At 45.1% G+C, this 57671-nt stretch carries 56 protein-coding genes and 1 pseudogene (1 of these 57 running past the window's edge); 15 read left to right on the top strand and 42 right to left on the bottom strand.

What is annotated here, in order from left to right; all coding sequences use genetic code 11:
* On the bottom strand, positions 1-337 hold the 5' portion of the coding sequence (locus J2736_RS05220; protein WP_310224144.1) for a hypothetical protein. 35 nt of this gene lie to the left of the window's left edge; 337 of the gene's 372 nt are visible here — the first part of the coding sequence; its start codon is at positions 335-337; its stop codon lies off the left edge, out of view.
* Positions 338-541: 204 nt separating this feature from the next.
* Complete coding sequence (locus J2736_RS05215; protein WP_310224143.1) at positions 542-1453, bottom strand: SDR family oxidoreductase; 912 nt, start codon at positions 1451-1453, stop codon at positions 542-544.
* 179 nt (positions 1454-1632) lie between these two features.
* On the opposite strand from J2736_RS05215, the gene J2736_RS05210 reads away from it, so the two are divergent.
* The gene (locus tag J2736_RS05210; RefSeq protein WP_310224142.1) at positions 1633-2163 is read left to right on the top strand and encodes an inosine/xanthosine triphosphatase; all 531 of its coding nucleotides are present in this window, start codon (positions 1633-1635) and stop codon (positions 2161-2163) included.
* An 84-nt stretch (positions 2164-2247) separates the two neighbouring features.
* On the opposite strand, the gene J2736_RS05205 is transcribed toward J2736_RS05210, so the two are convergent.
* Both J2736_RS05205 and J2736_RS05200 read right to left on the bottom strand, forming a co-directional pair.
* Complete coding sequence (locus J2736_RS05205; protein WP_310224141.1) at positions 2248-3231, bottom strand: glycerophosphodiester phosphodiesterase family protein; 984 nt, start codon at positions 3229-3231, stop codon at positions 2248-2250.
* Positions 3228-3638, bottom strand: a complete 411-nt coding sequence (locus J2736_RS05200; RefSeq protein WP_310224140.1) for a hypothetical protein — start codon at positions 3636-3638, stop codon at positions 3228-3230. Before J2736_RS05200 ends, J2736_RS05205 begins: the two co-directional genes overlap by 4 nt.
* A gap of 377 nt (positions 3639-4015) precedes the next feature.
* On the opposite strand from J2736_RS05200, the gene J2736_RS05195 reads away from it, so the two are divergent.
* The gene (locus J2736_RS05195) at positions 4016-4435 is read left to right on the top strand and encodes a cupin domain-containing protein (protein ID WP_310224139.1); all 420 of its coding nucleotides are present in this window, start codon (positions 4016-4018) and stop codon (positions 4433-4435) included.
* A gap of 79 nt (positions 4436-4514) precedes the next feature.
* Here the strand turns inward: J2736_RS05195 and J2736_RS05190 are convergent, their stop codons facing one another.
* Together J2736_RS05190 and J2736_RS05185 are read right to left on the bottom strand one after the other, a co-directional pair.
* Positions 4515-5123, bottom strand: coding sequence for a hypothetical protein (locus J2736_RS05190; protein WP_310224138.1), 609 nt, complete (start codon positions 5121-5123; stop codon positions 4515-4517).
* Between the two features lie 159 nt (positions 5124-5282).
* A complete protein-coding gene (locus tag J2736_RS05185; protein WP_310224137.1) occupies positions 5283-5645 on the bottom strand; it encodes a c-type cytochrome in 363 nt (120 codons plus the stop codon).
* Positions 5646-5823: 178 nt separating this feature from the next.
* Between J2736_RS05185 and J2736_RS05180 the strand changes: the two genes are divergently transcribed.
* From J2736_RS05180 to tatA, 4 genes are read left to right on the top strand one after another with little or no spacing between them, the layout of a single operon-like run.
* Positions 5824-6597 (top strand): gluconate 2-dehydrogenase subunit 3 family protein, encoded by a 774-nt coding sequence (locus J2736_RS05180; protein WP_310224136.1) that lies wholly within the window; start codon positions 5824-5826, stop codon positions 6595-6597.
* Positions 6598-6630: 33 nt separating this feature from the next.
* Entirely contained in the window at positions 6631-8352 is a 1722-nt protein-coding gene (locus tag J2736_RS05175; protein ID WP_310224135.1) for a GMC family oxidoreductase, read from the top strand.
* A 48-nt stretch (positions 8353-8400) separates the two neighbouring features.
* A complete protein-coding gene (tatC, locus tag J2736_RS05170) occupies positions 8401-9141 on the top strand; it encodes a twin-arginine translocase subunit TatC (protein WP_310224134.1) in 741 nt (246 codons plus the stop codon).
* Between the two features lie 29 nt (positions 9142-9170).
* Complete coding sequence (tatA, locus tag J2736_RS05165) at positions 9171-9374, top strand: twin-arginine translocase TatA/TatE family subunit (protein WP_310224133.1); 204 nt, start codon at positions 9171-9173, stop codon at positions 9372-9374.
* 82 nt (positions 9375-9456) lie between these two features.
* On the opposite strand, the gene J2736_RS05160 is transcribed toward tatA, so the two are convergent.
* Together J2736_RS05160 and J2736_RS05155 are read right to left on the bottom strand one after the other, a co-directional pair.
* Entirely contained in the window at positions 9457-10200 is a 744-nt protein-coding gene (locus tag J2736_RS05160; protein WP_310225210.1) for a class I SAM-dependent methyltransferase, read from the bottom strand.
* A gap of 24 nt (positions 10201-10224) precedes the next feature.
* Positions 10225-10686 (bottom strand): annotated as a pseudogene (locus J2736_RS05155) (GNAT family N-acetyltransferase); the annotation flags it as partial.
* Positions 10687-10862: 176 nt separating this feature from the next.
* On the opposite strand from J2736_RS05155, the gene J2736_RS05150 reads away from it, so the two are divergent.
* Positions 10863-11570 (top strand): histidine phosphatase family protein, encoded by a 708-nt coding sequence (locus J2736_RS05150; protein WP_310224132.1) that lies wholly within the window; start codon positions 10863-10865, stop codon positions 11568-11570.
* A 68-nt stretch (positions 11571-11638) separates the two neighbouring features.
* Here the strand turns inward: J2736_RS05150 and J2736_RS05145 are convergent, their stop codons facing one another.
* The 17 genes from J2736_RS05145 to J2736_RS05065 all read right to left on the bottom strand — a co-directional run bounded on the left by J2736_RS05145 (position 11639) and on the right by J2736_RS05065 (position 37672).
* Positions 11639-13807, bottom strand: coding sequence for a Sip1-related alpha-galactosidase (locus tag J2736_RS05145; RefSeq protein WP_310224131.1), 2169 nt, complete (start codon positions 13805-13807; stop codon positions 11639-11641).
* A 121-nt stretch (positions 13808-13928) separates the two neighbouring features.
* Positions 13929-16820 (bottom strand): golvesin C-terminal-like domain-containing protein, encoded by a 2892-nt coding sequence (locus tag J2736_RS05140; protein WP_310224130.1) that lies wholly within the window; start codon positions 16818-16820, stop codon positions 13929-13931.
* Between the two features lie 11 nt (positions 16821-16831).
* Positions 16832-20488, bottom strand: coding sequence for a X2-like carbohydrate binding domain-containing protein (locus tag J2736_RS05135; protein ID WP_310224129.1), 3657 nt, complete (start codon positions 20486-20488; stop codon positions 16832-16834).
* Between the two features lie 290 nt (positions 20489-20778).
* On the bottom strand, positions 20779-22638 hold the full coding sequence (locus tag J2736_RS05130) for a heparinase II/III family protein (protein ID WP_310224128.1): 1860 nt from the start codon (positions 22636-22638) through the stop codon (positions 20779-20781).
* Complete coding sequence (locus J2736_RS05125; protein WP_310224127.1) at positions 22635-23837, bottom strand: CynX/NimT family MFS transporter; 1203 nt, start codon at positions 23835-23837, stop codon at positions 22635-22637. Before J2736_RS05125 ends, J2736_RS05130 begins: the two co-directional genes overlap by 4 nt.
* A gap of 59 nt (positions 23838-23896) precedes the next feature.
* Positions 23897-25453 (bottom strand): ABC transporter substrate-binding protein, encoded by a 1557-nt coding sequence (locus J2736_RS05120; RefSeq protein ID WP_310224126.1) that lies wholly within the window; start codon positions 25451-25453, stop codon positions 23897-23899.
* A gap of 72 nt (positions 25454-25525) precedes the next feature.
* Positions 25526-26500, bottom strand: a complete 975-nt coding sequence (locus tag J2736_RS05115; protein ID WP_310224125.1) for a carbohydrate ABC transporter permease — start codon at positions 26498-26500, stop codon at positions 25526-25528.
* A gap of 11 nt (positions 26501-26511) precedes the next feature.
* Entirely contained in the window at positions 26512-27468 is a 957-nt protein-coding gene (locus J2736_RS05110; RefSeq protein WP_310224124.1) for an ABC transporter permease, read from the bottom strand.
* Between the two features lie 174 nt (positions 27469-27642).
* Entirely contained in the window at positions 27643-29250 is a 1608-nt protein-coding gene (locus J2736_RS05105) for a response regulator transcription factor (protein ID WP_310224123.1), read from the bottom strand.
* Positions 29228-31003, bottom strand: coding sequence for a sensor histidine kinase (locus J2736_RS05100; RefSeq protein WP_310224122.1), 1776 nt, complete (start codon positions 31001-31003; stop codon positions 29228-29230). The genes J2736_RS05105 and J2736_RS05100 overlap by 23 nt, the downstream gene beginning before the upstream one ends.
* A gap of 133 nt (positions 31004-31136) precedes the next feature.
* Positions 31137-31730: a histidine phosphatase family protein gene (locus J2736_RS05095; RefSeq protein ID WP_310224121.1), complete on the bottom strand. Its 594-nt coding sequence runs from the start codon at positions 31728-31730 to the stop codon at positions 31137-31139.
* Between the two features lie 77 nt (positions 31731-31807).
* Positions 31808-32791, bottom strand: coding sequence for a Gfo/Idh/MocA family protein (locus J2736_RS05090; protein WP_310224120.1), 984 nt, complete (start codon positions 32789-32791; stop codon positions 31808-31810).
* Positions 32792-32830: 39 nt separating this feature from the next.
* A complete protein-coding gene (locus tag J2736_RS05085) occupies positions 32831-33736 on the bottom strand; it encodes a Gfo/Idh/MocA family protein (RefSeq protein ID WP_310224119.1) in 906 nt (301 codons plus the stop codon).
* Between the two features lie 183 nt (positions 33737-33919).
* Complete coding sequence (locus J2736_RS05080) at positions 33920-34705, bottom strand: alpha/beta fold hydrolase (RefSeq protein ID WP_310224118.1); 786 nt, start codon at positions 34703-34705, stop codon at positions 33920-33922.
* A gap of 92 nt (positions 34706-34797) precedes the next feature.
* Complete coding sequence (locus J2736_RS05075) at positions 34798-34974, bottom strand: hypothetical protein (RefSeq protein WP_310224117.1); 177 nt, start codon at positions 34972-34974, stop codon at positions 34798-34800.
* A 134-nt stretch (positions 34975-35108) separates the two neighbouring features.
* Complete coding sequence (locus J2736_RS05070; RefSeq protein WP_310224116.1) at positions 35109-36014, bottom strand: S-layer homology domain-containing protein; 906 nt, start codon at positions 36012-36014, stop codon at positions 35109-35111.
* 104 nt (positions 36015-36118) lie between these two features.
* Positions 36119-37672, bottom strand: coding sequence for an SAM-dependent methyltransferase (locus J2736_RS05065; protein WP_310224115.1), 1554 nt, complete (start codon positions 37670-37672; stop codon positions 36119-36121).
* A 92-nt stretch (positions 37673-37764) separates the two neighbouring features.
* Between J2736_RS05065 and J2736_RS05060 the strand changes: the two genes are divergently transcribed.
* On the top strand, positions 37765-38637 hold the full coding sequence (locus J2736_RS05060; protein WP_310224114.1) for an alpha/beta hydrolase: 873 nt from the start codon (positions 37765-37767) through the stop codon (positions 38635-38637).
* Between the two features lie 9 nt (positions 38638-38646).
* On the opposite strand, the gene J2736_RS05055 is transcribed toward J2736_RS05060, so the two are convergent.
* From J2736_RS05055 to J2736_RS05030, 6 genes are all read right to left on the bottom strand, one after another.
* Positions 38647-40020: a PDZ domain-containing protein gene (locus J2736_RS05055; RefSeq protein ID WP_310224113.1), complete on the bottom strand. Its 1374-nt coding sequence runs from the start codon at positions 40018-40020 to the stop codon at positions 38647-38649.
* Positions 40021-40034: 14 nt separating this feature from the next.
* Positions 40035-40790: a phosphoribosylformimino-5-aminoimidazole carboxamide ribotide isomerase gene (hisA, locus tag J2736_RS05050; RefSeq protein ID WP_310224112.1), complete on the bottom strand. Its 756-nt coding sequence runs from the start codon at positions 40788-40790 to the stop codon at positions 40035-40037.
* A 144-nt stretch (positions 40791-40934) separates the two neighbouring features.
* The gene (locus J2736_RS05045; RefSeq protein WP_310224111.1) at positions 40935-41420 is read right to left on the bottom strand and encodes a hypothetical protein; all 486 of its coding nucleotides are present in this window, start codon (positions 41418-41420) and stop codon (positions 40935-40937) included.
* 15 nt (positions 41421-41435) lie between these two features.
* Positions 41436-41744, bottom strand: a complete 309-nt coding sequence (locus J2736_RS05040; protein WP_056621264.1) for a hypothetical protein — start codon at positions 41742-41744, stop codon at positions 41436-41438.
* A gap of 228 nt (positions 41745-41972) precedes the next feature.
* On the bottom strand, positions 41973-42164 hold the full coding sequence (locus J2736_RS05035) for a hypothetical protein (protein WP_310224110.1): 192 nt from the start codon (positions 42162-42164) through the stop codon (positions 41973-41975).
* A gap of 57 nt (positions 42165-42221) precedes the next feature.
* Complete coding sequence (locus tag J2736_RS05030) at positions 42222-43271, bottom strand: YheC/YheD family endospore coat-associated protein (protein ID WP_310224109.1); 1050 nt, start codon at positions 43269-43271, stop codon at positions 42222-42224.
* A 179-nt stretch (positions 43272-43450) separates the two neighbouring features.
* Here J2736_RS05030 and J2736_RS05025 point away from each other — a divergent pair, with 179 nt between their 5' ends.
* A complete protein-coding gene (locus tag J2736_RS05025) occupies positions 43451-43819 on the top strand; it encodes a hypothetical protein (protein ID WP_310224108.1) in 369 nt (122 codons plus the stop codon).
* A 34-nt stretch (positions 43820-43853) separates the two neighbouring features.
* Complete coding sequence (locus tag J2736_RS05020; protein WP_397340159.1) at positions 43854-44753, top strand: YitT family protein; 900 nt, start codon at positions 43854-43856, stop codon at positions 44751-44753.
* 108 nt (positions 44754-44861) lie between these two features.
* Here J2736_RS05020 and J2736_RS05015 read toward each other — a convergent pair whose 3' ends face one another.
* Positions 44862-45107 (bottom strand): HPr family phosphocarrier protein, encoded by a 246-nt coding sequence (locus J2736_RS05015; RefSeq protein ID WP_310224107.1) that lies wholly within the window; start codon positions 45105-45107, stop codon positions 44862-44864.
* A gap of 229 nt (positions 45108-45336) precedes the next feature.
* On the opposite strand from J2736_RS05015, the gene J2736_RS05010 reads away from it, so the two are divergent.
* Positions 45337-46227, top strand: a complete 891-nt coding sequence (locus tag J2736_RS05010) for a cation diffusion facilitator family transporter (protein WP_310224106.1) — start codon at positions 45337-45339, stop codon at positions 46225-46227.
* Positions 46228-46234: 7 nt separating this feature from the next.
* Here the strand turns inward: J2736_RS05010 and thrS are convergent, their stop codons facing one another.
* From thrS to J2736_RS04985, 5 genes are all read right to left on the bottom strand, one after another.
* The gene (thrS, locus tag J2736_RS05005; RefSeq protein ID WP_310224105.1) at positions 46235-48148 is read right to left on the bottom strand and encodes a threonine--tRNA ligase; all 1914 of its coding nucleotides are present in this window, start codon (positions 48146-48148) and stop codon (positions 46235-46237) included.
* Positions 48149-48565: 417 nt separating this feature from the next.
* Positions 48566-49501 carry a multicopper oxidase family protein gene (locus tag J2736_RS05000; protein WP_310224104.1) on the bottom strand — a complete coding sequence of 312 codons (936 nt, stop codon included), beginning with the start codon at positions 49499-49501 and terminating at the stop codon, positions 48566-48568.
* Between the two features lie 23 nt (positions 49502-49524).
* Positions 49525-50508 (bottom strand): peptide-methionine (R)-S-oxide reductase MsrB, encoded by a 984-nt coding sequence (gene msrB, locus J2736_RS04995; RefSeq protein WP_310224103.1) that lies wholly within the window; start codon positions 50506-50508, stop codon positions 49525-49527.
* Between the two features lie 114 nt (positions 50509-50622).
* Positions 50623-51555, bottom strand: a complete 933-nt coding sequence (locus J2736_RS04990) for a manganese-dependent inorganic pyrophosphatase (RefSeq protein ID WP_310224102.1) — start codon at positions 51553-51555, stop codon at positions 50623-50625.
* A gap of 92 nt (positions 51556-51647) precedes the next feature.
* Positions 51648-52226: a polysaccharide deacetylase family protein gene (locus J2736_RS04985; protein ID WP_310225204.1), complete on the bottom strand. Its 579-nt coding sequence runs from the start codon at positions 52224-52226 to the stop codon at positions 51648-51650.
* Positions 52227-52286: 60 nt separating this feature from the next.
* Between J2736_RS04985 and J2736_RS04980 the strand changes: the two genes are divergently transcribed.
* Positions 52287-52445, top strand: a complete 159-nt coding sequence (locus J2736_RS04980; protein WP_310225271.1) for a hypothetical protein — start codon at positions 52287-52289, stop codon at positions 52443-52445.
* 364 nt (positions 52446-52809) lie between these two features.
* Here the strand turns inward: J2736_RS04980 and J2736_RS04975 are convergent, their stop codons facing one another.
* From J2736_RS04975 to J2736_RS04965, 3 genes are read right to left on the bottom strand one after another with little or no spacing between them, the layout of a single operon-like run.
* A complete protein-coding gene (locus J2736_RS04975) occupies positions 52810-53367 on the bottom strand; it encodes a DUF1697 domain-containing protein (protein WP_310224101.1) in 558 nt (185 codons plus the stop codon).
* A gap of 37 nt (positions 53368-53404) precedes the next feature.
* Positions 53405-54265: an HAD-IIB family hydrolase gene (locus tag J2736_RS04970; protein ID WP_310224100.1), complete on the bottom strand. Its 861-nt coding sequence runs from the start codon at positions 54263-54265 to the stop codon at positions 53405-53407.
* Entirely contained in the window at positions 54262-54552 is a 291-nt protein-coding gene (locus J2736_RS04965) for a hypothetical protein (protein ID WP_310224099.1), read from the bottom strand. Before J2736_RS04965 ends, J2736_RS04970 begins: the two co-directional genes overlap by 4 nt.
* Before the next feature lie 177 nt (positions 54553-54729).
* On the opposite strand from J2736_RS04965, the gene J2736_RS04960 reads away from it, so the two are divergent.
* The 3 genes from J2736_RS04960 to J2736_RS04950 all read left to right on the top strand — a co-directional run bounded on the left by J2736_RS04960 (position 54730) and on the right by J2736_RS04950 (position 56783).
* Positions 54730-55506 carry a threonine/serine exporter family protein gene (locus tag J2736_RS04960; RefSeq protein ID WP_310224098.1) on the top strand — a complete coding sequence of 259 codons (777 nt, stop codon included), beginning with the start codon at positions 54730-54732 and terminating at the stop codon, positions 55504-55506.
* A gap of 1 nt (position 55507) precedes the next feature.
* Entirely contained in the window at positions 55508-55939 is a 432-nt protein-coding gene (locus J2736_RS04955) for a threonine/serine exporter family protein (protein ID WP_310224097.1), read from the top strand.
* A gap of 148 nt (positions 55940-56087) precedes the next feature.
* Positions 56088-56783: a class I SAM-dependent methyltransferase gene (locus J2736_RS04950; protein ID WP_310224096.1), complete on the top strand. Its 696-nt coding sequence runs from the start codon at positions 56088-56090 to the stop codon at positions 56781-56783.
* A gap of 15 nt (positions 56784-56798) precedes the next feature.
* Here the strand turns inward: J2736_RS04950 and J2736_RS04945 are convergent, their stop codons facing one another.
* Positions 56799-57245 (bottom strand): DUF2269 family protein, encoded by a 447-nt coding sequence (locus J2736_RS04945; protein WP_310224095.1) that lies wholly within the window; start codon positions 57243-57245, stop codon positions 56799-56801.
* Positions 57246-57305: 60 nt separating this feature from the next.
* Positions 57306-57653, bottom strand: a complete 348-nt coding sequence (locus J2736_RS04940; RefSeq protein ID WP_310224094.1) for an ASCH domain-containing protein — start codon at positions 57651-57653, stop codon at positions 57306-57308.
* Positions 57654-57671 lie beyond the last annotated feature (18 nt).

Raw genomic sequence — 57671 nt, 5'->3', positions numbered from 1 at the left:
TAATCGCACGAAAAATGAGCAGTCCTATTCCAGTTGCACTAAGCAACAGAAGGCTTTCCAAATAGGACCACTCCAATTTCCACATATCTGAGTATTGAATAATCTCCAACCGATGTAACCATATCTTCAACAACATGAGAACGAGAGAATAAAAGATAACCGTTCCTAACTTATACAACAATCCATGCTTCGACACCCATCGCTCCATTGCCCAAATCACAATCATAGGAGTGAAGATCTGTTGGTAGACAAGACGTAAGAAAATATCACCATAGTGAAGTGAAGGAACGATGTAAGAATAATTAAGTGAGACTATCATAAAGTAGGCATCATTCATAAAAATCGTAAGGAGCCAAATGAAGATAAGTTCCAATAGATGCAGTCGTCTCTTTGTTATGAAAAATGTGATTACCAGTAAAATGTAACATGTAATTAATACAATTTTCCCCATTGACGCAACACCTAGATTCCCTTCAAATTGCATTGTTTTTAACAAATATGCCCAATTCATCTCTTTTTTAATACGGATTCAAATATGTACTTAACGATACCCCTCAGCATCAGCAGGCTTCCCTGCTTGATGCACCTCAACAAGGTAGCGCCAGCAATCTGGCTGTGAGCCGTCTACATCTTTAAAGCCGTACACTTGTGAAATACTGCCGCTTGACATCGAGTGACCATTCCATCGAGCAACTTCCGGATCTCCAGCTAATGCGGCAATCGCACGTCCTACAAAGCGCGGCGATTCCGAGATGATGAAATGTGGTTCCTTCTCTGTCGCGTCACGCCAATTTTCCTCCGTAACCTCGAAGTGCTCCAACATAATTTCCGAACGCATCCAACCAGGGGTCACTGCAATTGCTGTGCAGCCGTGCGGCGCCAATTCGTGGGATAGCGACTTCGCCATGCGTATCACAGAGGATTTGGCTAGATCATAGAAGAGCGATAACCGGTAGTTGGTATCGTTGTACTCTGCTGTACCGTCCGTTATTTCAATCACAAGTCCATTCTTATTGCGAACTAGCAAGGCTAATGCAAAATGGCTCGTAATAATGTGCGTATCAATCGCTAGCCGAAGCATACGAAATCCTTTATCTAATGAATGCTCCCACACAGGTACATTCCACTCCGTCAAGTATTCAGACCCCCACACATCGTTGACCAGGATGTCTAGTCGCCCCTGTTCGCTCTCGATGCGGGCAATAAGCGCCTGAACTTGATCCCGATCTAGATGATCCACTTGAACCGCTATCCCTACTCCACCTGCATCATTCACTAATTCAGCTGTTTCTTCAATGGTTTCAGGACGATTGTATTCTGATCGTTGCGCACGTGTCGTGCGGCCCGTCACATAAACAGTGGCCCCTGCAGCCCCTAGTTCTATCGCTATTCCTCTTCCTGCTCCGCGTGTGGCTCCTGCCACTAAGGCAACTTTCCCTTGTAAATTTTTCATGATTTAATACTCCTCTCACTTATTATCTGCCACGATTAGTTCCCATTTGTCCTCATACTGTTATACCATACTTTCTCCATTGCCCACCTCCTCCCAGTTCAACCTGTTCATCAAAACATGATATACTAATCCACAAATGATAAACTTCATTCGCAATGGATGACTAGGAGTGATTTGCAATGTTAGCTAAAGAATTCATTATTGCTTTGGGCACACACAACCAAGCGAAAAGAGCTGCCGTTGTGCTAGCTTCTGGAATCGAACCTATCTGCCATGCGGTCCCTTCCGGGGTAGCTGACCAGCCTCTTTCCGAAAACGAGACCATTATCGGTGCGATTAATCGCGCAAAACATGTACTTGCCGCTGAACCACAAGCTGATATTGGCCTTGGTCTAGAAGGTGGACTTACCTATGATGAGACACATACCCAACAGTGGTATCTCTTCTCCGTTTGTGCCGCTTGGGATGGGAAGCAGCTTTTTGTCGGCAAAGGTTTATATTTCCCCATCCCCAATCCCATTGGGGAGAAATTACAACAAGGCGGGATTGAGCTGCGCCACATTATCGATGAATTGAGCAGCACTGTCGGAAGTAATCACAAAGATGGTGCTTATGGTTTATTTACCGAAGGGCGTATTACGCGGAGTGATGTTTTCCGTGATGCCGTCATTGCAGCGCTGACGCCGTTTCAATCATCATTTTACAAGTGAAAACAGGCTTAAATTGCCTTCTTTTAGTCAACAAGGGCACCTCAGAAGTAGAATGATCTACGCGAGGTACCCTTGTAAACACCTTTATCTCTTGTACATTGGTGCAATACGATCGATCCGATTCGTCCATATTCCCCCCGTATACGAAGCTGGAAGCCGTTCCAAATCAGCTGGCGTATCAAACCCTGTTGAAAACTCCGTCCCATTGCCTCCAACAACGAGAATACGCGTATCCACTTTATCCATACGATTGAGAAACTTGTCTGGCCATCCCCATAATAGCGGAGCCAGCTTCTCAGGAATATGTATCTGAATATGTTCGCAAGCCGCAGGCGTAATGCCTGTCCAGCCATAGGCAAGGTAAGGAAGCAAACAGCTCTTCATCGTATCAACAGAAATAACTCGCATGTCTGGCAGTTTTTCCTTCACGATAGCTATTGGCAAATTCCCACCATAAATCGTTAATTGTGCTCTCCGTTCTGGTGTAAGCTTGGACAAGATGTTAACTAATATATCGCCTTCATGAGGATCATCCGTTTTGATATGAATGAGGAACATGTTGTCTGGGAATTGCGAGAATACTTCGCCAAGAGAAGGCATTAATCCGACACCTTTGCCGCGAAAAGGAAATGTCTTTCCAAGATCGGCCGTATATCCGTAGCCAATATCCACCTTTTTCAACTCAGCCATTGTATAGTCCTTGGACTGCCCTTTTACATTCGTTCGACAGTCAAGTGTCCAATCATGGAAAACAGCGAATTGCTCATCTTTGGTCATATGGATATCAAATTCGACCTCATCTGCGCCAGCATCAAAAGCAGCTTGCATCGATGGCAGGGTATTCTCCAGATACGGATGCTCCGGGTCAAAAATGCGCTCAGCTGTGCAGGTGTCGTTCTTCAGATTCTCTGTATGGAAGGTTTGTGATAGACCACGATGCGCCATGAGAAACGGCTCCCCAGTCCGTTCTTTCGCAAGGAGTGATGTGTTGTTCACATAAATGAACACAAGGAGAACGAGGATCGTCCATACGATTTTACTTTTAAAAAGTTTTCTCAATCGTCTCATTGGTCCTCTTCCAACTGTTCAATCGGAGCAGTCAGACTATGGATCGTAAGCAGCGCATGTGTACGTTTGGCAGTTAATAGCTCAACTGATTGTTCTACATAGAATTGTTCGTATTCTGTAGGCTTTACACGCACTTTCATTAATTTTCCATTCGGTTTCCGAATATGTACGCGATATTCTTCCATAAACTCAACTTTGGCCGTCATTTTCTCCGCGTCATTCTGCACTAAATCAATACAAATAATAACCGCAAGGATAAGAAACACGCCTAGACATAAACTGAAAATGGAAACGAAAATAACAGGACTTTTAGCAGCAATATTTATGATTATTTGCACAAGCGTTAGGAAGAACATCAAACTAATCGTTACAAGCTGTAATTTTATAGACCTTTCGTAAAGCTTCATCAAACAATCCTCCCCTGCCATATTAAAATAGGACGTCAGTGAAATGGGACTCTCTACTTTGTATTCGTGAAAGATACAGCATTCCCCTTGTTAAATGAACGCAAAAAAAGAACATCCACAGGATGCTCTTCCTTTTTACGAATGAGAACGGAATTTAACGAGCTTTTCGTTTCCGCTTATGAAATACGAACCACGCTACTCCGATCGTTCCGACAGCGAGCAATGCGCTAAACAGAACGATATAGCTCAAATGAAATATATTCAAATCAGTTCCTCCTCAGTAACATATACCCCATACATTCCTTACTTAGTAAGATGGATCATCCGCAGCTAAAATATGTAGATCCGCATAGGATAATTCTAGGAGGTGCTGCTACGTGGACAATAAGCGTACATGTCGACTTATCCGTTCATCTCGAACCTATCATGGAAAACAAGGATTCGATTATCATGAAGCGATTTCCAAGGAAAGTGCTGATTCGCAAGGAATTTGTATGATGCTGCTAACCATTCTGCCGGGTCAACGAGCGAAAGCTCATCTGCATCAAAATCATGAAACCACCATTTATATGATGGAGGGGAAGTCCTGTATGTGGTACGGCGAGAACTTGGAACAACACATGGAACTAGAACAAGGTGACTTCCTCTATATTCCAGCTGGCATGCCCCATCTCCCCTATAATCCAAGTACGACGGATATTTGTACTTGTGTACTTGCCCGCACGGATCCCAATGAGCAAGAGAGCGTTCTTCTGCTGCCTGAGCTTGATGCACTGTGGGATTCTAAAAAGACTTAACGAAAAGAAAAGCAGAGAATCCACGATGGATTCTTTGCTTTTCTTTTCGTTTCTTCGCTTCCCCCATACCTATTGTCTTTCACCTTACATCAACCAATGGAAGCGTCTTTCTCCTTGCCTTCATGGCCAAATAACAAGCTGTCAGGATGGCACCCGATGTTCCGCAAATGATGTCAGTCATGGTATCGAGCAAGCTGCCATTTTGTGAGTTGAGACCAAACAAGTGATCTGTTGCAAACTCATAGATTTCCCAAACACTCGCCATCGCCACAGAGAAGAAAAAACAAAGCCATACGGCGACCTTTGATGAAGGTGGTTCCGTTCCCTCTTGGTGATGGGCTGCTTTGCTATAAATGAGTAACCCGATGAAACAGAGAATAACGCCCGAGAAGAGATGCTCTATTTTATCCAAATAGGGAATGACGCCATAAAATCCAAATTCGTTGGCTATGAACATCGTGACGAATATAAAGAGCAGTACACAGAAGCGCAACGAAGTGAACATGGTTGTCTTCGTCCATTTGACAAGGAGTCGAATTAGCTGAAGAACAGCCACAATGAGCACCGCTTGAAACATTTTGGTCCCATTACCTCGCACCAGAAAATAAACAAAACAGCATCCCGCTAGTACATACATCCCTAATTCAATGAGATCATTCCACCGATCCTTACCCTTCATCTGCCCCATCTCCCTATTTCATCCTGAAAAAAAAGGAAGCACCTTACCTGGTCAATTAAAAAGCACTTCATTATCCTATGCCCCGTATTGAACGAAATGAATGCCGTCCAAGCTGCAAAACAAAAATCCCGCCTACCGCTTAACAGCGAGGGGCGGGTTTATGCCGAACTATTTTTTGTCTGCAAGCCATGTGGACAATGAACTGATTTCATCATCGGAAAGCTTTCCTTTAAAAGCAGGCATTGCACCCTTACCGTTGGTAATGAGCGCGGTAAGCTGATCTTTAGAGTGTTTGCTGCCTACCTTCTGAAGATTCGGTCCGACTAAACCTTCCAAATTAGCGCCATGACAGCTGACACAATTGGCCTTGAAAACCGTCTGTGCATCAGCTTTTGTTGTCGTTCCAGTGCTTGCGGATGCTGTTGGTGAAGTGGTTGTTCCTGCAGTAGGACTAGGTGTCGTTTCACTCTTGCCACAAGCAGATAAAGCGCCAGCCAGCAAGAGGGTGAGTACTACAATCTTTCTGTTCATGCGTATGCTTCTCCTCACATTTTTTAGGTTCACATGCCGTATTTTGAAATCGGATACCTACCACTACATTACCCCCGTTTCCATATTTTCATGCAAATGATGAATAGGAAATGCCATTCAAGCTCAACATATCCATAACTACCCAGATGTACATAAAATTCCATGGAGGAATGACAAATTGGCTGACAAAAACACGCAACATACACCTGATCATTCGCGTCGCCGTTTTCTCAAGTATACCGGTACTGCCATTGGTGGCGTGGTCGTCGGTGGCGTCATTGGAAGCGCAGTGTCAGGAGGTTTCAAGAAAGATACACCCCAAACCTCTCCAACGCCATCCGCAAGCCCTAACCCGCAAGTCACCGCGGACTATAACCAGGCACCGATGTTCCTCAATCAACTCCAGCTTCAGGTCGCCGAAGCCGCCGCGGAACGGATCTTTCCCAAAGACGACAATGGCCCAGGCGCAGCAGAGCTAGGTGTTGCTTTCTATATCGATCATCAGTTAGCCAGTCCATGGGGCGTAAATGCGCGAACCTATCGAATGGGACCCTTCGTCAAGGGTGAAGCCACTCAAGGTGATTACCTCAGTATTGAACGTCATGAGCTCATCACGATGGGTCTGAATAGTCTTGAAGAAACCGCCAAAACCAAGCATACGAAGGGCTTCGTTGATATTACACCTGAGGAACGGGATGCCATTCTCACCTCTATGGAAAAAGGCGAAATCCTTGTCGTGAACGGTATCACAGGGAAAACCTTTTTCAACTCATTTCGCATCCTCGTTATGGAAGGTGTCTACTCTGATCCGCTGTATGGCGGGAATAAGAATATGGCTGGTTGGAAAATGCGTAAATATCCAGGCAACCAAATGAGTTATACGAACATGATCGATAAAGATCAATTCGTCGTTATGGAGCCCCGCAGTTTGCACGATCATTTTGTTCACTAAAGGAACAATTCTCACGAAGGAGGGAATACATGGATGGCTACTAAAATGCCGAAAGTCCCCGTTGTCATTGTCGGTATGGGATGGGTCGGGGGAATTATTGCTGCTGAATTAACGAAGCAAGGTGTGAAGGTTGTTGGCTTGGAGCGTGGAAAGCCACGAAATACCGCTGACTACTACATGGTCCATGATGAGCTGCGGTACGCCTCACGCTATGATCTCATGCAAGATTTGTCCAAAGAAACGGTGACATTCCGTAATACCGAGAAAATGGCTGCTGTGCCTATGCGGGAGTATGGTTCTTTCCTACTCGGGGAAGGTCTTGGCGGGGCGAGTGTTCATTGGAATGGACAAACCTATCGTTTTCTCCCCTATGACTTCGAGATTTATAGCAAAACCGTAGAACGCTACGGCAAGCAAAAGATTCCAGAAGGCATGACGATTCAAGACTGGGGCATTACATATGACACGTTAGAGCCCTATTTTGACAAATTCGAGAAACTAGCTGGTATTTCAGGTGACGCTGAACAGAATCCAATGGTGGGCAAACGTTCCGCTCCTTTTCCTACTAAGCCGATGGTGAAAACACCTGTCTTGAAATTGTTCGAGGACGCAACCAAAAAGCTCGGGTATCACCCGTATATGATGCCTTCGGCTAACTTGTCAGAGCAATATACGAACCCGGATGGTATCACACGTGCAGCCTGCCAATATTGCGGCTATTGCGAGCGATTTGGTTGTGAATACGGAGCAAAAGCCGATGTCATAGTGACGGCTCTCCCTATTGCGCAGAAATCTGGCAATTTCGAATTACGTTCCTACTCCAACGTGACTCAAGTGTTAAATGATGGAAAAAAAGCTAGCGGCGTTGTTTACGTAAACACGGTTACGGGCGAACAATTCGAGCAGCCGGCCGATGTTGTCATCATGGCAAGCTATGTATTCAATAACATTAAGCTGCTGCTCACATCCAAATTAGGCAAACCTTACGATCCAGCGACAGGTAAAGGTGTCATTGGTAAAAATTACTGTTACCAAACAAACGGCGGAAGTGCCACAGGCTTCTTCGATGAAAAACAGTTCAATTTATATGCAGGCGCCGGCTCCCTCGGCATGGAGATTCCTGATTTTAATGGCGATAATTTCGACCATACGAATCTGAATTTCATCCACGGTGCAGGTATTCGCATTTCCCAAACTGGCCAGCGACCTATTGCAACGAACTCGGTTCCCAAAGGCACAGCTGCCTGGGGTGGCGATTTTAAACAAAAGTCGCTGAAGTACGCGAACAGTGTCTTGTCCGTCTCTCCACAGGGAAGCAGCTTACCTTGGAAGCATCATTATGTAGATTTGGATCCAACCTACAAGGATGCTTACGGACTTCCGCTCCCGCGTATCACCTTCGATTTTGAAGAGCAAGATCGACAAATGATCAAATTCGTAGCTGGTAAAGCAGCAGAAATTATGAAAGAGATGAACCCAACGACCATAGGTTCCTCGGATCAACTTGCGCCTTACAATATCGTTCCCTATCAATCGACTCATAACACAGGGGGCGTCATTATGGGGGCAGACCCGTCAACTTCAGCGGTTAACTCGTATTTGCAAATGTGGGATGCTGAGAATGTATTTGTGGTAGGTGCATCCGCATTTGCTCACAATAGCGGTTACAATCCAACAGGAACGGTTGGAGCCTTGGCATACCGCGCCGTTGAAGGCATTGCTAAATATTTAAAACAAGGTGGAAGTGTCGTTTGAGATCATGAGTTAAGGCGTCTTTACGATTCATGAAGGAGGTGGAATGGTATGGAGCAAGAAGATTGGATCTTACATTTGACGGAAGTTCGCAAGCGATTGCTCATTGTGTTCGCCTGGTTCATCGTCACACTATGTGTCGGTTTATACCTCTCTTCCGATATTCTCCTGTACTTGAAAACTCAGCCATTAATCGGTGAAATTAAGTGGAATGTGTTTGCTTTTACAGATGGGCTGATGATTTATATGAAATGTGCGTTTCTGTTCGCTGGTTTATTTACAATCCCTGTGATTCTCTACCAAGCATGGGCTTTCGTGAAGCCAGGGCTGACGGAGAGTGAATCTAGGAGCGCACTCCCTTATATACCCGTCGCCTTTGCCTTGTTTATCATTGGGGTTTCGTTCAGCTATTGGGTCGTTTTCCCGATGATGATGCGTTTCATGATTCGGATGAATCAATCGATCGGTGCTGTCGAAACCTATGGGATAGATCGCTATTTTGCTTTCCTGTTTCAAATTGTGATACCGATGGCTATCGCCTTCGAGCTGCCCGTTGTTCTTCTGTTCTTAACTAAGATCGGACTGCTAACGCCACAAATTTTGAAAAAGTCCAGGAAATATGCCTATATCGCGCTAACCATCACTGGCTCCTGCATCTCGCCACCTGATATGATTTCACACTTATCCGTCACCATTCCATTGATCTTATTGTTTGAAATCAGTGTTTTGGTGGCCGGCTGGCAATGGCGAGCCATGCAGCGTGTTGCGAAACTAAATCTAATCGAAGAATGAGTTGAAAATAGGAAAAGAGGATGAACACCATGTTCAACAATATTGGCGTTTCAGGATTAATCTTGATTCTGGCTATCGCTTTAATCGTTTTTGGCCCTTCCAAACTGCCACAGCTGGGTCGTGCTTTTGGGGATACCTTACGTGAATTCCGTAACTCAACACGTAATATCATGGAGGATGGCGAACGTGACCATTTGATTGAGAATGAGGGCAAGAAGCCGCCTCTATCATGAAGTGAAAAGGAGCCTTTCACCTGGTGAAAGAGCTCCTTTTACTTATTTTACATACATCCAGGGAACACTCATCGCCATAAAGCTATTGTTTTCTCGCGACAAAAGTGAGACAAGCTGTCTTCAACCGAATGGGTCTGCCATTACGCTCTATGTCAAAAGCTAAATTATTTAATGTCGTTAACAAAACTTCCCAACCCTCATACTGATTATCTATAATGGTTTGTAAGTGTTCGGTTGTAAGATTAAGCTCGATGAGAGGCGTTAGTTCCTCTCCAGTTAACTTATCCATTTCTTGCAGCTGTGAATTCAGAATCAAACAATGAATACCCTTATCCTTTGTCCCCATCGTCATTCGATCCAGAACACGTTTAAATGTTTGTTCCGAATCCACATGCTCCAGTGACGATACAGCAACGATATAGTCGTAGGTATCCGCCGCAATATCATACTCTCCAATGTCAGAGAGGTGGGTTTCGATTCTTTCACTAACATCGAATTGTTCACTGTAAACCAGCAACTTGGTAAGCGCGGATTGCAGGATATCCACACAAACCACTTTCCCCCCTTTATATTTCAACGCTTCCGCCATGGGGATGCTGTTTCGCCCAACACCACAACCCAGATCCAGGACAGTAACATTCTCATAATCGTCGAAATGGGATAACGTTTGCATGACTGTTTTCACAGGCTTCGATAGCCAGGTTCCCTCTTCAAATAACTTATAATTTTCATAGCAAGCTTCATGGTATTTTCGTTCTTCTTCCCTAATCTTCGTAATCCGAGAGTATTCGATCAACCAACAATCTCGCAGCTCACCCTCATGCATCTCATGAGCAACGAGTTCCTTCACTTTCTTAAAACCACAGCGCTCATAACAGGTGATTGCTCGCACATTCCATTGCTGTGGATCCATCACCACACGATCTGCCCCGAGTTCACCTACTAAGTATTCCACCATGGATGTCACGAGCAGCTTCCCGATCCCTTGATTCCAATAGTCCGTTTCACCTATAAATTGATCCGTTCCATAAATGGTCCCCGCCAAATCATCGTACCCGTATTCTAAGCGTTCCTCTTCATCAATTTCATAAAATTGAATATACCCGATCGGCTTCTTGTGGTATTCAATAAGGCATCTCGTCGCAGAGTCTTCCTTATAGAAATGCTCCTCTACCCTCTCCATGTCATGGGGGCGATCTCGCCCTTCATAATAAGAGAGAACCAAGGGATTATTCAACCAGGATACGAGCAGCTCTTTATCGCTGGACGCCAATTTTCGTACTGTCAGTGCATCGGTTTGGTAGATTAGCATAGGATACCTTCTTTCTTCTTTTAGCTTTTTGCTACTTCGACATTCACACTTTCAATTCTTTTTTTAATAAAAAGATAGCTTGTTTTTTGCACGATCGTAAGTTTTTGCAATCTATTGCGATACGAAAGCTAGGCGCCTATACTGAATGTGAACATACGATGAATGTGGAGGCCGTTATGAAAATCTATCTCATTCGACATGCAGAACCGGACTATCCCAATAATACCATAACCCCGCCTGGCCATCTTGAAGCGCAAGCGTTAGCAGAGCGTCTATGTGGAACAAAGATCGATCGTATCTATCACTCCCCGTTAGGCAGGGCTATACATACGATGCAGTACACCGCGGATGCAATGGGCATTCAACCGACCTTACTGCCATGGACTGCAGAACTTGAGGGCTGGAACTTCGTGCATCCAAATGGGAAAACCGAAGTTGCCTGGAATGTCGATAACTCATGGATTCGTGAGCATCGCCCCTATCCCTCCAGTGAGAATTGGCATCAACTTCCACCTTTCAATATGCCGGATTTCCATGACAAATATGAAGACATCCGCCGCAATTCGGATCGCTTCTTTGAAGAAAATGGCTATCAACGCGAAGGTGGACGCTATCGAATTATGGCATCTAACAGGGACACCATTGCTGTGTTCTGCCATCTCGGCTTCGGCTTAGCTTGGTTGTCTCATCTTCTTGAACTTCCTTTGACGATGGTCTGGGCAGGCTTCTGGATCGCACCAAGTTCCGTAACGACGATTGTCATGGAGGAACGTTCACATGGCTGGGCTGCTCCACGATGCTATGGCGTAGGTGATGTTGGACATCTCTATCAAGCCAATCTCCCCCTCAGCCGTGCTGGGTTGCTTGCAGACAACATTGATTAAAATAATAGGAAGAGGCTATTCTGCAAGTAGACATCATGCTACTTGCAGAATAGCCTCTTCCCCCACCATTACCGACGCCAAACAATCTCAATGTCTAACTCCTCCAGGATATGACCGCACGCAATCTCGTATATGTTATTCCCTAGTGCGATTACCTGTTGCTCCTGCCCATTGGCCAAGACATGCGATGGAACAACCTCCGAATGAAAAGCAAATCTTCCGCCTTCACGCAGTCGAATCAGCTCACTTCCTTGCTTTCGCCACTGCTTCAAGATCGCATGGGTGGAGGCATATTTATTAAGTAACCCTATTGGTGTTACCTCGTTCTTCATCTCAACAAGCAGAAATAGCTTACATGCTTCTGGCTGTAGCGTGAACACACAACACTCCCACGGTTCCAATACCTTAACTTCTTGAGAGAAATGTTCAAAAAGAACAACACGTTTATCTGCAAGTGTCGGTATGTCCATCGTGGAGATTGTACCTTCTTGCTCAATAGGTTCTTCCCCAATATGAAACGCTGCAACGATCCCGGCTTCTCCTGCGTAATTCCAAAGCTTAAGTGGGATAGGCTCTCGTATCGGATCCTTGGTCAAACAGTCCAGCGTAGGAACAGCAGTTCGTCCACACCGAATCAGCTTACCATCACTATAGATTAACGGCAAAAGCTTTGTCGGATCGGTTTGACCAAGTGGATCACTGATATAGACCGGTCCACCGTTAATGGCTCGTAGTACGGCATTCTGATGATCGTCATGATTAATCGTCCAGAACATATCCCAATCCCCCCAATAGAAGGAACCATGATAGTAGGAGTTGTACGCATTTTGTATCGCATGCTCACGAAATCCATTGGGGCTCTTCGGCATGAAGTCATCACTGTTACGGGACACCGCAGATGTTGGGCGATGCCATATGTTTTCTGCCGCCATGCCCATGCAGTTAATCATCGTACGATTGAAATGCAGCGCAACCGAAGCTTCTATGGCTTGATGTGCCGCCGAAGCGGAAGCGCCGACAGAACGTTCGAATTGTAGGAAGTTATTGATTGCCGCTTGACTGTCCACCTTAACGAAATCAATGCCTTGTCGGCGAAGATATCCGTGCCATGCATGCCAGAAACCGAAGCCCAACGCCGGATCAGGATATGGAATAAGACTTCCATCTGCTGTCTTGTATAAGTAATTCCCAAGCGATTTGGCAAGGGTGCTGTTCGAATCGATGCCGCCCCAATACCCGACGATGGTATGCCAGACGCCGACCCATTTCACACCATGTTTCTCTTTAAGTTGAGCTACCGTAGCTGCGAGACCCTCTGGAAATTTATCTGGATTCGCGTCAAAAGCCTGCAGCTTGCCACCTGCTTCGGTGGACCAGCCATCATCAATCATCATCCAACGTACGGGAAGACCAACACGGTTAAACTCCTCAGCTTTGGCCAATACCCCTTGCTCATCAACCTTCTGGTAAAAAGCATCCCAACTGCACCAGCCCAAATAGTCTAGCACTTCAGGATACGTTTTGTGCTCTCGCGGGAGGACTGGATAGTCCAATTCCATCAGTGCAGCTTCCGTTGTTCGATCTGCCAACGTGTACGGCTCCTTGCCAAATCCTAAGACGAACGCTAACGTCTCCTGATGCTGTAAGCCTCCTTGATAAGAAGACAGAATCACGGATAAGCCTTGATCATGAGTGCCGCCTCCACCTTGAAGGTCGGTTCGGCAAACAGGTCCACACACAGGCAACAATCGATAGTAAGCGGCATCAGACTGCCAAAGCAACGAAATCGTTTGAGCCGGAAGTTTACTCAGATCAGATTCAAAGTGAGGTCGTGTCCACCATTCATTATGCTGATAATTCGCCATCAAACTTGTCAATCCCACGATCTCATCCAGCGTAATGCGAATGCTCGCTTGGGAAGAAAAAGATTTCTTTTGCATGAATGGATTCTTCGTAGCAATCCGTCCATTAACAAATCCCAGAACGATATCCTCGAAACACCTTAATGTAAATGACACATTGACGTTGCCGCCGTCATCGAATTTCAATGTATGTTCCTCATACGCCCCAAGTTTGTTAACACCATGCATGGTCTCACAGACTTGATACACCAGTTTCTTGGGCACTTCGTTGTCCAAAGCAACTGTGACTCCGAAGCCGCTGAGCACAGGCCGACCCGAACCCTCTTCCAAGCCTAGCGCAGATACTAGCAAAGTCGAATCCTTATAAGTAAACATCGTTGTCCACTTCCTGATCGTTTATTAGCATGGAATGGCCATGATAGAGACCCGTTCAATCTCAACCTTGGCCATTCGTATATGCGTACCATATGCTATTTTACATTATATACCATTTTCTTCATTCCAATGTGACCAAGTTAGTTAATGCCGTCATATCGGTAAGATTATCCCAAATGAATGCTTTGAGCGTGTACCCTTCCACCGATTCTGGCATGGTCATCGATACCGTTAACGTCGTATTATCGTATTTGTTCAATACAACCTCTTGCGTCTTGGTTTCCACAATGCCAGTTGGCGATTGCAAGGAGACAATCAGCGTTGCATTCAAATGCTTATCGGTTGAATTTATGATTCTAGACGATACCGTAATCGTGCCTGTCGTCAGAGCGGTTATTTCCTGACCACTGGCATCCGTGAACAACGGTGTCTCCACAGACTGTTTAGGTCCGACGATCACCTCAACCGAGTTGCTTTCGATGATGCTGCCGTTATAGCTGAATTTGGCATGAAAACGAGTCACACCTTCAGAAATTCCTTTCACGAATCCACCATTAATAACAGCCACTGTCGGATCATCAACGATATAGGACAGCTCCGTGGAATCTGTTGGCAATTCGACCATTTGACCGTCACGATCTGTGCCTGTCACAGAGAATTTCGTGGATTCCTCTAAGCGCAGCTGCAGCTTCGAAGTGAACAGCTGAATGTTGGCGATATCCTCCAAGCCGAAGCCCTCCAGATAAACGAGCTTAATCGCATCCGCTGCGACCTCGCCACTTGCCGCATCGCTCAATTGAATGTAGCCTGAAGTGCCTGCACTGAAACTATGGATACCGAGCTGATTCCAAGTGCCTCCCCTTACCGGCCTTTGATCGGCTGTATAGGTTTTTGATCCTGTTGCGGAAGTGACCGTGTACTTCGCATTCCCCGCCCTCGATGAACCACCGTCTGGCAGATAGTAATACACGGCGTAAAAACCAGGGATTGCAACCTGCGGGGTCCATTTGACAGAGTTTGTGCCTGATCCTGCTGCAATCCTCACAAAGTTGTTATTATAAGAATTGCTTCCTGTTGAAGCAGTCCAAGTGCCGACCTTAACAGACTGTGTATCATCGACAATGATGGACTTCCGTGTTTTTACGGGAATACTTGCGCTCGGCTCGGAGGAATTCCAATTCCTGTCTTTCGCCACCACATAGAGCGTGTAATCTGTATCTGGTGTGAGTCCTGTGACCGTAGCTTCATTGCTAGCGATGACAGAAGTGAGGAGCTGATTGTTCGCTGCGTTATAGATATCCGCATCCAAGTCCACGCCATTTTCAGAAGCTGCCCATGTCAAACTTACCGTCGAGTCTTGATAATCTTTAACGGCTACCGTTGTCGGTTTGGCTGGAGCAATCGTATCGTTGATTGCTGTGGACGAATCTTCGAACGCTCCGATATCCGGTGATCCTCTGTATATCGGATTGTTCCAGAAGTCCCTTCCTCCGTTGTTAGCGACCACAGCACCTGCACCAATCAACGGCGAATCTGGCTTCAGTTTATAACCATCCACCGTGTTGTAACCATCTACACCTTTTCCTGGATCCACAAAACCTGGATCACCTACGACGTTATTCTTACCTTGAGACGGTGCGGCTTTACCATAGAAAGCGTTGGATAAGAATTTGGGTCCTGTCGGATACGTTTCAGTGATTGGCGTTGGCCCTGTAACATAGAAGACGTTGTTCATAAACGTAGCATTCGAATTATTTTTCATTTGGAACCCGATACCGAGATCATTATAGAAGACATTGTTATAATAGATTCCCGGATCATTAATGTTCAGTGTATAACTATGCCATCCGTCACGCTTATCATTCTGACTGATATTGTAGCGGAGGATGTTAATACCACCTTTCAACTGACCCATATCCATAAAGAAACCGCCTGCATTGTCATGGGTATAGTTGTATTGGAATATATGGTCGCCTCGTGTTGCCAGATCCGTATCAAATGCTGCAGAATCCGAATCGGCTTTGATCTCCGCACGCGTACGACCTACTTCGTTAAATTGCACCAGCGCCCGGTCGGTTCTCCATACCCAGATACCCGCAATCCATTTGATACCGGGAGCATAAGCACCTGCATCCAAGCTGATATTATACTCAATCAATGGATTAGATGAAACCCCTACAATAATGCCGTCTGCACCCGTATTGGAGACCGTGTTACCTCTAATCGTGACGTTTTTGTTAAAATACGCGACATCATTGGAGAAAGCTGTAATATTAACCCCGATGACCGCCAGATCATGAATATAATTGTTTTCTAGCGTCAAACCGTCAATATAAGCTTTGGGCTTACCGGTTTCGAATTCCCAAGCTTCGATTTGAATACCGGCGTTCGCATTTTTGTTAACCCCTTTATCCTTACCATCGGTAGTCGTAGTCGTCGCTTCGCCTGTCAAATTCATCCCTGTGACATCATGGATGTCCATATTACGAATTGTAATATCATTCATAGGTCCATTGTGAAATGACTTAATCCAGATCCCGCTTCTTCTATAAAAACCTGTTTTGTAATCATCCGGTGCCGCTGGATTAAAGTTCGTTAACTCCAAGTCCTGCAGGGTGATATATTGAATGTTTTCTAAATCAATTGCTGCATAAGCGGCATTGGCATTAATGACAGGTGCAGGACCTTCCCCATATTTACCTACTACAATCGGATTGCCCTCTGCCCCTGAGCTTTTCAGCTTCAGTGAACCCGACCAGGAACTTCCCGACTTGAACAAGATATGATCGCCAGGTTGAAAATTGGTCTTATTATTTACCTTGGATAAGCTCTTCCAAGCTGTCGCTTCACTCGTTCCGTTATTACTGTCACTTCCTCCTACGGCATCAATATAGTAGGTAACTCCGTCAGCATAGGCATGATTAACAGGACCGACAGCTCCCCATACGCTAAGCAGCATAATTGCAGCCATGGCGATGGAAATCAGCTGTACAAATTGACGTTTACAATTCATGGTTACCCTCCTCATTGGCCGCCGATGTAGGACAATAGGCCATATTCCAAAATGTAATCAATAGCCGCCCGCTTCGCCGCTGCATTGCCTTTGAGATCCAGACGAAGTGTGATTGGCTCATCAATTGGCGTCACACTTTGGTTCAGACCAGATGGACTTGTCAGTGTCACCACGTAACTGTGGTTATCACTGTTTACTTTTGCAATACCTTGAAACTCCGGTGCAGCAAGTGGCGTGATGTTAAATGTCGCCAAAGCATGAATCCCTTCTGATCCTGCTGTCAAAGCAGCTACGTGCTGGACAACTTCCGCTGGAATACTCAAGGTGAGGTCATCGGACTTGATATCCATCTTTTTCTTTCCATTTGCGCTAAAGTCTTCGACTGGCATGCTAACCTGGAGCGCATCGGAAGTAACGGTGATACGCACATCTTCGTTTGAATAGATCGTATTTACAACCTGCAGGCTGAACGAAGATACTGCACCTGAACTGAATTCAAAAGATAAGGACGAGTTACCTATTGGCAATGTGGCGAGGTAGCTCTTGTTCAGCATAACTTGAGTACCATTCACAACATAATCCGTACCCGCCGCAAGAACGTGCGTTCCATTCTTGATCGCCGTCAGCGTATTCCCATACAAGTTCATGGCAACGCTCACGTCAGCTTGAATAGCAGCATTCTTGTCAAACGAAGCCGTTACAGGCGAAATGGTCGAAGTAGCATCACCAACCGTAAAGGCTGCTGTTTGCGGAACTTGGATACCTTGGCCGCCAACTTTGACGGTGTATGCTCCTTTACCATTAGCCAAACGGCTTAAATCGATCTGGAACGAAAATTTACCATCTACATCGCTAACAGTTTGATCCAACGTGATCGTAGCCCCGGCTTCATTTTGCACGGCCATTGTGACATATTTGTTGTTAACATGAACCGTTTGCCCGCTCAACGTAACGAACTGCGTACTCGGATCAACGACCGCTGTTACTTGCATCTCCGATGCCGGTGGAGTTGATGGCTCGAAAGCGATCTTGCCAAAGTTTCCTCTTACCTTCTTGTTCACCTCGCCGTTAATCGTCCAACCCCATTGTCCACGGCTAGCAAAGCCACCATCGCTTAGGAAAGCGTTCAGGATGAATGGTTTGCCCGTCCATGGCTGCGACAAACCGAGTGCATGCAGAGGTATGGCCGCTTCCATCGTGTACCCTTTTCCATCCGTGTCCTTCTTGAGCTCCATGAAGACGGAAGGTTTGGAGTTTACGCCATTTATGGACATGTAGGATTGGTAGCCAAACTCGATACCACTTCCAAGTACCAGCTGAATATCTGTAGGCAGCATGGTACCCTTTTTGTCCGGATACTGAGTATAATCTAGATCTTCAGCACCCATAAACAATTCCAGTACATCACCATTCCAAATGCCGGTTCCTGTTTTGGTGTTAATCATCGGTGTAGGATCTTTAATCTTAGCTCCGAGATACAGCTTTCTCTCATCATATTTGAAATAAATGTCCGCACTGTGCTTATCCCCATTATTATCGGTTACGCCTGCAATGCGCAGCAGTTCACTGCCAGCCCATTCTCCTGTCGGATTACCGATGGAATCGGTGTCAACCACACCATCTAAAACGATTTCTCCTGATGCTTGTTTGATCACAATGTCGGTATCAATCGGATTTACGGGTACTTCTGCCCCATAGCCAAATGCCATTTTCGTCAAGTACGGGAATCCGTTGGTTATATTTCCAACGAGCTTGACTCTTACAAATTTTACGCCTGGCGGCAAATAATTAGCCTGAAGAACATCAGGAATGCTGTTATTGGCTAATGATCCGAAAGCCGGATGCTTGTAAACACCTGCAATATTGTACACTGTAAAATCGGTGCCATTGGTCGAAGTCCAAATCTCCATGGCCTGGCTGCTCGGCAGATTACCAAAATAATAGCCTTCGACGTAAGCATTTTTGAAATCCTTGCCTGCTGGAGCTGCATACGTCATCATCGAAGCAACCGTCGGATCCTTGCGTTTAATATAAGAAGTGGTGCCGAAGGTTCGAATATCCGCAATACTCGTTGGATTGACGACTTGTAAATTGCTCGTATCGCTCCCCGCTGTGTACATGGCGAAATTGGATGCATCATCAATCAGATAACCGCCTAATGGCGCTGACGTTGACAGGGAACTCTCGATCGTAATTTGATCAATTCTAAAGTCATTTGCAGTTGCTGTATCTCCATAAAATCCGGATTGTGGCAAAATGACACGGAGATATTGGGTGCCCGGAGTAATGGGTTCAGCTGTCGAGTAAGTTGCTTTCACATACTGAACACCGGATGTCATAAGTTCCGGACGAAGCTTGCGAAGCAGATTCACTTTTTTACCGTTTTCAAAAGTACCTGTCTGACTGTTGTACACCGCTTCATAGACAGACAGTTCATTTTGAACCGTAAAGTTCAGCGTCCATTTATTATAAGTGACTTCCATATCCAATGACTTCAAGTCGTTCATACCGGCAGAGTACGACAAATCGCCAGCTACGCCAACCGCACCGCCACTGTTAATGGTCGTTCCTTTGTAACTGAACACTTTTGAAAAAGAAGTCAAATCATCCACAAACCGATTAGAGCTGTCAAAGCTAATCGTATTGCCGATCACCGTTCCAGCCTGTGGGGAAGTAGGTGGCTGCGATACGTATACACCAGTGCTTACCACATGCGACCCGGTTGTCGTCCCCTGCTGTGCTACAGGTGTCACACCGAAAAATAAGAATTTGCCTATATCCTCCGCTGCAACTATGTATTCTCTAGTTCCCGCATTTGTAATAGCTGTTCTATCCGAGCCATTTGCTTGATTGCCACGGTACCACTTATAAATTGATGTTCCTTCTAGATCTGATTCCGCATCGCTGAAGGTATAATTACCAGTTAACGTATTCCCAGGTAAAGGTGTACCATATACGTTCAATGTCACCGCAGTAGGTGCTTGGTTAGCTGGAACGCCTCCAGATTCTTTCACAATAAGCATATCATCGACGGCAATGGTGCCTGTTCGATAACGGTAAGAAGAGAAAGCATACTGGAAAACTTCAGTTGCAGCCGGCGTATAAAGTGCAATATTTGCAGCTGAGGCAATCGGTACACCATCAATCGCCACACTATATTTCTTGGCCGTCATATCAACATCCACATGAATGTTGTACCATTGATTCGCCACGATACCAGACTTGACTGTCGCCTTATCCGTTGTACCTATAGTTCTACGCGAAATCGTGCTGCCGAAAAACAACAGTTCAACCACTTTTGCACCACTTGCATCCTTCAATGCTAAGAAGTAACCTTCGAAATCTGAGACTATTGAACTCGTCTTCGCACGCAAATCTACGCTAAACGAAGTCGTTATGGGTGTAGCAAAGTTATATGTAGCTGTGTTTGCAGTACCATTATTATTCTCTGTCGTGGATAATGAGCGGTTGCCATATGTATCCGCCACAACACTAACTAAATTGGGGCTTGCTGTCGCAACCCACCCAGCCGGAACTTGGCCAACAGCTGTACTTTCAAAGTTTTCCGATAAAACAGTTACAGTTGCGGCCTCAGCCTCTTGCGTTGATAAAGGAATCATGCTGAATATGAGAGCTGCCAATGTAAGAATGGTTACTAGTTTTCTCATTCTGCCACCTCGTCATTATCTCGAATTTCCTTACTTTTCGAGCAATTACACCGCTAATTCACCCTTTCGCAGCCCTAGCGCCGCCTGGAAACTAGGAATCCGTTACTACCGTGAAAGCTTTCCCAGCTTCCGCCTGCCCTTCCTCGCCTTTTTCATATGTAATTTTCTCACCTCCAAGTGAAATCGTTTTCAGTTCACCCACATATTAACAGTTGCAAATTAGCCCCGACTATATGATTACATGACATTAACATCGAATTTGTAACCTCTTGTACAATGTCAGCATTGAACTAAATAAATTCAAAGTAAAATGCAAAGCGGAATCGTTGCGTATTCTCGGTAAGATCTTGTTTGCGTATAAAATCTAAGGCATAAAATGTAACATCCTTGCCAAAATGGTTCAAAAATTTCAGCTGCTCCACACTCGGATTCAGCAATTCATGATCAAACTGAATGACTAACCTATAGCGGATACCTTCCAGCTGGACTCTCCCTTGCTCATAACTCTTAGGCTCCATGGCACAAATAAACCGTTCCTTCACTGAGTTTATGCCTTCAGTAAACTCGAAGTGATCCTCAAGTTGAAGTCTAGGAGGAATGCAATCCTTCTGCCACGTCCAACTACGTTCAAACGCATGTAAATTCAATTGTCCGTAAGTATCTTTCAAATCCAATGTAAACCGGTCATCATCAGGACCAATTTCCGCCTTAAGCACCTTGGCCTTAATCTCCTTACCCGTGAGCTGAAGTTCATGATTAATCATTGGAATGGAATGTCCTTGCGCCCCATTCCCTATAAACGTGTATCTAGCTGGACTAAAGTACTGTTTGGTATAAAGACCAGCGCCCATATCGGCAAGAAACGTTTCTTCACCCGCAGTCAACATAAAGTGACCGATGTCATTATGATTATGTGGCTCATCATTATAACCGCCTTTTGCAGCGAAGCAAAAACTGCCGTTCGGTTGGTGGACACGCGAAATCAGCCATTGTGCATCGGGTAAATAATAAGAAGCCTCCTCCCAATCCGTTCCTTTGAGGTTCACGTCAAACCAGATCAACTTACGCAGCGCTGGTGCAAAACGTCCGCAATGATCGTAAATCAACTTACCCTCGAAGCTGTATTCAGGGATATGCATGTCAGGTACTCTTCTAGCCCATTCGTGTGTGAGACCGATATTCACATCCGCTTCATCTTGCGAGTCAGAGAAATTAACTGTTTTTCTCCCCGTCAAAAAACTTTTTTGCTGAAATAACGCGATTTCTTTCACTTTTGGATGTTCAAAAAGATTAATGCCACCAGCTGTCCTGCGTTCTAGGAGTTGTGCCGCATACGTATAAAATCCAAAGCCGTAACTCCAATACATATAGCCTTCCAAGCACGCGCCGTCTTCTCCAAAGCCTTCCAAGAAGAGGTCGAGAATCGGCAGCGCTTTCTCTAGTACCATGGCAAGCTCCTGCGAGTCTTCAATTACATATATCGCAGCTGCAGCAATCGAGCCCGCACAGACTGCTGCCCAGTTATTACGCACAGCTTCCCAAAAATAGGCATTATTCAAATAGGGAATAAATACTCGACGATATATTTCTCGATAAATACGACCACGTACAGCCTCTGGCCACCCCTCTCCGGTAAGCTGCAGGATCTCAGCTAACGTAAACGCAGTTTCCGCTGCGAAGAGATCAATTTCTAAAGCGGGATCATGATTACCAATATGGGGATCAAGGACGGATTGCCTTATCGCTGCATGACCTGGCATTTGCTCATAATGTGCAGGCACACACCAAGAAAACTCGTTGCAGATTGCCCATACGATATCTAGCAACCCATCCCGATAGTCTTCGCGCTCAGGCCACAGCCAACTCAATAACCCGAATGCGGCTAATCTTTGCCTCCGATGGAAATAAACGGCCTCATACGTCTTACGGTTTCCGTCTTCCCATATTCTACGGAAAAGCGACCATGCCAGATCAGGTATCGGCGTCTGCAAAAATCGATCCCCTTCTGCCACTAATTGTTCCAGATATGGTAAATAAGCAGCATCGCTAAGGATCCGCTTGCGTACTTGTTGGCTGTCTTCATGGAATAGCCATGAATCTGCCCCCGTTCGGATAATACCTAGATGCTCAATAATTTCCTCAACCTTCATGCAGATAACCTCTCTTCCTCTGGGAGCCGAATATTTCTCCCTGCACCAAGACCTGCCCATAAGAACACGATGATAGCTACGAAAAGTAGACTCAGCGGCATACGCCAGCCTCCGCTCAAATCATGCAGCCAGCCGAATAATGCGGGCCCTGTACAAGCAAGCGTATACCCGATAGATTGTGCCATGCCGGATATTTCAGCTGCCTGACGTGCGCTGTTCGTTCGCAAATTAAAGAACATCATCGTCAGGCTAAAGGCAAAACCAGCCGCACTGCCAATTAATGCCCCTCCTAGGGCAAGGAGCACAGCATGATTCATAAATAAGCAAATAACTCCCCCAATAGACATGGCTGCACTCGTCAACGCTAGCACGCGTTGATTTTTAACCTTAACTGCAATCAAAGGCACAACAAAATTAAAAGGCAACCCAGCAAATTGCATTAAAGCAACCATCACACCCGAGGTGCCTGCCCCAACTCCGCGTTCCGCTGCAATATCAGGCAGCCAAGCCATAACCACGTAGAAAAAGAAGGATTGCAGACCCAAATACAACGTAATTTGCCAGGATAGTTTATATCGCCATAAAGATATGCGTTTACTTTTTGAACTTGGATTACCCGCTTGTATTTCCTGCCGACGAGCTCGCATGCAATACATCCAATATGAGGCAGTTAGGATGGCAAGGAATCCCCATAAGGCCAATGTTTTTTCCCATCCCCAACCAAGTGATCTGGCAATGGGTATACTTGTGGCCGAAGCAATGGATCCTGTTAGATTCATAGAGACCGTGTAGATGCCGGTCATAAATCCGAGTCGATTCGGAAAATAGCGATTCAGCAAGGATGGCAGCAAGACGTTGCCCACAGCAATACCCATGCCAGCCATTGTCGTGCCGACAAGCAGCAGACTTACGCCCGACCATGGCCTCAGCAACAGACCTGACGCCAGCAGGAATAGTGCCGCCAACACCACTCTTTCTAGACCAAAGCGATTGGCAAGACGTGGCGACAGGATAGAAAATGCTGCAAATGCCATCAAAGGCAGCGTCGTTAATGTACCTGCCACAAGATGGGATAAGTTCAACTTTTGACTAATCGATTCCAGCAACGGGCTAATGGACGTTAATGGCGCCCGCAAATTAGAGGCAATGAGTACAATGGCAATGACCATGGCTAGTTTATTTTTCTCAATTTTCCACATCCAGCTCACCCTTACTTAAATGGGAACGGCCCCGATTATCGGAGCCGTCCCTGTATTCATTATTTTTTGTTAGCTGCTGCCCATGCATCCAGCTGTGTTTGAACTTCTTTGTTAATTTTATCCATACCCGCTGCTTTCAACTTCTCAACCATCTTAGGCAAGTATTCTACAGGGTCTAATGTACCTGTGATCAAACCAGGGTAGAACTCAGCTAATGCATTGGTGTAAGCACTGATTTCGTTTTTCACATTTTCATTGTTGAAAATAAAGCCAATGCCCTTCGCTTCTTCCCCGTCTGTATTAAATTTGTTGTATTTCTCCCATTTTTGCGGATCTTCGTTTGTCCAGAGATAATCATTAAATTGATTACCGAACATGTAAGGCGCTCCGAGCGAATATCCGGAAGTTTGCGCTGTCACACCCTGCGGGAAGTCAATTGTATTCGCGTCTTTCTTTACAAAGTGCTTGCCTTCAAGCCCGAATGCAATCATATTGAGCAAAGTTTTATCCGAATACAACAGATTCAGGAACATCATGACACGTTCTGGATTTTTGGACGTACGGGAAATCGACAACATATTTCCAAGTACACTGCCTGTTGTAATCAGTGGCTTCGTGAACTCAACTTGAACCCATTTTTGACCGCTCGCTTGTGTTACTTCCATATCTTTTCCAGGTTTCAATGTTTCAGGGAAAGCGAACACTTTACCTGAACGGTACGTACCTGCGAAATCAGTCAACGTCGCAGCATCTTTGTTGATGTAGCCCGCTTTGTACCATTTATTCGCCAGCTTCAGCATATCCATATAGCGTGGATCACTGTATAGGTCAACTAGCTTCAAGTCTTTGTTGTTACGATCCAGGACACCCAGATTTGTTGCACTGGAGCTTGCCCCATAAAAATTGGCTTCTTGCACAGCGATGAATAGCGCATTGCCCTTGCTGCTTAAGAACGGAATCATCCCGGGCTCATTCTTCTTAATGACATCAAAGAACGGCTCCATATCTTCCGGTTTTTTCACAGTACTGAGATCGAATTTATACTTATCCACTAAATCTTTGCGTACTAGGAAACCTTTATTGGCGGCAAATTCCTTGTTAGTTGGCATTCCATACGTGACACCGTTATACTTGATCCCGTTCATCACTTTAGGATTCACAATTTTCACTGCATCTTGCCCATATTTGGCTATCAAGTCATCAAGCGGAATGATCGATTTGTTTTGGATTTTGCCAACCCAGTTATCCCATGATGTCGTCCACGTAATATCAAACACTTCGTTTGACGCATATTTCAAATTCATTTTATCCGCCCAACTACCCCAATCAATGACCTGCATATCGAGTGTTACATTAATCTTGTCTTTCAAATACTTACTGATCTCCGCATTCACAAGCTCTTGATCTTTCTGTGGCACACCAGGCACGAACATCTTAATCGTGTACGGATCTAGCTTTGGCTGGGCTGCGGCGGAAGCAGTTGGAGCCGTGCTTGTAGCGGGTGCTGGGGTGCTGGTGCTGGTGCTAGACGTACCTGAGGAGCAGGCGCTGAGCACAAGGCTTGCGGTTAGGGTGAACCCTAGGGCAGCGCCAATTCTACTGCGAATCGATTTCATTTTTTAACCCTCCATTTAGTTCGTATTTATGAATGTGCTCTATGCTCGACCGGCACGATAGCCGGATGAAGCCTACCCTTTTACTGCGCCAACCGTTAAACCTTTTACAAAATATTTCTGGAAGAATGGATACGCTAGTACGATTGGCCCCATCCCGATAATAGCCATCGCCATTCGTGCCGTTTCGCTCGGAAGTTTGGCCGTTTGATCTCCTATGCCACTGTCCACAGCGATGGTAGTTAAATATTGCAAGTTTCGCATCGCTTTATACATCATATATTGAATCGAAATCAGCTTATCTGAATTCAAAAACACCAAGGAATTGAACCAATCATTCCAGTAGCTTAGCGTATAGAACAGGCCGATGGTCGCCAGTACTGGCAGCGATAGTGGAAGAACGATTTGTGTGAAAATCCGGATCTCACCAGCTCCATCAATCTTTGCTGACTCTAGGATGGACGGATGTATACTAGTCGTAAAAAACGTCCGCATGATAATTACGTAAAAGGCACCCAGCAAATGATTCGGCACAATCAATGCCCAAATGGTGTCCCGCAAATCGATGAAGTTGGTATACACCAGATACCAAGGTACCAACCCTCCACCGAAAATCATTGTGAAGAAGACGAAAAAAGAGAAGAAATTTCGAAAAGCAAAATCTTGCCGGGATAATGGATACGCAACCAAAGCTGTGATCGTGAGCGCGATAATTGTTCCGAATACCGTCACGAAGATCGTAATCATGTACGAATTGAGAATCGGACCAATATCACGCAACAGATACTCATAGGCAGCCCAGCTAAATACGCGCGGGATGATATTATAGCCATACAGGTAAATCGTATCTTGATCGGTCAGGGAAACACCTAACACAACGAGCACTGGAAAAATACAAGCAGCTGAGAATAGCAGGAAGAACAGATGTAAAGCAATCTCAGTCGGTTTTTTGATGGAATTGATTTCACGCTTCCGCCTTATCAGCGAAAGTTTGCTACCCTGCGGGGGAGCTTGCGAGGCTACAGTCAACTCCTGAACAGATTCTTTCATTTGGGCTCCTCCTAGAACAAAGCATTTTCTTTGTCGATTTTACGCACCACGTAATTTGTTGTTAGCACTAGCACAAATCCTACGGAAGCTTGATACAAACCAGCTGCCGATGACATCCCGATGTCTCCCAGCGTGAGAAGCGCGCGATACACATACGTATCAATAACCTGTGTGGCTGAGTAGAGTGCACCTGAATCAAGGGGTACTTGATAGAATAAACCAAAATCCGCATTGAAAATTTTACCAACCTGCAATAGCATCAAGATAATGAGTACGGGACGAATGAGCGGAATCGTAATGCGTGTAATCTGCTGCCATTTGCTTGCACCATCAATGTGTGCTGCTTCGTAGTACTCGTTATCGATACCGATGATCGCCGCCAAGTATACGATACTGTAGTAGCCAACGGACTTCCATATATTCACAAGCGGGAGAAGATACGGCCAGTACTTAACCTCGCTGTACCACGATACTGCAGGAAAACCTAGCGGTTCCAGTACTATTTTGTTAATAAAGCCGTACTCACTATTAAGCAATGAATACACCAGATAGCTAACGACGATCATGGACAAGAAGTAAGGAAGAAACATGACACTTTGATAAAATCGTACTGCGAGCCGCACTCTCATCTCATTCAACGCAATGGCAAACCCCACCGGAATAACGAGATGGAGTAAAATAAACAACGCATTATACAGCACGGTGTTTCGCGTAATGATCCAAACTTCCTTCGTACTAAACAGAAACTTGAAGTTATCGAATCCAACCCAGTCGCTGCCAAGAATCCCTTTGGAATAGTCGATGTGTTTAAACGCAATGACGACACCGAACATGGGGATGTAGTTGTTTAAGATGAGATACAGGACGCCAGGGATAAGCAACATAAGCAGCGCCTTATCTTTCCTCACATTTCGCAAGAATCGTACGAACATGCTTTGTGACTTTAAATTCATGTTACTGCCTTTCATGCAATGTCACACCTTTCACTTAATTCCTATACTCCTAGTATACTGTCGTTTTGTGACTCTCTCTATCGGGTAGCGTGACTCTTATCTCGATTTTATGACTGCTTTATACCACATACTTAACACTAATATGGTAAAAAGGTTTGGCATGATGCCAAACCTTCTGAGGATGTGTGCCTATTTCAATTCTAGATTTTGGAATCGTTTACGGAACTCCACCGGCGAGATGCCTACCTTCTTCTTAAACGCTTGTCCAAAATGCGAGTAATTCTCGTAGCCAATCTCCTCGCAGATATCAACTATTTTCAGACTCGATTCCGTCAGCAGGATTTTTGCCCGATCCATCTTCGCATTAATGATGAAGTCAATCAGGGACTGACCTGTTTCCCGTTTGAATATGCGTGACAGATAAGCGGAATTCAGGTAAATGTAACCGGCAGCCTTTTCCCGTGTAACGTCTTTTAAGTTGGCTTTGATGAAATGCTTTGTCTTCTCAATAATTTGTGAGCTTTCATTTTTTTGGGATTCCAGATAACGCGATCCCGTATCAATGATTTTCTCCGCCCATGTTTTCAATTGGGAAATGGAACGAATGGCATTTATTTCTCCGCTACGTTCACGAAGACCTGACCACTCTTTCACCGAAAAGCCGTTTTTATGCGCAACGTGATAGATCATATACACGAGTGCATGATACAGTGCACTCGCCGACTCCGTATCCGCACCACCCTCCTGCATCCCGGTAAATAATTGATCTAACCGCTTTAAGAGCTCTGTTTTATTGCCAGTTTCAAAAAGAATGACCCAATCCGACCATGGGATGACGAACGGATGCTTGCTTACAGGATTAGAACGCACGGATTGATTAAGTTGCTGAACAGACAGCGGATTGGACAAATTCTCTTGCTCCATTTCGATCAACCGATGGTATACCTCTGTTAACTCTTGGAAAGGTACTGCATGTCCAATATAGCAGGAAACCGTACAGTAAAAATAACGCGTGCAGGCGTCAGCGAACGTGCGGCAAGCCTCTGCCAATACGTCCGGTTTCGACGACTGTTCAGGTGACTCATAGACAAGTGCAAATAAAATGCCATTCTCATCTTTGATAATGTCCCCAGCAAAACCGCCTAGAAGGATCTCAGACGCTGAGTTGCGAATCGCATACTCCAACGTATCCTCATCACGTAAGCTGAACTCCTTATGCCATTGCTCAATACTGATGAGAATTGGCAGGATTTGCGAGTCCGTCTTTAACGGCAAATTGACAGCATGTAGATTGTTTGCTTCCGGAATAATTCGGCCTGACAGTAGATTCTGCCAGTATCGTTCAACAACGACCGACTTCTGGCGTTCCCACAAGGTGCGGTATTTCTTGCTCGTTTCCACCATTTGCGCTGCGTTTTTATTTTCATTGATCTTCTCAATCGCATTGTTAACCGTTAGGACAAGCTCTTCTGTTTTGACAGGCTTAAGCAAATATTCGAAGCTGCCTAATTGTACGGCTTTTTTCGCATAGGAGAATTCGGCATGTCCGGTTAAGAAGATCGTTTCCACTTCGGGATAATGATCATTGACCCATTCAATTAGCTCCAAGCCACTCATGCCAGGCATTTCAATATCACAAATGATTAAATCAATGGAATGCGCTTTCAATATTTCCATCGCTTCTTTTCCGCCCATGGCCTGATACACTTCTTCAAATCCAAGTGCCGTAAAATCAACAGACCTTATCATGGCACGCATTACGTACACCTCATCATCAACGATCATCAGCTTTGCCATCTTCTTCCTCCTCCATTTCGTGAAATGCCCCAATTGCCGGAATAGTCAGACGAACAATGGCGCCATTCGGCTCACCCAGCAAGAAGGTTACCTCCGCCTGATAGCCAAAAGCCATACGCATCCTCCTGTACACATTCCAAATGCCCATATGAGTGCCTGTTCCATCTCCGAACTTTTTCTGATTGAACGTTGACAATACTTCTGGTGTGAAGCCTACGCCGTTATCACGAATGAGAATTTCCAGACAGTTCGGATCTTCTTGGCAATTACCTGCTGAGATTTCGATATGGAACGGCTTGCTCCCCTCTTCCATTCCGTGAATAACCGCATTCTCGACAAAGGGTTGGATCATCAAGGGAAGAATCATCGTACGAGAAAACGGTTCCGGCAGATCAATGTTATACGTAATCTTCTCTGGAAAACGAAGCATTTGAATCTCCAGATAATTGCGGATATGCCGTACTTCTTCATCGATAGTAATCGTATCCCGATGCGATCTAGTTATAAATCGGAAATAATCAGCTAGATGCTCCGTCATCTTTTTGATCAGATCGTTCTCCCCCAGCGTAGAAAGACTGTTAATAATATTCAGGGAGTTGAGATAGAAGTGTGGATTGATCTGAGCTTGCAAATGTTTAAATTCCGATTGCTGCGCTTTCAACATCTCTTCGTACACGTTAATTTTGAGATGGCTAATTTGAGATACCATATGATTAAAAGTTGTGATTAGAAAATTTAGTTCCTCGGTTTCGGCTTCCTTTAATCCGATTTCCATGTCCCCTTTTACGACCCGCCGCATGCCCATAATTAATGAATTCATGGGACTGAACAGCATTTTACGTAAATAATGGGAGTAGAAGATAAAGATAACAATAACACCAAGAGGAATGAGATAGATGACTCCTTGAAAAAATGGCAGCCGCTGCAGCAGCGATTTCTCTGGAATCATGGCTGCTAGGCGCAGTGGTGCCTGTTTAAAGTCTGTACTGACGAGCAGGTAATCCTTATGGTCAGCTGGATTTTCAAAAACTTGAAAAGCAAGTGGATTGGTAACCAGCTTTCGATTAACCGCTGTCATCGTTTCTGGTGACATCACCGATTTAGTCAAAGGTTGTCCGGTTGTATCTAGCAGAATCGCCTCCCAGCGATCACCATAGTCCAATCCGCGCAGAGGTCGAATCAGATCTTCCAACAGGAGGACCGCCCCGATATATACCCCATCACTCGCTTGTGCTACACGTACCAGATAACTTTTTTCCCAATACCGAAGAACAATCCAATCACTGAATGATTGTCCTTTCACCTTCTCTCGCACGTACTCCCCTAACATTTCTTTCAGATCATTCGTGTCCGTGAACGAGGAACGAGAGAATATAAAATCCTCTTTCTTGACGGAATACGCGAAGAATGAATGGAAATTCTCAAAAGCAGTGCTTCCCGATGTAAGTTCATTATGGATCTTAATTTTAGCTAGCGTATAATTTCCGTTCGTTTCTGGCAGAGATGCCATATCCAGATAGGCAGATTTGGTATCGGATGTGACAATCTGTTGTAACAGATAGTGCGTAATTTCATCAAGCGTGCGATCAATTTGCGTTATATGTATCGATAGTACATTGCTGGTAGATTGCGACACTTCCTCTCGAACAATTTTGATGGCATAGTAGTTTTCATAATACAGAAACAGGACCAAAGGTGTAAGAATGACTAAGAAGCTGCGAAGTAAACGGAGGCGAAGCGTCGGTTTTTTCATTTCTTTTCCACCCGTCATGAAAAATATGGATATAAAAATAAGGTACTCTGTCATGAGCACCTTGCTTTCTTCGATATGATCATACCACGCACTTTAGGTTTATCGTCAAGTAGGAATAACAAGAAGAGTATCTTTATACAGTTTCGGGTGCAAGCCCATCTAAATGACTAATACAATTATACTTTAAGCATTCCCAACGGCTATTGATATGCTGTAATGTGGTTACAGACGTATTGTGTATATGTGCTTCGATGTTCTCATGTGGGATCAAATCCATGAGTGTTAGACTAAGTAAGGCACCGTGGCTGACGATTAAGACCTTCTGATTCGGATGTCTCTCAATCACATCCTGGATGAAACTCACACCGCGAGCAGCAATTTGCTGATGTGTTTCGACACCTAAATCCAATTGGGACCAGTCTTCCCCCCATTTGGCCACACGCTCTTCAAGTGTTGTTCCTTCGATCTGTCCACAAAACATTTCACGTAAGCGTTGATCCGTTGTCACTTCCATTTGCTTCACATTTGCAATGTAAGATGCCGTTTCATGAGCACGCCCCAAATCACTTGCATAGATGTAATCCCAGTCCTCATCTTTCATTCTATGGGACAGTAATTCGGCTTGTTTACGTCCGAAAGCGTTGAGTGGAATATCCGTTTGTCCCTGTACGCGCTTCTCTGTGTTCCAATCTGTTAACCCATGTCGTATAAGTCCGACAACCGTCATGCTATTCATCCTCCAAATCATCATCGTTAAACTAAATAATATAAAAAAAGCTGGAGGAGATCCAGCTTTTTCTCATGCTAAAGAAATTGTTCCACGCCTGACTCTGCTGCTCGATACACAGCTTCTAGAGCCTCAATCACACTTCGCGCATAGACAGGCGGACAACTCGTTTCATTTTTCGACGCAATTGCACTCAATAAATCCTTATACTGCAGCTCAAAAGGCGTATCCATCGGCGGCACGTCAACCTGTTCATATGCGCCGCCTCGACTCATCCACAAACTAACGCCCGTTACGAGCTTCAGCATGCCTGCTGTACCGATAATCTCCGTTTCATTGCGAGTAGCTCCCAGATAGCCAGACTGTGCAATCGTTGCAGGCAGACCAGACTCTAGCTCTAAGTAGATGACGCCGCTTCCTTCTACATTTCCTCTTTTGCCATGATGACTCACTTTTGCGCTCACTTTACGAACTTGACTCTCCATCAACCACTGAATTTTATCGATTGAATGGGTACCTAAGTTGGCTAGAATACCTCCGCCCGATTTGTCCTTTTCAAGAAACCATTGTGGACGTGTGTCTTGGAAATAATTCAGATGCCGAACATCATTGATCATCACGACCTCACCAATTTCGCCACTTTCAATCATTCGCTTCGCTTGAATATTCTCCGATATATAATGCTGCGTATGCCCGACTAAGATACGAATATCGGCTTTCGTTGCAGCAGCCATGATTTCATCACATTCGGCAACAGACAGCGCCATTGGCTTCTCAAGCATCAAGTGACACCCATGTTCAGCAGCGAAAATGGCTGTTTCTCTATGAAGAAAATGCGGTAAAGCAATGACCACGACATCCGGTCGTTCTTGTCGAATAAGCTCTTGATAATCTCGATAGGCTTGAATGCCATAGTTATCAGCAATAGCTTGTGCCCTCTCCAATTGAATATCCGCGACAGCGCAGGCAACGAATCCCTCGGTTCGTCGAATCGCATCAAAATGCTGACCAGCAATGGCGCCCGCGCCCAAAACAGCAACCTTTAGATCTACTATTCCCATCGTAGTGTTCCTCTCCTTAACTCCTATGTGCCATAACCTCTATAAGTTCACGGTAAGTCCTGTCTGTCTACTCTCATTGGCAGCTTCCATAAAACGAATAATTTGCACAGTCTCTTCCGCATCAATCTCGGGAGACCCCGTCACAAACATCGACATAATTTTTTCCAAAAGACTTGCATAATACGGTTTAGGATGTTTATTCACATCAACAAATTGCGTACGTGACTCCTGATGAATCAGCGCTCCAAATTGTCCATTGCCTTTGCGATTGCCACGAATGGTACCGATAACCCCATTATCCCATACCCCGGTAATCACATCATGATCTTCCGTCGTCGCAGCTGTTACATGCAGGCAATTCTTGCCTAATACTCTAAAAAGCATTTCAACCGTATGTACACCATACCAAAACAGGCCCGGTTGTGTCGCTTGTAAGGCCATTGGTCCATAACAGTCCATACCTATAATCGGGCTATTATCCGCTGCATGCAAAGCGATTGTCAGTTCCTCTGCATATCTTAAAGAGGAGCAGCTCATAAGTGGGATGTTATTTTGCTGAGCTAAAGCTATGATTTCACGCGCTTCGGCCGAGGAAACGGTCATCGGTTTATCAATAAAAATGGGTTTGCGATAGGACAATACGCGACGAAACTGCTCAAGATGAATGCGGCCATCCACAGAAGTCATCAAAATGCCATCACAATTCGCGGCAACTTCCTCTGGTGAATCGACGATAGTTACACCTCGGTCACGGAGCTGCGTTGTAAATCCTTCGATGCGGGAATAGCTCATCTCGAAATCTGGTGAACCACCTGGATACGCTACGGTCACTTTGCCTCCAGTAACATGAAAAGGATGCTCGTTATCGTTCAATAATTGCGTAAACGTCGGGGCATGTGAGGAATCAATGCCAATAATACCAATGCGTAATGGTGAATGAGTCATAATTAACATAACCTCCAAACCAGTTTAAATGAATTTGACATGCACGTAAGTCATCCGTTAATTGATATTCCCTTCCCTTTCATCATAAAGAACCGACACCTAAGAGACAAGTCTTTTAATAGACTATTTATTTAAATTCGGATATCCATAAAGCCGAAAAGCCTCCCTTGTCGGGAGGCGCGCTTATCCAATAAACTGCGTAAGGACATAATTGAATCGATCTCTTTCCTCCCAGAATCCACCATGTCCACTGTAATGAAACGGAATAAGCTGGGAGTTCGGAATACGTTCATTCATCTCGACCGCTTGAGGGTATGGAATGACTTTGTCATGAATGCCATGTACGATCAAGGTCGGTACTTGAATTCGATTTAGATCGGCCGCCACATTCTCATCTCGCAGCAAGCGTATGACCGCCGCGGTTGACCAGCTGGCTGCTTCTAGGCCCATTTGAAAGAACCAATCGGAGAATCGTTGTGTGATATATTGAAAGAAGAAGACATCCGTTACACCTTGTTGCAGCATATTCGCACGGTCGTTAGCATTCTGTTTCAATAGTGCCGCTGCCGTTTCATTCGTAAAGCCCGTAGGCGCTGCCGCATCGATTAATACGAGCTTCGACACGCCTTTTCCATGATGCCTAGCCATGTAGCGAATGGCGATTGCGCCACCCGTTGAGTGACCCGCAAGTGTGATTCCTTCCAACTTCAACGCCAGAATCACGGCATGCAAATCATCGGCTAGTTGATCGTAAGTATACCCATCCACCGGTTTATCCGATTGCCCAAAGCCCCGCCAATCTATCCCGATACAACGATACCCTAGGCCAGGAAGTACATTAAATTGATACTCAAATTGTGTATGAGACAAAGGCCACCCATGAATGAATAGGATGGTCTTCGTCCCTCTTGGATTTAAATCTTCGATAAATAGTTTCACACCATCTGCCACTTGCACATAATATCCCACGTACGACGCCTCCGTTATGGAAAATCTGATCTGTCCATTACGATATTCATCTAGGCAGGTATCGGTGTCAACGCGAGATGGTGTTAGGCGAATTACTGCTCTTTTTGATGGTTCGTATAGACACCGATCACAGAAAGCAAGGCAGCAACACCATTGGCAATCGCATTCGCTGACTCATCCGTAATAAGATTCATTCCGAATGCATCCAAAATTAATTTGGCCGCACCTAACAAACCTAAAGCTAACGTGTAATAGTTTACTGTTTTCATATCTCTCACCACCCATCTGATAGAGGATGCTATATCCTATGTGAGAGAGTACGAGCTTGCACAGTTCGAATACAGGGGGGTAAACACACAAAATAAAAGCTGCCATCTACATGAGATGACAGCCTTGAGACGTCTTATTTTACTTCGCTAGCTTCTGCTTTCACTTCATATTTCGAAGATACATAAGTTTCAGCCTTCGCTTCTGTTATGACTTGCGCATACATGTGATCAGGTTTTGGATCAAGTAATGTATACTTCACAATAGCCTGACCTTCTGTCGGAAATTGGATGCTATCAATCCTTATTCCGTAGCCAGCATTCGGTTTCTCTCCTCGAGAAAGCACCACTTTATTTACATCAGCGTTTACTTTTTCAATCGTTACTTTGACTTCTTCTACTTGTGGTGGTTTCTGCACATGCGCCTCTAGCACACGAATGGCATTGTATAACCAGTTCGCGGCTTCTCCTCTAGTTAGCTCGGTTTTGGGCTTGAAGTTGCCATTCCCATCTAGAGCCGTGATTTTGTAGAGCAGCAATCTTTGGATGGTTCCTTGGTAATCCACGGTAAGTTGATCTTCATCATTGATCGGAATATACATTTTCACCAGAGGGAATTGACCTTTGGTTTCAAGCGCTTTTACTAAAAGATTTCCAAATTGTTCGCGTGTTATCGTCGCATTCGGATTCACATCTTTCGGTATGTCTAGATTGTGGTAATGGGCAATAACGAACGCATTGGCATACCAAGAATCATTAGGGATATTGGTATAGCTGTCGGAGGCTAAAGGTTGTTTAATGAACTTCATATTATCCAAGTTGAGGTTCAGACCTTTAACGATCATTTGGACACTTTGTGCATAGCTGATTTTACCCTTCGGTACGAAATGCAAGTTATCAAAGCCACTGACGATACCTCGCTCTTTTAAAGCTAGTACCGCGGTTGCTTGTCCCTCTTCTAAATCCGTAAACGCATAAGCGGAACTGAAAGCTAACGTACTACCCAATAGAATCGATAAGCTTAGTGCTGCTATTTTTTTCATGATCGTGCTCCTCTCATTTTCGGTTGGCAGTTATGACTACCAGTTGGTATGGTTACCTTCCTAACGTGAGGAGCAACGAGATTGTTGCAGCCATCTGTCAACTTTTATTCCAAAGTAAGCAGTAGATCACGTAAGGCAAGCGCTTCCTCATGCTCTGGCTGGATAGCAATCGTTCGATCCACGAATTGTTTGGCAGCATGATCTTGCCCCAGCTCGTAATAGCAGACTGCCATCTCATAGAGTACGGTTGCATCATGATCCATCGTAGGCTGCGTACGCTCAAAGTAGGGGATCGCTTCCTGATACAGATCCATTTGATACAAGAGGATTCCACAGGCCAGCGCAACATCCGTATTACTATCCATTGGATAATAATGTGCCCACATCCGGTGAATTCCTTGCTGAAGGGCTATCCATTCATGTTCCCCACATTCTGGAATTAAATGTATCAGATGTTTTGTACTCGGTAATAAAAATTGCGTATCATAGCCACTTAAACGCCAAAGAGCTAGAAGTTGAGGCATCGATTTCTGCTCTATTTGTGTATCAAAAGATTCCTTGAGATTAAAAAAATCATCCGGACCAAACCGTTCCACGCATCTTTCATACGCTAGTCGCGTAAGCCCATAGAGGGCAGGATCCGGGACGTGAAGAATGCAGCCAATATTTAAATACGTATACGGATGTTTCGTGAACAGCGACTGAGCTCCCTTCGCCTCACATACATAGCTTATCGCATGATAATTCGCCGTGAGTGAGATGCTGCCATGATGAATCAGCTTCGGCGGCTCATTATATGCCCAGCTCTCTAAACGATGATCGCCTTTATCAGCTGTCAATAGCATAAATCCGTTTTGAGATAACGCTTGTAATCGCGCTAAACACCTCAAACTAACTTCAGGCAGCAGAATGTGCGAATCCGACACGTGTTGACGATACACATTCAATACATCTCGATAAGGGTAAGCATCGTCATCATAGGCTTGATCCCGTTGATAATGGTAACTCCCGATAACCTCTTTTAATTGTTGGGATGCACTCCAATCGTGAGCTCCCTCCGGAAATTGCAGAGAAATCCGACAATCATACACATGCCCATCTTCGATATAAATTAATTCCTGAGGCAGGCTATCAAAAAAATAATTCGCCACGATCACCAAAGGTTGTGCCAAATCTCCAGGACCCACGCGTTCACCAACATGTTGTACATAAATGTCCCTATCCTGAACCGCGTCAAATCTAGCAAAATCAAGTACGCCCAGCTCTACAAACGGCGCTAGACCCGCATGTTGTCGCCAGAACGTCACATTTTTCTCGGCCAAGTCACTCATCACATAGCGAAACGGTGGCAAAGGAATGCCTGCAACTTCAATACACTTCGTTAATTCTTGCAGCACATAGAAAGCGAATTGACCCGATCCCGCTCCAAGTTCTAGTATCATTACACGCTCTGTTAACTCGCCGATTCTAGCTCGATCTTGCAAGAAAGCAAATATCATCTCCGCGTACGAAATTGCCATTACTCGGTTACTCGTTATGTATTGCGGCACATCGCCGCTCTGCCATGCTGTTATGCCCTGTTCCTCATAGTAGGAACGCTGAAGCTCCCAAATAGGCGCTTCACTAAATCGATACGTCTTTGGTTCCGTCTGCGTCATTCTTCGCACAATTCCCTTCACATTCAAATTCCAATCGCACAAATGTCATCTGGGCATATAGTAATACATCACTACGCGAGAGGAAGACCACAATGACATACCTGAATGAGCATTACCCCAATTACGGCCCTTCATCATGGCCAAACCCGTATCAACCCACTTATACACCATCTTATCCATTATCCCCATGGTACCAAGATGAGGACTCATCCTACCGCGCCAAAGAACAGCCGCTTACGTTCGTACTTGTCCATGGTGCTTGGGCGGATACCAGCTTCTGGGCGGGCATCGCTTCTGAGTTAAGCAAAAAAGGTCATACCGTCTACGTCCCGGAGTTTCCAGGACATGGCGCTGACCCCAATAAAAATGTCACACATGCGATGATGTCCAAATCGATCGCCGATTTCATCATATCTCATAACTTGCACAATGTCGTTCTTGTTGCTCACAGCTTTGGAGGAACGCTGATTCAGAAAGTAGCCGAACTCGTTCCAGATCGCTTAAAGCGATTGGTATTTCTGAATGCCTTTGTTCTCAAAGATGGCGGCATGGCCGCTGATGAGTTCCCGCCACAAGCCACAGAGCAGTTTAAACAGCTCGTCGCTAGTTCCAAGAACAACACCCTCATGCTGCCATTTGAACTATTCAGAGAAACGTTTACGAATTTGGGAACGTTGGAGCAAGCCAAACGCATTTATAGCAAAGTATCGCCAGAGCCCGCTGGCCCTTTATTCGAAAAGTTAGATTTGAAGAAATTCTATAGCCTTCCTATTCCCAAAAGCTATATCCACATCACAGAAGATAATGTGATTCCTTTCGGCGATCCCAACTACGGTTGGCATCCTCACATGTCTAGCAGGCTCGGTATCTTCCGCTTCCTGCAAGTCCATGGTGACCATATGACGACGCCTCAATATGAGCCTAAGCTTATAGCTGCCAAGATTTACGAAGCTTCCCGTGATTAGTTCGAACGGTTATGTCGAGCAAGCTGGTGCCCCAGCTTTGGGATTGGCCTTCAGCCAATTCAGAATATCATCGAGGTTGCGAACCGGAACGATCGGCAGATCGCCTGCGCCTTTTCTCGCATCAGCTTCATTCGCGATTGGGACGAAGAACACATCCGCATTCGTACGACTTACCGTATAGGCTTTCTGAACCAGTCCGCCAACAGGCCCGATGGAGCCGTCTGGTTCGATCGTTCCCGTCCCTGCAACGTGATGGCCATACGTGACCCCGCAAGGGGTCAGTTGGTCTATTAGCGTGAGCGCCAGCATAGCCCCATGGGACGGTCCACCCTCGTGCAACAGGTAATTATGATAAGACACGAGTTCAGGTATGTCATATCTGAGCTCATTGGCAATCATAATTCCGATGGATGCCCGTTTGGGATCGTCCGTACTCGCGCGCGTAGGAACTGTCACCTCGAGTTTCTTGCCACTCCGAGTGACCGTGAGTTTGATCGATTCGCCTGGTTTAATGACTTGCATCCGCTCACTAAGTTCCTGGACCATCGTAATGGGATGCCCGTTCAATACGGTAATCACGTCGCTGGGCTGCAGCACTTCTGAGGCTTGTGAATTCTGCAAGACGGCCGTAATCCGCACACCCTCCGGTAGGATGCCTTTGCCTAACCCCACTTTCTGGAAGGCAATCGCACTTCCCGCGGCATTCGCATCTTCCTTCATCGTGCGCACTTCCTGATTATATTCACCGATCGACATGCCTAACGATTCAATCTTTTCAAATGTGTAGTCTTTAAAAAGCTTCGCATACAACCAATCCATCGGGAAGGCCGGCCGCTCGAAGATGAGCACACCCGAAATATCACCATGCTTGGAACCGCCTTCGGCCTGCGCATAGCGATTCATGTTGAGCGTTATCCCCGGATAGGTCACTAAGTAGGGGGTAGGCCACAGCATCAGCAGCAAGAGACCAAGTGTCACACCTATCACGATCATACTCTGGCGTGGCACCTTACGTTTCCTTCTCTCGTGCAGGACCATATCTGTCAGGATAAGCAGCAAGCTAAGAATCAAAGCAGAAGCTGAGAACGCTAGTTTTTTGGGCATCGCGATCACGATCACCGTACTACACAAACAGACCAAACTGATCAAGCCGTGAAATACTTTCAAATTACGTGAATGTGACGCTTTTAGATGCAAGAGAGCCGCTATCATCCATAATAGAGGAACTAGTGCAATCGCGTAGATGAGCAGATCTATCAGATCTATCCAATAGAAATGCGTTCCCCATCTTAGCGGATCTGGCAGCCATACGAGTTCCCCAATCATAATTAACAGGAGGATGATTCCAAGTCCCCAGTAGTATAGCTTGTGCCAAATTGCCATTGCACACATCCTTTTTAACTGCTTAACTGTTGGACAACCTCATCATACGAGAGCTTGCCGCCGAAAATATCAAGCGCACTCCCAATCGTTATATCCAGCTTCCCCTGGGAAAGCTTTCTAAACAGAGCTACATCTTCAAATGAACGCGCTCCGCCAGCATACGTAGTAGGAATAGTAACCCACTCGGCCAAGGCGCTTACGAGGCTTTGTTGAATACCACTTTGCTTGCCTTCGACATCCACCGCATGAATAAGAAACTCGTCGCAATACTGTTCAAAAAACTGAATCGTCTCCTGATTCAATTCCACATCACTTAACTGTTTCCATTGATTCGTCGCCACATACCATTTTCCATCTTTTTCCTTGCAGCTTAGATCAATGACAAGTTTCTCTTTGCCGATTGCCGCAACAATGCGTTCCAAATGCTCCATATTCAGTTGGCCATCACGGAAAATGTAAGACGTCACAATGACGTGTGATGCCCCTTGCTCCAGATAAAAGCTCGCATTATCCGCTTGTATGCCTCCCCCGACTTGCAGGCCGCCAGGGTATGCTCCAAGCGCTCTGAGCGCCTCCTCCTTGTTCCCCTCGCCAAGCATGATGACATGACCGCCAGTTAAGCGATCCCTTTTGAACATTTTTGCGTAATACACAGCATCATAGGAGGATACGAAATTCTCAACAACGGGCTGCCCCTCGCCACCCAGAGTTTCTCCTACAATCTGCTTCACTTTGCCATTATGTAGATCGATGCATGGTCTAAATTTCATGACGTATGTTTCCCCTTTGGTCGTCGTAAGTCTTGTACGATTTTCCATCTAGTATACAAAATAAACTGCCGCTCCGTCCATCTTGGACGAAAGCGATGCATGAGATACCAAAAAAGCCCTCCAAGGAGGGCTTACATGCCAAGATTACTTTTTATCGAAGCCTTCTTCTTCCAAATACTCTTGTACTTCTTCATAGGTCTCAAAAGCACAATCGAGGTTCTCACCCGCGTAGATATACCATAAATCCTCTACGAACGTAACGCTCAATGTGTTGCCATCTTCATCTACCCAGATCTCTTCTTGTGGGTCGTTAGCTTCCTCGACCTCGACCTTCGCAATCTTAGGACTACCGCTGCGAGTTAAAGACTGAATCGACTTCGCGATGATATCACGAAGCTCGTCTTCACTATAATCCCGAATGTTAATTAATCCTTTGGCATCTACCGTACAACCTGGGATGTATTCGGCATACACAAATCCATTTCCATTCGGGTGAAGATGATACAGAACCGTTGTCTTCTCATAGTCACTTTCTAGATAATGAAAATTGATTCGTCCCAGTGAAACATCCTTACGCTGCAACTCAGGGAAGGATGCTGCAATTTCTAGCTTTTCGTCTAAACTAAGCATACATGCCCCCGTAACTTAATCGATCACTTGAATTTTGAACACATTCTCGAGCTTACCGTCCGCTCTCTTCTTCAGGGGCACTTTAATATCTCTCCCAAGCTCTTTGAAAAAAGTCTCAACATCACATTGTACATTGGAAAGAACAACTTTAAATGAACCATCTTGGACGATATTCTGATTTGCTTCAGCTGGCACCGTAATATCAACTGCGTACTTCTTCGTTAACGTATTAATATAACGACTAAAAATTTCAATAAGCTCCTCATTATTGAAATTTTCGATTACCACTTTGCCCTTGTTTGTAAAATTTAAATGAACGTTCACCTTTAAATGTCCCCTTTTCCTGTACACCCTGTATTTGCTTGTGGGTAAAAGCCTACATCGAACGAATAATGCTTCACTTCTATTTTACTTGTTTATAGGGGTATGAAGCAACACTAAAGCCAAATTCATTTTCTGTACACAAAAAGAAGCAGGTATTTCCCTGCCTCTACGGGTATTGCTTCTATACTAATTATGCCACATTTACCTATTTTCTACGCACAAATGGCACTAAGCTTTTTGAGTAATTCGTCTAATTCGTGTTTGAGCACGATTAATCGAGATGATTCGAAATTCACCAAATGTCAAAATTCGCTGACGTACTTCTTCGGGAAAAGTTTGATGCATGACTTCCAAACGATCATCAAGCTCATTATACCAGGGTAATAAATTCATTTTGATGACGAGTACTCGATCACTCACATCCCCACTCCACCTTTTCAATACAGGTTAACTATCTACGCCAACTTCTGATTAGATTTACTTACCCAGTAAATATTTCGCATAAAGCATCGGAGTCTCATACGTACGATAAAATGTTTTATTCAAATTCAAATGCTTATATTGATAGCGCTGATCCCTGCCATTAATTTCAATAAGCCAAATTTCGCCTTGATCATCAATGCCGATATCCATCCCGACATCAGACATAGATGGGATTTTCTCGCTTAAGCTTTCCGCGATTTGCAACGCGGCTTTCTCCACCTGTTCTCTTTTCTGAATGGGGTCAAAACCATTGCTTCGAAACAAATTTTCGCAGATCATGGCTTCACCGCCCCTAGCCAAATTCGTGACATGCCGGCCATTTGCAGCAATCTTACCCGCGATACCTGTTACGCCCCACTGTCCTTTGTCGCCGCGTTGAACAGATACACGCAAATCATAGGGACGGCCTTCATACATCGCAAGAGGAATTGTTTTTTGTATCAAATAGGACTTCCCTCTGACTTTCTCATCTATAAAATCAATCGTTTGTTCTTTATTCAGTTGCTTTGGAATTTGTTTACTCCACCATACCTGCCATATCTGACCTGGCATCGCAGACACTTTCAGGACACCTATTCCCACAGAACTATTCGTAGGTTTAACGAAAAAAGAGTCATACCGGCTTATCGCCTTATCCAAGTTATTCCGTGTGTATGCAATGGTACTAGGAAGAAATGCAGAGCTTCCGGAACTCGCACGTAACATACGATGGATGCGAAGTTTATCATGTCTATTTTGACCATTGAAAATTTGACTTATCTTCGCTAGGTCTTTAAGTTTTTTTTGTGAAAACGTGGAAAGTGTCATCGCGCGGTTATGAATGACTTTTGGAATAGGCAGCCGCTTCAATGTGTACTTTTTATTCTCATAACATAAGCCTAGGGCAGTCTTTGTGCTAATGTGCTTTAAACACATGTAAAATGGCGTCATCTCGAGCTCAATTGCCGCTTTGTTATAGTAGTCAATATGTTCATATCCGGTTTGCTTTTGTAGAATGCCAAGATACGTCTTTCGATCAAGGAGGATGCCGATTACATTACGCACAATTTCACCTCTCCCACTTAGGTTCATCCTACTACTGTATGCAACATTGGCCTAAAGGGTCCAAAATGACGAATAGAAATTGCGAGATTCCCGATCTTACATATTCTAGTTTGACTCATTGGAAGTGAAATGCTACAATTCAAGCAAATTTGGATTCACATTGTCTGGAGGGGATGTACGTGAACCCTTTAACACGCAGATGCTGTTGGACAATTATGGTATGGCTGATTCTCGTACTTTTTGTCTTTCCATTAACACCTCCTATCTCCAACCATACGACTGTCGAGACTGATGTTCTAATTTCAGCCAGTACCACGCAGGTCTTGACGGTTCAACAGCAACCGCCATCGAAGGAAATCATCCATGTTTATGAGAATAAGATCCACCTGTTTGACCAGTTTCACAAGCAATATGAGATGACGATTTTCGTCGTTTTTATCGTATTTTTAACTCATCTTTTCTGGAAAAAGCTGAAAGTGATCCTACTTGCGTTCCTCAAGTTCACCTCTCGTTATACGGGCCTCATTCCTTCTTACTCATTAAAGTAACGAAATAGAATGATGAGGAAAAGAGGAAACTTTCATGGCTAATTCACAAGCTCTAGCTCAAGCACAGGCACACGCACAACATCAAAAATTAACACGTATGAAATTTGCACGCAGAATCTTTTTTATGATTATTGGTGCCGCTCTCGTCTCCATTGGACTTGAAATTTTCTTAGTTCCAAATCATATTATTGATGGTGGTATTGTAGGGATTTCCATCATTGCATCTCATTTATCTGGCTTCCCACTCGGTATATTTCTAGTTCTGTTCAACCTGCCTTTCGTCTTACTCGGATATAAGCAAATTGGCAAAACTTTTGCTATATCAACAACCTTCTCGGTTATTATCATGTCGGTTGGCACATCTTTACTTCACCCTGTTAAAGCCATTACCTTGGATCCTTTGTTAGCTGCTGTATTCGGCGGGATTATCCTTGGGATAGGCGTCGGGCTCGTTATTCGATCCGGAGGATCACTAGACGGCACGGAAATTGTAGCTATTCTATTTAGTAAAAAGACCGCCTTCTCGGTCGGCGAAATTGTCATGTTCTTCAATTTGTTCATTCTTGCCAGCGCAGGCTTTGTCTTCGGTTGGGATCGTGCGATGTATTCTCTCATTGCCTATTTTATTGCTTATAAAATGATTGATATCACGATTGAAGGTCTTGATCAATCCAAATCCGTTTGGATTATCAGCGATGAATACGAGAAAATCGGGGATTCCATAACAAATCGTCTGGGTCGGGGAGTTACTTACCTTAAAGGCGAAGGTGCCTTCACAGGCGATGACAAAAAAGTCATTTTCAGCGTTATTACGCGGCTTGAAGAAGCGAAACTTAAATCCATTGTAGACGACTTGGATCCGAAAGCTTTTCTTGCCATCGGGAATATCCATGATGTGAAGGGCGGACGGTTTAAGAAGAAGGATATTCACTAAACTGCACATAGAAAAGCCTACAATCCCACATCAGATGTGAGTTGTAGGCTTTTTATTATGCTTGGCTGCTTACTCTGCAAAGATATGTAAGCGCATACGGACAAGTTATCAACAAAACATTCGAAATAAGTCAAAGATATAATGCATGGCCTCTTCTTCATCTTTGCCTCTCGTAAGTAAACGCAGCGTAGTGCCTGCTTTGATGGGAACTAACAACATCCCTAATACACTTTTCACATCAACCTTATGATGCTTCTCATCAAATTGAAAGTCGAGTGTGATATCCGAAATAAAATGAGACGATTTCTTAGAAATGGTAGATAAATCGCTTCTTTCTAAATCTTTTGCAACCATAAATTCATGTACACGCATGCTGCTCGACTTCCTTTCCATGACATTTGGCGGTTTGTGGATTGTCATTATGTGTGGTATTATACTAAGATATTTGTGAAAAGTGAAGTGTTGAATATGCCATTTATTGATAGTTTACTAGATTCCTACCAAAAAACCAGCCCAATCCCCCGACCTGTGGTCGAGGGATTTTTTTTCCTTCGGGAAACACTTCTGCAGGAGGTCATCATTCATGCATACTAACAACAATGCATCAGTTTGGGCTATTTGGCTTTCACTCATCAGTAATATTCTATTAACGGTCATCAAAATTATTATTGGTCTCCTCTTTCACAGCGAAGTTCTTCTTGCGGACGGTGTTCATAATGCTGGAGACATCATCGCAACCATTGCCGCATTAAGTGCTATGCGAATTTCCAAGCTCCCCGCCGATGAGGATCACCCCTACGGTCATGGTAAAGCTGAAGTTCTGGGTTCAGGATTCGTTGCCTTTATCCTCGTAACGGCCGCCCTTTATATCGGGTACCACGCGGTCGCCGCGCTATTCCATGAACCGAGTGCACCAAGTCTAATTGCTCTAATCGCCTCAGCCGTTTCTGTCATTTGGAAATATGCACTTTATCTCTACACCATGCGAATCGGACGCAATACGAGTAGCAAGAGCTTAATGGCAACTGCTCACGATCATTTGGCTGATGTGTATGCTTCGATTGCTGCTGTAGTCGGTATTGGTTTGGCATTTATCGGCAAAGCCTATGACATATACTGGCTGGCTTACGGCGATGCAGCTGCCGGGGTCATTGTTTCGCTCTTGGTTTTGAAATTAGGTGTGGAGATGGCCAAAGAATCCTTCGATATCCTCATGGAAAAAACCGTCGATCAACACATGCTCTCGCAATTTACGGCGTTGATCGAAGTGGTTCCTCAGGTTAAGCGGATTGATCGTGTTCGTGCGAGAGAGCATGGACACTATATTTTGGTCGATGCACGCATCTCTGTTCCTGGTGAGCTGACCATTCAAGAAGGTCACGACATCTCACGTGCAATCAAAAAATCGATCATGGATCAACACAGCGATGTGGACGAAGTCTTAATTCATTTGAATCCCTGGTATGAGAAGTGAAGGGTTGTTAGCCCTTCACTCGAATTTCCGAAGTGATTTTCTCTACAATCTCTGGCAGCGATCTAATACCAAGATCGCCTTCTCCCCTTTTTCTAACGGAGACGCTGCCGGAGTTTTTTTCATTTTCGCCAACGATCATCATGTAGGTGACTTTTTCTAACTGAGCTTCGCGAATCTTATACCCTAATTTCTCCGTCCGCGCGTCTATATCCACCCTTATTCCCGTTTCTTCTAGTGATGTTTTCACTTGCAGCGCATAGTCCAGATAATGATCAGAGACTGGCAACACTTTCACTTGTACAGGTGCTAGCCACAACGGGAAGGCTCCCGCATAATGTTCTGTCAAAATACCTATAAATCTGTCAATTGAACCATAAACAGCTCGATGTATCACGACTGGCCGGTGCTTGAGATTATCATCCCCGATGTAAGATAAATCGAATTTCTCAGGCATTTGGAAATCCAACTGAATCGTTCCGCACTGCCAGCTCCGTTTTAAGGCGTCTAAGATGTGAAAATCGATTTTGGGCCCATAAAAAGCACCATCACCCGCATTGACGCGATAGTCAATCCCTCTTTTATCCAATACCTGTTGTAATGACTGCTCTGCCTGATCCCATAGCTCGCTTGAGCCCATGAAATCATCCGGTCGTGTAGACAACTCTATCCGATACGGGAAGCCAAACACCTCATATACGTGAGCAATCAGTTCAATGACGCGTCCGATTTCTTGTTCGATTTGTTCAGGTAAAACGAAGAGATGGGCATCATCCTGACAAAAAGTACGTACACGCATCATCCCATTCAGCGCCCCAGAGAACTCATGACGATGTACTTGACCGAATTCCGATAGGCGAATAGGCAATTCCCTGTAGGAGTGCAAGCTGTTTTTATAAATAAGCATATGTCCTGGGCAATTCATCGGTTTAAGTGCGAACTTCGTATCGTCTACATTCGTAAAGTACATATTGTCTTTATAGTGATCCCAGTGACCTGATTCTTCCCAAATGCGATTATTCATCATCAGAGGAGTACGTACTTCGTTATAATCTCTCTGGCGCTGCAGCTCACGAGCGAAATTCTCAAGTTCGTTGCGAAGAATCATCCCCTTGGGCAAATAGAATGGCATTCCCGGCGCTTCTTCTGAGAACATAAAGAGCTCCAGTTCCTTTCCAAGCTTGCGATGGTCACGTTTCTTGGCTTCCTCAAGCAAATGCAGGTGCTCATCTAGCTGCGCTTTCTTCAGGAAAGCTGTTCCATAGATCCGCTGCAGCATCTTATTCTTAGCGTCTCCCCGCCAGTACGCCCCTGCGACTTGAAGGAGTTTAAATGCCTTTATATAACCAGTTGATGGGAGATGAGGGCCTCGGCATAGATCGAAGAATTCACCCTGATCATAGATCGTAATCTCTACATCTTCCGGCAACTCGCGGATGAGTTCAAGCTTATAAGATTCATCTTCCCCTTCAAAAGTTTCCATCGCCTCTTCCCGGCTGACCACTCGGCGAACAATCGGGATGTTTTCCTGAATAATAAGGTTCATCTCAGCTTCAATTGCACTTAGATCATCACTGGATAATGGGTTATCTATATCAACGTCATAGTAAAAACCATCTTCGATGACAGGTCCAATTCCCAGCTTAATGGCTTGCTGGCCATACAAGCGTTTGAGCGCCTGCGCGAGCACATGAGCTGTACTGTGTCGATAAACGGATAGTCCTTCTTTACTTTCCAGTGTGACGATCTCGATGTGACTATCCGCTTCAATCTGCTGCTCGAGATCCACCAATTTACCATTCATTTTGCCTACTATGGCGTGCTTCTTGAGACCTGCACTAATAGATGCTGCCACTTGTACAATCGTCGTGCCTTGTACGTACCTCCTATTTGTGCCATCTGGTAAAATAACTTCAATTTCCATGCCTTCCATGCCTCCCTTTCCCAGTAATTTGTGTACGAAAGATACAATCCTATCTTCCAAATCAACGCAAAAAAACGCATCTCTATCCCAGAAAGGGACGAGTGCGTTCAGCTCGTGGTTCCACCCTAATTCGACTTGCTTTGTGCAAGTCCTTATTAGTATCCGGTATCGAGGATAAGACGGTGTCGCATACTTCCATGGGAGAACTACCAGGGTTCAGCATCACAGCTACAAAGGGGTAATTTTCAACCGGCAACAGGAGAAGATTTCAGCTATTACTTCTCTCTCTGGGCAGTTCGTGAAGAAAATCATGTCTTTGATCATAACTTTTTATGTGATTATGGAACTCATATTACTTAGTTTGACAGGTTCATGTCAAGAGGCATCTGTGGACAAAATCATTATAACCATTCTCGCCTACACATACTTAACGACGGTGAACATACCGCCCGTAGATTTCGTCATATTGTTTGAAGTGTGATGCGGCATATGACAATGCAGCGGCCAAACGCCAGGATTTTGCGCTGAAAATTCAATATCCACCGTAACACCGCTTGGCACAAGTATCGTATTTCGCAGTTCTCGATTGTAATGAGGTATGGTATTTCCATCGGCTGCTGTGACCCAGAACTGATGACCGTGGAAATGCATGGGATGCGCGTTCATCCCGATATTTCCGAATCGAATGCGCATCTCTTCCCCGAATCGGACTGGTAACGGACTTGTATGCGGGAAACAGCGACCATTCATCGTAAAAAAATTAAAACGATCCGACATGGTATCCAGCTCATAATGTCCAGCCTTCACCACACCTTTTGCCATGCCTAGCAAATGAAATTCCGACAGCATCATGAAATAGTCCCGCTGGATGCTGCCTTCGAACGGATCCTCAATGATAAAGCCTCCGCCTAAGCCCATCAACGCTTGAAAAGCCGTGTCTACATGGGTGTGATACATATGCGTACCCGGTGGATTCACAATTTGGAAATGATAATCAAAATATTGGCCTTGCTCAATATAGGGCGAAGGTTCCACGGCCGGCACACCGTCCATGCGATTAGGCACATCAAGCCCATGCCAATGTACACTGGTAGCCTCCGGCAGCCGATTATGTACGCGTATGGTCACCCAATCCCCGGGACATACGCGTATCGTCGGACCCGGAATGCTGCCATTGTATCCCCAACCCTTGAAGAACACGCCTGGCAAAATCTCTTGAGTAACTGGCTCAGCGACCAACTCAAAAAATTTCACGCCTTGCAGCATGACATAACTTAGATCTGGTAGATCTGGTGATACGACCAAGGCATATCCCCCCCGCTTCAACGCTGTATAATTCAATGTATGCGTCAAAGCCTGGGATTACCTCTTACGGATTACTTTCCTTCGAAGAATCGAAGATAGGCGCCGTAACCTTCCTTCTCCAAATCGGCCAATGGAATAAAGCGCAGCGCAGCGGAGTTAATACAATAACGTAGCCCATTTGGGCCAGGACCGTCATTAAACACATGCCCTAAATGTGAATCCGCTTCTGTACTTCTGACTTCGGTACGAATCATGAAATGACTCGTATCGGTGACTTCTTTCACTTGCCCTTCAAACAATGGTTTCGTGAAACTAGGCCAGCCGCAGCCAGAATCAAATTTATCGATGGACGTGAACAATGGTTCCCCGGAAACAATATCCACGTAGAGACCTTTCTCTTTGTGGTCATGAAATTCATTCTGGAAAGGACGCTCCGTCGCGTTATTTTGTGTCACCTCGTACTGGATAGGTGTTAGCTTTTTCTTACGCTCTTCCTTATCCTTCTCCGTGTTCCAATATTGCGAAATATACGCATCGCGCCCTGAACCTTTGCGGTATGCTTTGTAGCGAAGCGGATTTTTATGGTGATAGTCCTGATGGTAGTCTTCCCCTGGATAAAAAGCTTCGGCATCAATGCGCACAATTTCTGTTACGATGGGACGATCGAATCGGCCACTGTCCTGCAGCGCTTTTTTGGACGCCTCGGCTTTGGCTAACTGCTCATCGGAATGGGCAAAAATCGATGTACGATACGATGATCCACGATCATGGAATTGTCCACCCGCATCGGTTGGATCAATTTGGCGCCAATACGTCTCCAATAACTTTTCGTAAGGATACAGCTCGGGATCAAATGTAATTTGAACAGCTTCTGCGTGGCCAGTAGTCTCTGAGCAGACTTCTTCATACGTTGGATTGCTTGTGTGCCCGCCAATATAACCAGAAACAACAGAAATAATTCCCGGAAGTGACTCAAACGGTGTCACCATACACCAGAAGCACCCTCCTGCAAATGTTGCTTTATCTGAATGAACGCCTTGATTGTTATTTGTCATGTGTCATGCCACCTCTTTCTCACAGTATCTTCTTATCATACCAAAAGTTACGTAGATAACCAAAAACACCGTTCCTCGCGTGAACGGTGTTCGTTGTAGATAGTGCTATGTATTCTACAGATTATTGAAAATGTCTGTAAGCACAGGCACGATTTGAGATTTACGGGAAACTACGCCTTTAAGAACGGCTTTGTTATCAACAAGGGATACGTTGTAAGCTTTCTCAACCGCATCCGCTTTACGTCCAAGAGCAAGACCTACGGAATCATTGTTTAGAATGTCCGTTACAACGAACAAGAACAAGTCTAGGTTTTTCTCAGCGATAATTGCTCCAAGTGCTGTTTCGATTTCCGCTTGCTGGGAAAGTACATCGTTCACATCAACCGCATTCACTTGTGCGATTTCTGTTTTGTAACTGCCCATTTGGAATTCTTTCGCATCCAAAGAAATTAATTGCGCAACAGTTTTGTCACTAAGATCCGCGCCAGCTTTAAGCATGTTCAGACCATACACTTCAGCGTCAACACCAGCAATTGCAGCTAACTCACGAGCAGCAGCAACGTCTTGCTCCGTGCACGTTGGGGATTTGAATAACAAGGAATCAGAAATGATAGCAGAAAGCATTAAACCTGCAATCTCTTTATCGATGGCAACGCCATTTTCTTTGTACAATTTATTTAAAATGGTTGCTGTGCAACCCACTGGCTCCGCACGATAGTAAAGCGGGTGGCTCGTTTCGAAGTTAGCAATGCGGTGGTGGTCAATAACTTCCACTACGCGTACTTGATCGATGTCGCTTGCGCTTTGTTGGCGCTCAACATGATCAACCAAGATCACATTTGCCGCTTCATTAGCAACCGTTTGAACTTCACGTGGAGCAGCTACTTGAAAAGTATCTAACGCGAATTGCGTTTCGCCATTAATGGAGCCTAGGCGAACTGCTTCGACTTCTTGACCTAATTTCGTTTTGAGTGCTGCGTAAGCAATTGCGGATGTGATTGAATCAGTGTCCGGATTTTTATGTCCGAAAATAAGTGTTTTTGACATTGTACGACTCCTTAAACGACATATTTTAGTAAGAGTAGGTATTATCTCTATATCGATTATACTCAAAATTCTAGGTAAATCCACTATTCTCCTTAGGTCGATGTCGCGTCGGTAAGCTGCTGCACCCAATCTTCGAATGGCTTTTGGCTGTCAACGACGATGCGATGCAGCTCTAGCGGAGGTTGATCCGAAGATGCCCAGCCAGCTTGTGTCGTAAACGCATAGCGAAAGCCAGCCTTACGTAGAATCCTCAATGTAGCGCGATTGTACTCGCCGTATGGATAAGCGAACGTATCCGCTGGTCTTCCCAGCTCTTGTTCAATGCGCGCTCGCGCTGCGAGTATCTCTGCGCGCTGCGCCTTCTTGCTGAGCCTCGGCAGATGCGGATGCGTCACGGTATGTGACGCGATATCCCAGTGGGCTGCGCTCAGCTCACGTATTTGGGGCCAGGTCAGATAACCTGGCGTATGGATTAGACCCGTCGACACGTACAGCGTCGCCGGAAAGCCATGCTTCCAGAGGATGGGCAACACCACCTCCGCGTTATTGGCATAGCCGTCATCGAACGTGAGCAGCACGGGGTGAGCCGCTGACGGCTGTTTATGAGAGAGGACGCTGGCGAATTCATCCAGCGTCAACGGGGTGTAGTGATGCGCGGCCAAATAGTCCATTTGGCGCGCGAACGTATCGGGGTGGAGCACATACGTGTTCCCCGGGGCCACCCCGATACTGTGGTAATTCAGCACGGGGATGGCGATCCCGGGCGCGGCTTTGGCTGGCGATGCGAAGAACGCCAGCTGGAGGCACGCGAGCAGCAAGGCCGTGTGCACGGTTTTATTCTTCCAATGGATCATCCTAAGCTTCATCCAAGATCCCCTACCCCGTATTGAACATGTCCGTTCAATGATTGATCTCCTAAGCCTCCCCTATCTCCTCGACGAATATGCAAATAATCCCAGACTACCGTAGCTTCTTAGCAACACTTTTGCACTTCTGATACAGTTGGCGCTTTCTGGGAGTTGCTGTAGTCCGATATCGCCGAACTAAAATACCTCCTCTATTGATAAAAAGACAAATAGTCCAATTTCGCCTAACTAATCCCCACTTTCCCTCGTGTTGAGGGGGAATTGTGGCGATTTAGTTGGGTAATTTAGGACTAAACAGAGTTTTCGTGCGTTGAAAGTTAGATTAGTTCGGCTTTTTAGGACTAAATGGTGCTTCGAGAGCAATGTGCGGCCTGGGCAACACCATTATCTACTCTACGCCAGCACTCACACCCGCCAACTGAATCAACTTATTAACCGTCTCCCAATTCCGAGTGGTGGCAGCTACTCCTAGTTTTTTCTCGATGAAATTGTTGCTAAATTTGGATTCTCCGTAGTTTTTACGGATAAGCAGAAACACGGTCAATCCAGTGACATGGTACTCGTCCACTTCGCTCTGTGCTGCTTGCAACTTGTTTAGAGCTGCCTCCGTCGGAGCCTTGGAGAGAAATGTGACATATCTCTGCTCATTTTCATCCACATTTACCGTTACGTATGGTGTATTGCTAACCACCTCTTCCAGCTCCGCTGGCGTGCGAATGATGACTGGGATGTCGAAGGTTAATTGCTCCTTCAGCTCCAGGACAATGCGATCACGGAGAACCTCAGGGTTCAGCTCATCACTGTCAAAAATCACATTCCCACTCTGGATATACGTACTCACCTGTGTAAACTCCAGCGATTCGAAGAGCTGTCTAAGCCTGTCCATTTTAATGATTTTCTGACCACTCACATTAATTCCTCGCAGCATAGCGATGTACCGAGGCATCCAAACCCCTCCTTTTTCAACTCACCATTTTTCACACTTACCCTACTTCATTCACACCCAACCCACCTGAACGAGCAGCGATATAAGCAGCTACGCCATCCTCATCATTACTGCCAGCAATCTCATCTGCCATTTGCAAAAGGTCAGGATGTGCATTCGCTACTGCAACTTTATAGCCTGCCTCTAGGAACATCCCGGTGTCGTTCAGATTATCTCCGAATGCAGTCACATCCTCAGACGCACAGCCGACTAGCGCTGCCCATAAACGCAAGCCCATCTGCTTATTTGCTTCGCGATGACTAAACTCAAGGAAATAATGCCCCTCAATGTAGTTATCCTTCATCAGATGGATGTGTACCTCCGAACCAAATAATGCCTCAACCGCAGTCTTCAGTGGAAGCAGCTCATTGAATAAACCGATATACGTCAGTATTAACGTACGCAGTTCTGCCGTGTTTTGGAGCTCATCCACCTCTTGGAACCTCGGATCATTCGGCCGACTAGCCAAAAATTGCAGATCACCCGTGCGCTCCAACCTCTCGTGCATGACACGCTCATTATCCTTCTCATCGAGGGCGAATAGCAGCGGCGTTATGCCCAATGTTTTACCCATTTTAATAATCGTATTGCATCGCTCACTGTCCAACCAACGTCCATCCAATACTCGCTTCTGAATAGGATCAAACAACATCGCGCCGTTGTATAATACAAGCGGATACCGCCACGGAATATCGGAAGCAACAGCTTGTGAGCTTTGGTAGCTTCGTGCTGTTGCGTAACTAACAACCATTCCTTGCTCTAGTGCCTGCGTAAGAACGCTTATTGTAAATTCAGAAGGCTTAGCCTGAGATCTCAACAAGGTACCGTCCAAGTCAGTTAAGAAATAGGTATTTTTCATCCGATTTTCTTCTCAAAGCATAAGCTGCTCTTGCTTCCTATGTACTCACCAAAACATGCGATCGGATAATACCCACATTTCGTATAAAACGCAACTGCCTCTGGCTGTGCTTCGCCCGCTTCTAGCCGGATCGTATGATGCCCAAGACGCTCCACCGAAGGATCATTAAAATCCACAAAATAAATATCCTCAATCGGATATCTTGTCAGCAAATCTTGATCTAACTTTGCTATTAACTCATGCAAAATTGGGTCCGAATGGGAAACGAATTTGATATCCAAATTCATTGCGTGTCTCTCCTCCAATACTTTGTCTTGTCAGAAGTCATTTTTATCCAAGCATTATAGCACAAAACAAACAACGTGTACTGTGCCCCTCCCTAGCCACCATACTCATTTTCAAAATATGCCAATTTGATTTATACTATGGTCAATTCATTTAAACGAGAAGGGATACGGGTTATTATGGCGCAGCAGCCTGCAGCGACAAATTATGAAATCGCACAAGTATGTTTACTCGCTGGTAAAATCATGCTGGAAAACGGCGGCGAAACTTATCGGGTGGAAGATACGATGACCCATGTTGCCGAAGCCTTTGGTATTCCGCATTCCCATAGCTTTGTCACACCAACGGGAATTATTTTCTCCATCGACGGTCCTGAGCAGACGACTAGATTAATTCGCATCTCTTCGCGATCCACAGATTTAAGAAAAGTAACCGTGGTTAACGCAATATCTCGCCGTATTAGCCAAGGAGAGCTGTCGCCAACAGAGGCGTATCAAGAACTTGAAGCCCTTAATCTAGATAAGCGCAGATATCCCACATGGTTTCAAGCGTTAGCCGCAGCCATTGCCAGTGGTTGTTTTCTCATCATGTTTCAAGGTCAGTGGTTCGACTTCATCCCTGCTTTTTTAGCAGGCGGAGCTGGTACGATAGCCTTAACCTATTTTCATCGTTTAGTTCCGATCAAATTCTTCGCAGAATTTCTCGCGTCCTTAATTATTGGACTTATTGCTTATTTAACGGTCAAAACAGGGCTCGGCCATCATCTCGATAAGATTATCATTGGCTCTGTCATGCCGCTCGTACCGGGGCTTCTTATCACAAATGCTGTGCGCGATTTGATGGCAGGCCATTTCGTTTCTGGCGTATCCAAAGGTGCCGAAGCCTTCTTAACCGCCTTCGCCATTGGCGCAGGGATCGCCTTTGTATTAACATTTTATCCTGGAAAGGGGTACTAACATGGACATGTTGGAGCAGCTTGTAACAAGCTTCATCTCAACTTCCGCTTTTGGCATCATCTTCAACGTACCCCGGAGAACTTTAGGACAGTGCGGTTTTGTTGGCATGATTGGATGGATGCTCTATTTCTCTTTTCAAAAAGCACACCTGGATCCCATCTTGGCCACACTCATTGCGTCCTTTGTTGTCACGATTGTTAGTCAATTTTTTGCGAAAATATATAAAACACCTGTTATCGTTTTCAGTGTGTCTGGTATTATTCCCCTTGTCCCAGGTGGATTAGCGTATGACGCCATGCGCAATGTCGTGCTTAACCATTATGATGTGGCTGTGCAGCTAGCTGCGAAAGCATTTCTACTCTCTGGTGCCATTGCGATAGGACTGGTCTTTTCGGAAGTCATCAATGTGCTACTCAGACGTACAAGAACATAAATCCACTCAAAAATCCAATAACGGAATTAACATTAATAGGTTATACCTATAACTTCATCCTTTTTATATCTTGGATTTTTTCCCAACAGCCCTTTACACTTAGGGTATCGAACACATAAACCAAGTATAGGAAATGGAGTGGATCCTCATGAAAGACAACGCCAATCATCATATTCTTACGAAATTCGATGAAATTGCCCAAAAGTACGACAGTCAGCGGAGAAAGTTAATTCCTTGCTTTGATGATTTTTACAACACGGCCGCTTCGCTAGTCCAAGTTGGCCACGAAACTCCGCGTATTCTTGATTTAGGCGCAGGTACAGGACTTTTCTCATCCTATATGCAACGTATGTATCCACAAGCGAAGTTAACGATGATCGACCTGTCTACTGGAATGCTCGACATTGCCAAAGAAAGATTCGCAGAAGTGGAAGCAGCGGAGTTTACTTACCTTGTCGGGGACTATTCCACCTTTGAGGATGCAGAACCTTTTGATGCCATCATCTCCTCCCTATCGATTCATCATCTAGAGGACGAAGCTAAGCAAGGGCTATTTTCGCGCATTTTCCAATTATTGAAGCCAGGCGGCGTGTTTGTGAATGCAGATCAAGTCTTAGGCCAAACTTCCAATCTTGATCGTCTTTACCGTTCAGATTGGGTGGCGAAAATTGAAGCAACGGATCTATCTCAAGAAGCACTCCAAGCAGCCTACGAGCGGACCAAGCTGGATAAAATGGCACCATTAGACACGCAGCTTGGCTGGCTTCGGGACTGCGGATTCGAAGATGTCGACTGCGTTTACAAGTCCTATAATTTTGTCGTGATGTATGCGAGAAAGCCGTAGCTCTCTCACACTCTTTTACCAGATCATTGGTTTAGACACCATAAACCACATCATCGCGAGTGTAATAATCACATACCAAATCAAAGCTTTGCGAAGCTTGTTAACAAGAAGATTTCGATCTTCGTGGGGAGCTTTCAGCTGTCGTAATAGAGGCGAAAATGCACGTGCAATGAAGTAAAGCGAAGCTACCATGATTAGGACTGTCGCGACAATCCAAGAGGTTTTCCAGCTCCATGCCGTTATCCATGTCAAAATAATGCCTGTGGCAACCAGCACATGTCCTGCATGCTTTGTTAGTCGCACTGTAATCCGGAAGGGCTCTAAGTAATCAGGAAGCTGTTCAAACGGTGCTCTACGAATTAATGCGAGTAAAGGAAATAGGACGAAATAAGGGCCGATGCTTAATACAACGCTAAAAATATGGATATACAGCATGACAATATACCAAGACAAGTTGATCATCCGTTCTATCTGTATTGTGAATAAACCGTGCGAATCCTAGGATCCACACGGTTTTTTGTGTTATTCGGCTTTTTGAAATTCGTGTACCCATACTTTCATCTGTGGCAGCCACGGCATACCTGGGTGAATAGCAAGGATACTGTCGCGATACTCATCAACGGTCTCGTGACCTTCCATTTTGGCATGCTCAGGTGTCAGATCACCAAGTGCTTGTTGATACACGTTGGTTACTGTAAAAGCTGTACCTTGCAAATCCATCGTTTCACCAATATCCGCATAACGCCCATTACGACGACAAGCTGTTTTGAGACCAGCAAGCACCTTGCTTACTTCTTCTTCTTTCGTTACAAGTCGATCGACCGAGCAGGTCTTTGGCGGTAAAGTTGCATTTACGTTCGTTTCACTCATGTTAGTTCCCTCCTTTTG

The sequence above is a fragment of the Paenibacillus qinlingensis genome (assembly GCF_031455095.1).
Taxonomy (GTDB): domain Bacteria; phylum Bacillota; class Bacilli; order Paenibacillales; family NBRC-103111; genus Paenibacillus_E; species Paenibacillus_E qinlingensis_A.
The sequence above is the reverse complement of the archived record's forward strand: the minus strand, read 5'-3'. Positions and strand labels throughout refer to the sequence as shown.

Bases quoted from the DNA above. Each gene is read 5' to 3' on its own strand.
- J2736_RS05215 (WP_310224143.1), bottom strand. From the start codon at position 1,453: ATGAAAAATTTACAAGGGAAAGTTGCCTTAGTGGCAGGAGCCACACGC.
- J2736_RS05210 (WP_310224142.1), top strand. From the start codon at position 1,633: ATGTTAGCTAAAGAATTCATTATTGCTTTGGGCACACACAACCAAGCG.
- J2736_RS05205 (WP_310224141.1), bottom strand. From the start codon at position 3,231: ATGAGACGATTGAGAAAACTTTTTAAAAGTAAAATCGTATGGACGATC.
- J2736_RS05200 (WP_310224140.1), bottom strand. From the start codon at position 3,638: ATGAAGCTTTACGAAAGGTCTATAAAATTACAGCTTGTAACGATTAGT.
- J2736_RS05190 (WP_310224138.1), bottom strand. From the start codon at position 5,123: ATGGGGCAGATGAAGGGTAAGGATCGGTGGAATGATCTCATTGAATTA.
- J2736_RS05185 (WP_310224137.1), bottom strand. From the start codon at position 5,645: ATGAACAGAAAGATTGTAGTACTCACCCTCTTGCTGGCTGGCGCTTTA.
- J2736_RS05175 (WP_310224135.1), top strand. From the start codon at position 6,631: ATGGCTACTAAAATGCCGAAAGTCCCCGTTGTCATTGTCGGTATGGGA.
- tatC (WP_310224134.1), top strand. From the start codon at position 8,401: ATGGAGCAAGAAGATTGGATCTTACATTTGACGGAAGTTCGCAAGCGA.
- tatA (WP_310224133.1), top strand. From the start codon at position 9,171: ATGTTCAACAATATTGGCGTTTCAGGATTAATCTTGATTCTGGCTATC.
- J2736_RS05160 (WP_310225210.1), bottom strand. From the start codon at position 10,200: ATGCATGAGGGTGAGCTGCGAGATTGTTGGTTGATCGAATACTCTCGG.
- J2736_RS05150 (WP_310224132.1), top strand. From the start codon at position 10,863: ATGAAAATCTATCTCATTCGACATGCAGAACCGGACTATCCCAATAAT.
- J2736_RS05145 (WP_310224131.1), bottom strand. From the start codon at position 13,807: ATGTTTACTTATAAGGATTCGACTTTGCTAGTATCTGCGCTAGGCTTG.
- J2736_RS05140 (WP_310224130.1), bottom strand. From the start codon at position 16,820: ATGAATTGTAAACGTCAATTTGTACAGCTGATTTCCATCGCCATGGCT.
- J2736_RS05135 (WP_310224129.1), bottom strand. From the start codon at position 20,488: ATGAGAAAACTAGTAACCATTCTTACATTGGCAGCTCTCATATTCAGC.
- J2736_RS05130 (WP_310224128.1), bottom strand. From the start codon at position 22,638: ATGAAGGTTGAGGAAATTATTGAGCATCTAGGTATTATCCGAACGGGG.
- J2736_RS05125 (WP_310224127.1), bottom strand. From the start codon at position 23,837: ATGTGGAAAATTGAGAAAAATAAACTAGCCATGGTCATTGCCATTGTA.
- J2736_RS05120 (WP_310224126.1), bottom strand. From the start codon at position 25,453: ATGAAATCGATTCGCAGTAGAATTGGCGCTGCCCTAGGGTTCACCCTA.
- J2736_RS05115 (WP_310224125.1), bottom strand. From the start codon at position 26,500: ATGAAAGAATCTGTTCAGGAGTTGACTGTAGCCTCGCAAGCTCCCCCG.
- J2736_RS05110 (WP_310224124.1), bottom strand. From the start codon at position 27,468: ATGAAAGGCAGTAACATGAATTTAAAGTCACAAAGCATGTTCGTACGA.
- J2736_RS05105 (WP_310224123.1), bottom strand. From the start codon at position 29,250: ATGGCAAAGCTGATGATCGTTGATGATGAGGTGTACGTAATGCGTGCC.
- J2736_RS05100 (WP_310224122.1), bottom strand. From the start codon at position 31,003: ATGAAAAAACCGACGCTTCGCCTCCGTTTACTTCGCAGCTTCTTAGTC.
- J2736_RS05095 (WP_310224121.1), bottom strand. From the start codon at position 31,730: ATGACGGTTGTCGGACTTATACGACATGGGTTAACAGATTGGAACACA.
- J2736_RS05090 (WP_310224120.1), bottom strand. From the start codon at position 32,791: ATGGGAATAGTAGATCTAAAGGTTGCTGTTTTGGGCGCGGGCGCCATT.
- J2736_RS05085 (WP_310224119.1), bottom strand. From the start codon at position 33,736: ATGACTCATTCACCATTACGCATTGGTATTATTGGCATTGATTCCTCA.
- J2736_RS05075 (WP_310224117.1), bottom strand. From the start codon at position 34,974: ATGAAAACAGTAAACTATTACACGTTAGCTTTAGGTTTGTTAGGTGCG.
- J2736_RS05070 (WP_310224116.1), bottom strand. From the start codon at position 36,014: ATGAAAAAAATAGCAGCACTAAGCTTATCGATTCTATTGGGTAGTACG.
- J2736_RS05065 (WP_310224115.1), bottom strand. From the start codon at position 37,672: ATGACGCAGACGGAACCAAAGACGTATCGATTTAGTGAAGCGCCTATT.
- J2736_RS05060 (WP_310224114.1), top strand. From the start codon at position 37,765: ATGACATACCTGAATGAGCATTACCCCAATTACGGCCCTTCATCATGG.
- J2736_RS05055 (WP_310224113.1), bottom strand. From the start codon at position 40,020: ATGGCAATTTGGCACAAGCTATACTACTGGGGACTTGGAATCATCCTC.
- hisA (WP_310224112.1), bottom strand. From the start codon at position 40,790: ATGAAATTTAGACCATGCATCGATCTACATAATGGCAAAGTGAAGCAG.
- J2736_RS05045 (WP_310224111.1), bottom strand. From the start codon at position 41,420: ATGCTTAGTTTAGACGAAAAGCTAGAAATTGCAGCATCCTTCCCTGAG.
- J2736_RS05020 (WP_397340159.1), top strand. From the start codon at position 43,854: ATGGCTAATTCACAAGCTCTAGCTCAAGCACAGGCACACGCACAACAT.
- J2736_RS05015 (WP_310224107.1), bottom strand. From the start codon at position 45,107: ATGGTTGCAAAAGATTTAGAAAGAAGCGATTTATCTACCATTTCTAAG.
- J2736_RS05010 (WP_310224106.1), top strand. From the start codon at position 45,337: ATGCATACTAACAACAATGCATCAGTTTGGGCTATTTGGCTTTCACTC.
- thrS (WP_310224105.1), bottom strand. From the start codon at position 48,148: ATGGAAATTGAAGTTATTTTACCAGATGGCACAAATAGGAGGTACGTA.
- msrB (WP_310224103.1), bottom strand. From the start codon at position 50,508: ATGACAAATAACAATCAAGGCGTTCATTCAGATAAAGCAACATTTGCA.
- J2736_RS04990 (WP_310224102.1), bottom strand. From the start codon at position 51,555: ATGTCAAAAACACTTATTTTCGGACATAAAAATCCGGACACTGATTCA.
- J2736_RS04985 (WP_310225204.1), bottom strand. From the start codon at position 52,226: ATGGACTATTTGGCCGCGCATCACTACACCCCGTTGACGCTGGATGAA.
- J2736_RS04975 (WP_310224101.1), bottom strand. From the start codon at position 53,367: ATGCCTCGGTACATCGCTATGCTGCGAGGAATTAATGTGAGTGGTCAG.
- J2736_RS04970 (WP_310224100.1), bottom strand. From the start codon at position 54,265: ATGAAAAATACCTATTTCTTAACTGACTTGGACGGTACCTTGTTGAGA.
- J2736_RS04965 (WP_310224099.1), bottom strand. From the start codon at position 54,552: ATGAATTTGGATATCAAATTCGTTTCCCATTCGGACCCAATTTTGCAT.
- J2736_RS04960 (WP_310224098.1), top strand. From the start codon at position 54,730: ATGGCGCAGCAGCCTGCAGCGACAAATTATGAAATCGCACAAGTATGT.
- J2736_RS04955 (WP_310224097.1), top strand. From the start codon at position 55,508: ATGGACATGTTGGAGCAGCTTGTAACAAGCTTCATCTCAACTTCCGCT.
- J2736_RS04950 (WP_310224096.1), top strand. From the start codon at position 56,088: ATGAAAGACAACGCCAATCATCATATTCTTACGAAATTCGATGAAATT.
- J2736_RS04945 (WP_310224095.1), bottom strand. From the start codon at position 57,245: ATGATCAACTTGTCTTGGTATATTGTCATGCTGTATATCCATATTTTT.
- J2736_RS04940 (WP_310224094.1), bottom strand. From the start codon at position 57,653: ATGAGTGAAACGAACGTAAATGCAACTTTACCGCCAAAGACCTGCTCG.